Raw genomic sequence first — 53,926 nt, 5'->3', positions numbered from 1 at the left:
CGGCCCGGGCCACGACGGTCGACCCGAGCGGACCCGCAGGCCGACCAGCCACTGGAAATCGCCCCCGCAACCACAGGCCGCGGTGACCACGTATCCCGTCATTCGCGTCACCCACGGCGACCACCACGAATCGCGGCGCTGAGCTGATCTGCCCGGTGGTGGTTTCGAGGCTCGGGCCTGACGGCCCTCACACCTCAACCACCGCGCACCCGCCGAGTCCGGCCCGGGCCACGACGGTCGACCCGAGCGGACCCGCAGGCCGACCAGCCACTGGAAATCGCCCCCGCCACCACAGGCCGCGGTGACCACGTATCCCGTCCGCCGCGTCACCCACGGCGACCACGGCGACCACGGCGAGCCGCGGCGCTGAGCTGATCTGCCCGGTGGTGGTTTCGAGGCTCGGGCCTAGCGGCCCTCACAACTCAACCACCGATCCTGCACCTGCGCTGCGCCAGTTCGTCGCGTCAGACCCGGGTCGCGCGGCGCTGGCCGTCGTCGGAGTACTCGACGCCGCCCATGTCGACGGTGCGCTGGGCGTTGGCGAGGGCGGCGACGGTGACGGTGCCGAGGGCGCCGGCCCGGTCGAAGACGGCGGTGGTGCCCGACGCGATGCCGTCCTGCTCGACGCGGTCGGTGGCGAGGAGCCCGATCTCGACGCCGACCGGCGTGCGCGCCAGGGTCAGCGCGATGTCGGTGTTGATGTACTCCACGCCGTTGGTGCCCCAGTTGGTCACCATGCTCGCACCGTCAGCGGCGGAGGCAACGGCCTGGAACGGCGTGAGCGGCTCGTCCGTGACGACCGGGATCGCGCTGCTCCAAGAGGCCTTGCGGTCGCCGTTCTGGTGCTCGGTGAAGTTCTGCGACCACGGCGACGACGAGCGCATGAAGGGCACCCGTGGCTCGTCCGTCTCGGGCGCGACGTCGAGCGGGGGCGGTGAGGGCCGCTCGGAAGGCTGCCAGACGTCGCCGGGGGCGGTGGCCGACGGCTTCAGGAACGTCGCCGACGCCCGCGCCACCCGTACGTCGCCCTGGGTCAGCGTCACGTCGACCAGGCAGATCCGGGAGCCCTCGCGGACCACCGTCGTCTCGAACGTGCATGGCTGCATGCGCGCCGCCTTGAAGAGGTCCACCACCCACCGCGCCGGCCGCAGGTCGGTGCGGCCGGTCGCGGCCAGGCACTGCTCGGCGGCCCTGGCCAGCGCACCGCTCACCGCCACGCCGTGCAGCTGGTCGTCGCTCCACATGCTGCACGCGAGTGGCGTCGGGACGAGGTCGTCCCCGTCGTGGGTGAAGAAGGAGATCTCGTCGGTCACGGACCCATTGTCGGGGACTAGCCCTGCGGTGTGGTCGGCGCCTTCTCCGCGAGTGCCGCGAGCAGCGCCTTGGTCCCGCTGACGACCTGGTCCTCGTCGTACGGCGCGACCTGGGCGGCGTTCACGCTCTGCACCAGACCCTCGGTCTGGACGAAGCCGGTGACCAGCACGCCACCCTTCTCGGCCCGGACGGCCACCCGAGCCGCGTCCGCGCCCGCGACGTCGACCGAGCGCAGCTGGTCGCCGGAGGCCCCCATCGCGTCGAGCGCGGCATCGAGGCCGCCGTCGAACCACAGGTAGTTCACGTCGTACGCCGGTCCGCCCGTCTCCGCGGGCGTGAACGTGCAGCGCGGCGCGGTGACGGTGCCGTCCTGCTCCTTCACGCCCGAGCCGACGAGGCGGCCGACCGACGCTGCCGTGAGGTCGTCGCACGGGCTCCAGGCGACGTTCGCCGCCGCCGACTCCGCGGCGCTGGGCGCGTCGGAGCCGTCGGACGAGCAACCCGCGAGACCACCCAGCGCGAGCGCCAGGACGGTCAGGGCGACCGCCCTCACGCCGGCGTCCAGGTCGGCACCGGCGCGGCCGCGCCGGGGAGCCACAGCGTGAGGCGGGCGCCGCCGCCGGGGGCGTCGTCCGCGGTGACGGTGCCGGAGTGTCGTTCGGCGACCTGGCGGACGATGGAGAGGCCGAGGCCGGAGCCGGACATGCCGCGCGACTCCTGCGAGCGGTAGAAGCGGTCGAAGACGTGCGGCCGGTCGGCGGGCGCGATGCCGGGTCCCTGGTCGTCGACCGTGAGGGTGCCGTCGAGCAGGCGCACGGTGACCGTCCCGTCCTCCGGGCTCCACTTGGCGGCGTTGTCGAGCAGGTTGGTGACGGCGCGCTCGAGGCCTGCGCCCTCGCCGATGACGTACCAGGGCGCGAGCTCGACGTCGAAGGAGAGACCGGGCGCGCGGCGCCGGACCCGGGCGACCACGCGGTCGACGAGCTCGGGCAGGTCGACGGGCTCGACCACGTGCGTCAGCGGCTCGTCGCGCGCCAGCTCGACGAGGTCGCCGATCAGGGTGGTGAGCTCCTCGATCTGGGCGTGCACGTCCTCGAGCAGCTCGGCCCGCGCCTCCGGCGGCAGGCCCACCCCCGCGGCGTCGACCTGGCTGAGCAGGTCGAGGTTGGTGCGCAGCGAGGTGAGCGGCGTGCGCAGCTCGTGCCCGGCGTCGGCGACCAGCTGGCGCTGGCGGTCACGGGACGCCGCGAGCGCCAGCAGCATCTGGTTGAACGCCGTGGCCAGGCGGGCCAGCTCGTCGTCGCCCTCCACCGGCAGCGGGCGCAGGTCCTCGGTGCGGGCGATGTGCTCGGCGGCGTCGGTGAGGCGGCGTACGGGGCGCAGGCCGTTGCGGGCCACGCCCCAGCCGGCCAGGCCGGCGCCGATGACCCCGGCGAGGCCGAAGAGCAGCATCACGGTGCCGAGCTTCGCCAGCAGCCGCTCCTGGGCGTCGAGGGGCTGCATGATCACCATCGTCGACCCGTCGGCGCGGTGCACCGCCGCCAGTCGCCAGCGGGTGCCGTCGCCGCTCACGGTCCGGATCGAGCTGTGCCGCTGGTCCTTCGCGACGGCCTCCTCGGGAGCGCCGATCAACCGCCGCATCTCGTCGGTGTCCTTGGCGCGGAGCACCTTGTTGCCGACACCGTCGAGGCAGGCGACCCAGACGTCCGACGCGCCGAAGTACTCCGGCGGCACCTGGAGCTGGGTGTCGCACACGATCCCGGTCGAGGTGGTCTCCGCCCGGTGCATCAGCGAGTCGTCCAACGTGGACTGGAGCTGCATCCGCACCGTGACGTAGGCGCCGAGCGCCATCAGCGCGACCGTCGCGCCGGCGGCCAGCGTCGTGAGGATGGTGACCCGGGAGGCCAGCGACCTGCGGTAGTGCCATCGGCCGTCGGTGCCCGGAGGAGGCAGGACGGTCACGATTCCTTCAGCACGTAGCCCACGCCGCGCACCGTGTGGATCAGCCGGGACTCGCCCTCCGCCTCGGTCTTGCGACGCAGGTAGCCGACGTAGACCTCGAGCGAGTTGGCGGTCGTGGGGAAGTCGTAGCCCCAGACCTCCTCGAGGATGAACGAGCGCTCGAGCACCCGGCGCGGCCGGCGCAGGAACATCTCGAGCAGGGTGAACTCGGTGCGGGTCAGCTCGATCTGCCGGTTGCCGCGCTTCACCTCGCGGGTCGCGATGTCCATGGTGAGGTCGGAGAAGCCGATGGTCTCGTCGAGATCGTCCTCACGGGGTACGGCGCGGCGCAGCAGCGCGCGCAACCGGGCGAGCAGCTCCTGGAGGGCGAAAGGCTTCGTCAGGTAGTCGTCGGCGCCGGCGTCGAGACCCTCGACCCGGTCGCCGACCGCGTCGCGGGCGGTGAGCACCAGGATCGGCAGGTCGTTGCCCGCCTTGCGCAGCGCCCTGGTCGCCTCCAGACCGTCGAGACGCGGCATCATCACGTCCATCACGACCACGTCGGGGTCGGTCGCCGCGATGCCGGCGAGGGCCTCGGCGCCGTCGGACGCGAGCGACACGTCGTACCCGTTGAACTCGAGCGAGCGCCGCAGCGACTCGCGGACCGCCTTGTCGTCGTCGACGACGAGGACGCGGGGCTTCGGGACGGGCGTGCTGCTCACGGTGACACTCTGCCAGGCACGCCTGAGTCGGTACTGAGAAGCGACGACTCAGACATACGTCGCGGCGGCCTGGGCGGCGCGGGCGGCGTACCCGCCGCCGAAGTGGCAGGCGTGCACGAGCAGCGGGAAGATCTGGTGCAGCGCGGCGCGGTCCTGCCAGCCGTCGGCCAGCGGCGCGACCTCGTCGTAGGCGTCGAGGGCGCGGGGCAGGTGCGGCAGCCCGAACAGCGCGAGCATCGCCAGGTCGACCTCGCGGTGCCCGCCGTACGCCGCCGGGTCGATCAGCCAGACCCGGCCGTCGAGGCCCCACAGCACGTTGCCGTTCCAGAGGTCGCCGTGCAGGCGGGCCGGCGGCTCGTCGGGCACCAGGTCGGGCAGCCGGGCGACGACGGCCTCGATGGTGGCCGCGTCCCGGTCGTCGACGGCGCCGCGGTCGCGGGCCAGCTTGAGGTAGGGCAGCACCCGGCGTACGGCGTAGAACTCGGCCCAGGTCTCGGTCGGCCGGTTGGGCAGCGGCAGCTTGCCGATGTAGCCGTCGCGGTCGAGGCCGAACTGGTCGGCGCCGGCTGCGTGCGTCGCCGCGAGCTCGCGTCCGAACGCGGTGGCCGCGTCGACCGACTGCTTGCCCGGCTCGATCCAGCGGATGATCAGGCACTCGTGGTCGGCGCCGAGCACCTCCGGCACCTGCGCGCCACCGTCGGCCGCGGGCTCGCCGAGCCACCGCAGCCCCTCCGCCTCGTCGGTGAAGAAGTCCTCGGGCGCGTGCGGGAGCGTCTTCATCAGTGCCGTGGTGCCGTCGCTGAGCCGGAGCCGGGTCGAGGTGGCGATGTCACCGCCGGCCACGGGGGCAGTCGCGATCACCGACGTCCCGAGGAGCTCCTCGGCACGCCTGGCGACCAGCGGCTGGCGGGTCACGACAGCCAGGGCCGTTCGTGGAGCAGCGCGTCGACGATCGCGGACGCAGTCCGTTCGACCATCGTGAGCACCTCCTCGAAGCCGTCGTCCCCACCGTAGTACGGGTCGGGTACGTCGCTCCCGCCTTTGGCGGGAGAGGCGAGCGGGTCGAGGTCGCGGAACTTGCGCACCCGGTCGGTCCGGCCACCGACGTCGGCGAGGTTGGCGTCGTCCATGACGAGCACCAGGTCGACCGGTTCGCCCGCGTCGTACTGGCGCGCGCGGTGGCGGGTCGCGTCGTACCCGGCCGCGGTCAGCGTGGCCGCCGCGCGCCGGTCCATCGGGTCACCGACGTGCCAGTCGCCGGTGCCGGAGCTGGTCACCTCGACCAGGTCGCCGAGCCCGGCGTCGGCGATCCGCTCCTCGAGGACGACGTGCGCCGTCGGCGAGCGGCAGATGTTGCCCAGGCAGACGAGCTCGATCCGGTAGCGGTCCGAGGATCGTGCGCCGGGCAGCACCCGTCAGTAGTCCTGGACGACGGCCGCCTGCGGCTTGCCGAAGACCAGCTGCACGATCCAGGTCACGATGGTGATGACCAGGGCGCCGCCGATCGTCGTCCAGAAGCCGTCGACCGTGAAGTCCACGTCGAAGAGGCCGACCAGCCACTCCGCGAAGCTGAGCATCAGCGCGTTGGTGAGCAGCAGGAACAGGCCCAGCGTCACGATGATGAACGGGATCGACAGGAAGTTGATGATCGGTCGCACGAAGGAGTTGATGATGCCGACCACCAGCGCCACGAAGAGCAGCGGCCAGAGCTTGTCGGTCCACTCCTGCGAGGCCGTCTCGGCCGCGGTCCCGAAGTAGATGCCGTCGAACATCCAGGCGGCGACGGCGACGGCGATGGCGTTGGTGGCGAGCCACCCGATGAACCTGAGGATTCCCACGACCTCACCCTAGAGGTTGAGGGCGTCGATGATCGAGGTCTCCGCGTCGGCGAGATGCTTCTCGAGGAAGGACGACGCGCCCTCGACGTCGCCGCGCTCGAGCAGCATCACCAGGGCGGTGTGGCTGTCGGCCTGGTCGTGGGCGTTGCGGCGGATCCGGTCGACCTGCGCGAGCGCGAGCTTCAGCTCGACCATCAGGCTCTCGGCCATCGCCACCAGCCGCGGTGAGTCGGAGAGGCCCACGAGCGAGACGTGGAAGGCCAGGTGCCGCTCGTTGAGCTCCTGGTAGGACCCGCCGGAGCGCACCGCGCTGGTGTAGCGGACTAGCGAGCTGCGGACGGCGTCGCGCAGCTCCTCCGGCGCGCTCGACCAGCGGCGTACGCCGGCGCCCTCGAGCACCCAGCGGGCCCGGCAGATGTCGCGGACCGAGTCGGGGTCGGGGGTCGCGACCGACACGCCCCGGTTGGGCTCGCGGGTCGCCAGGCCCTCGGCGACGAGCACGCCGAGCGCCTCGCGGACCGTCGGCCGCGAGACCCCGAGCGAGGACGCCAGGGCGACCTCGCGCAACGCCGTCCCCGACTCCAGCTCGCCGTCGAACACGGCCCGGCGCAGCTCGTCGGCGACCCGGTCCACGGTCGAGGCGAGCTCGAGGTGGAGCGAGCTGAACGGGGTCTCCGGCCCGGCGTTGGACATGGGCTCATTGTGCTCTACACTCGCCATGTCAGATTGTCCGACAATCATGCAATCATCGGAGGAGGGATCCATGGAGCTGTCCTGGGGCCGCGACTACGTCATGGTCGAGCCGACGCACTTCCGCGTGGAGTACGTCATCAACCCGTTCATGGACCCCTCGGACCAGCCCGATCCCGAGCTCGCGATGGCCCAGTGGCGCACCCTGGTCGAGACCATCGAGCGCCTCGGCGGCACCGTCGCCGCGCTGCCGCAGCGCGAGGACGCCCCCGACATGGTCTACGCGATGAACCTCGGCCTCGGCCTGGTCGCCGAGGACGGCACCCCGCAGGTCGTGATGTCGCACATGCGCTACCCGCAGCGCCGGATGGAGACCGACTCCGCCCAGCCGTGGTTCGCCGAGCACGGCTTCACGACGTCGTACGTCGGTCGCGACGGCGTCGGCGCGCACCTGGAGGCCGGTGACGCGTTCGCGTTCGGCGACGCGCTCGTGGTCGGCTACGGCCCGCGCACCGAGGAGCTCGCGCTCAAGCACCTGGCGACCGACCTGGGCATCCGGGTCCGCGGCCTGCGGATCACCCACCCCGGGATGTACCACCTCGACCTGGCGTTCTGCCCGCTCGACGACCGCCGCGCACTTGTCTGCCCGTCGGCGCTGGACGAGGCCTCGGCCGCCGCGCTGCTCGCGCTGGTGCCCGAGCCGCTGGTGCTCACCGAGGAGGAGGCGCTGACCACCTTCTGCGCCAACTCGATCGTGATCGGCCGCACCGTCGTGATGCCGGCGTGCCCCGACCGGGTGCGGGCGCAGCTCGAGGAGTGGGGCTTCGAGGTCGTGATCGTGGACCTGTCGGAGTTCCACAAGGGCGGCGGCTCGATCCGCTGCCTCACCAACCCCGTCGACGTGCGGATCGGCCGGGACCTCCCCGCCGTCCCCGGCGGCGAGGTGCTGCTGCCCTAGCCTTCTGTCACCGAGCGACGCCGCGAGAAGTGGCGGGTCGCGGCGTACAGGACGAGGGCGAAGGCCCACGAGAGCAGGCTCAGCAGCAGCTGGGAGCGGGTGTCGTCCCCGAGCAGCATCTGCACGAGGATCGCGAGGATGCCGAGGATCGCGGCGACGGTGAGCACCGGGTAGGCCCACATCTTCACCACCAGCTGGTCGTCGGGCGTGCGCCGGCGCAGCACCAGCTCGCTGACCGCGATGAGCAGGTAGACGAAGAGGATCACCGCGCCCGACGAGTTGAGCAGGAACAGGAAGACGGTGTCCGGCGAGACGTAGGCGGCGATCACGCAGAGGAAGCCGACCACCGTCGACGTCAGGATCGCCGCGGCCGGGACGCCGCGGGAGCTCACCTTCGTCAGCGCCCGCGGTGCCTCGCCACGGTCCGCGAGCACGAACACCATCCGCGAGGCCGTGTAGAGCCCGGAGTTCAGGCACGACAGCACGGCGGTGAGCACGACCGCGTTCATGATGTCGTCGGCGTGCGGGATCCCCATCTGCGTGAACGCCGCGACGTACGGCGAGTCGCCGATCTCGTTGTCGTCCCACGGGACGATCAGCACGATCAGGATCATCGAGCCGACGAAGAAGGTCGCGACGCGGAGGATGACCGACTGGGTCGCCCGGGCGACCGCCTTCTCGGGGTCGTCGGACTCGGCGGCCGCGACGGTCGCGATCTCGGCCCCGACCATCGAGAAGACGACCACGACGATGCTCGAGAAGATCGCGCCGACGCCCATCGGGAAGAAGCCGCCGTGGCTGGTCATCAGGCTGACGTCGAAGTCCTTGTCGGGCCAGACGCCCACGACGTACAGGGTGCCGAGCACGAGGAAGGCGATGATCGCGAGCACCTTGATGCCGGCGAACCAGTACTCGAACTCGCCGTACGAGCGCACCGACGCGAGGTTGGTCGCGGTCATCAGCACCATGAGCGCCAACGACACCAGCCACAGCGGGAGGTCGACCCAGTAGCGGACGATCTCGGCGCCGGCGACCGCCTCGAACCCGACGACGATCACCCAGAAGTACCAGTAGAGCCAGGCGGTCGAGAAGCCCGCCCAGCCACCCAGGGCGGAGCGTGCGTACTCCGAGAACGACCCGGTGGTCGGGTTGGCCGTGGCCATCTCACCGAGCATCCGCATCACCAGGACGATGAGCAGGCCGGTGATGGCGTAGGACAGGAACGCCGACGGGCCCGTCTCCGAGATCACCGCGCCCGAGCCGACGAACAGGCCGGCGCCGATCACGCCGCCGATCGCGATCATCGTCAGGTGGCGCTGCTTGAGGCCCCGTTGCAGGGTGGGATTCTCGGTCTCGGTGGTCGCGCTCATCACCGAGCCGTGCCCGGATTCCCGCCGGGCCACACCTGAGCCGTCAGGCGGCGGTCAGGCGGTCGGCGTCCAGTTGCCGTGGAAGCCGGCCGGGACCCGGCCGGGCAGGTGTACGGCCGCGATGTCCTCGAGGGTCTCGGCGTCGAGGAGCACCAGGTCGCTGCGACCGGTGCCCGCGTCGAACACGTAGCCCATCAGGATGCCGTCGTCCTCGGCCGAGTCCGGCGCCGAGGGCACGAAGCAGAACTCGCTGACCTCGCGCCCGGCGCCGAGCCGCCGCTCGGTCGTGGTCCCGGAGACGACGTCGTGCTTGAGCACGGTGTCGCCGGTGCGGACGCCCGCCGCCACGACACCCGCGGCGTACCCGAAGCGGTGCCGGCGGCCGGTGAGCCGCTCGTCGTGGCGCGGGAACTCCTGGCTGTGCTCGTCGAAGCGGTGCTCGCGCACCGTGCCGGCGGCGGTGTCGATCGTGAAGCGGGTGAGGTGCGCCGGCCCCTCGTTGGGCCCGCTGAAGTCGGTCGCGAACATCCGGTCGTGGCGGACCACGTCGATGACGACGTCCGTCCCTTCCTCGTAGGCGTTGAGGGTGTGGAAGACGTAGCAGGGGTCGATCTCGAACCACCGGACGTCGGCGTCGGTCCCCTCGCGCGGCAGCAGCCCGATGCGCGCGGGGTAGTCGGCGTCCCACGAGTAGGGCAGCTGACGGGCGGCCGTGCCGTGGCGCAGGGCCTGGTCGATCAGCCGGTCCGTCGCCTGGAGCGGACGGGGCGGCTCGCCCGCGACCATGCCGAGGTCGAAGGTGACGGGGAGGTCGTAGACGACCAGGTAGTGCTCGGTCAGCGCGCAGTCGTGGATCATCGGGCTGCCGGTCACCTCGATCTCCGTCTGGTGCCGGACCCGGCCGTCGGTGCCGACGACCGAGTAGTCGACGAGGTTGCCGCGCGTCCAGCTGTACGAGACCGCGTGCAGCTCGCCGGTCTCCGGGTCCTGGTGCGGGTGTGCGGTGTAGCCGCCGGTGACCGTGCCGAGGTCGCACGGCCCCACGGTGTCGAGGTCGTGGGTCAGCTCGTACGGCGTGCCGCCGGCCTCGACGACGGCCAGCGTGCGGCCGGCGTGCTCGAAGACGTTGGTGTTGGGCGGGAAGTCGTCGCCTTGCGCGCGCACGTAGCGGTTGCGGTACCACTCCGCCCGTCCGTCCTGCAGGCGGACGCCGTGCACCATGCCCTCGCCGAGGAACCAGTGGTAGCCCTCGCCGGGGTCGGTCGGCGGGTTGGGGCCGATCCGCAGGTAGCGGCCGTCGAGGTGGTCGGGGAGCGTCCCCGTGACCTCGAGGTCGAACGCGGTCAGCTCCTCGTGCACCGGCGCGAACGTGTCCTGCAGGTAGCGGTTCACCTCCGCGACGGTACGCCGATCAGGGGCAGCCGGCAGGGATCTCGAACACCCGGTTGTCGGCGCCCTCGTCCGGCGCGCTGAGGATGACGACGGCCTTGTTGTAGGTGCGCAGGCCCTTGCCCTCGCCGGACGTGCAGACGACGGGCTTGCTCAGCCAGACCGTCGCCGTACGACGTGCCGGCGGCGCGCACGACGCGCAGTTGCTGATGTAGACACCGGTGGCCGAGGTCCGGGCCTTGCCCCAGTTCTTCCACTGGAGCTTCTTGAGCCACGGTCCGGCGTCCGCGGTCAGGTAGATCCGCTTCGGCGCGACGGTGCCGTGCGCGTACATGTTGAAGAGGACCGTCTTCGGCGGGGCCGACGTGGCCGGTGCCGAGGCGACGGTCAGGCCCGAGAAGGCGAGAGCGAGGGCGGTGAGGAGCACCGCGGCGAGCCGGCGTGAGGTCATGGCCGGAGCGTAGGGCCGACCCGGACTCCCGCGCCGCGCCTTGCACAAACCTAGTGGGTAGCCTCGGCGACGTGTTTCCGGTCGGTGGCGTGGGCGTGATGCTGCTGCTGATCGCGGTGGCCGGCCTGCTCTGCGGGCTGCTCGCGGTGGTCCTGCGCCCGCGACTGGGATGGCTGTCCGCGCTGGCGATCGCGGGGTTCGTCTGGTCGCTGGCCATCATCGGGTCGATCACCCTGATCCCGGCCAACGGCGCCCCCGGCATCGTGTCGGCCGAGGGCCGGCTGACCACCTGCTCGTGGGACATCGGCGGTCCGGCGCCCGACGGCTTCTGGATCTTCTCCGGCGGGCAGCGGCTGCTCAACACCCTGGTCTTCGTCCCGGCCGGTGTGCTCCTCGTGCTCGCCTGCGCCCGCTGGCGGGCCGGGTGGGTGCTGGTGCCGCTCGGGCTCGCCGGGCTCGCGGCGTACTCCGCCGGCATCGAGGCGACCCAGCTCGCGCTGGCCCGGATCGACCGGGCCTGCGACGTCACCGACGTGGTCGACAACGTCACGGGCGCCGTCCTCGGGGTCGCCGTCGGGATCGTGCTCGCCCTGGTGCTGCGGCCCTGGCGCCACCGACGACCGGCGTGAATAGGGTGGCGGGATGAGCACTCCCCAGCCGCGCGCGACCGTGGCGGAGATCCCGCCGTACGTCGCAGGCAAGCCGCCGACCGTCCGACCCGGGATGACGTCGTACAAGCTGTCCTCCAACGAGAACCCCTACCCGCCGCTGCCCGGCGTCGTCGAGGCCGTTCAGGCGGGGGTGGCCGCGATGAACCGATACCCCGACATGGGGAGCGCGGCCCTCTACACCGCCCTCGCCGAGACCTTCGACGTGCCGACCGACCACCTGTCGGTCGCGACCGGGTCGGTCGGCCTGATCTACCAGCTGGTGCAGGCCTTCTGCGACCCCGGCGACGAGGTCGTCTTCGCGTGGCGCTCCTTCGAGGCCTACCCGATCGCGATCACGGCGGCCGCCGCGACGTCGGTCAAGGTGCCGGTCCTCGCGGACGGTCGCCACGACCTCGACGCGATGGCGGCGGCGATCACCGACCGCGCCAAGGTGGTGCTCGTCTGCACGCCCAACAACCCCACCGGCCCGTCCGTCACCCAGGCCGAGCTCGACGGGTTCCTGGCGAAGGTGCCGTCGCACGTGCTGGTCGTCGTCGACGAGGCCTACCTGGAGTTCGTCCGGATGGACGACCCGGTGGACGGCATCGCGACCTACCGCCGCCACGACAACGTCGTACTCACCCGCACGTTCTCCAAGGCCTACGGGCTGGCCGGCTTCCGGGTCGGGTACGCCGTCGCGCCGGCGCCGATCGCGGCGGCGCTGCGCGCGGTCTCGCTGCCCTTCGGCGTCTCGACGATCGCGCAGGCCGCCGCGATCGCGTCGCTGGAGCGCCGCGCCGAGCTGCTCGAGCGGGTGGATGCGCTGGTCGCCGAGCGGGATCGCGTGGTGGCCGGGCTGCGCGAGGCCGGGTGGGACGTGCCGGAGCCGCAGGGCAACTTCGTGTGGTTCGAGCTGGGCGAGCGGACCGCCGACTTCGCCGCTGCCGCCGACGAGGCCGGCATCGTCGTCCGCCCGTTCGCGGGCGAGGGCGCGCGGGTGTCGATCGGGGAGCCGGAGGCCAACGACCGGCTGATCGCCGTCGCCGGTCGCTGGTCGCGCTTGTAACGCGGTGTCCACCGGGCTGGTGCGGGGCTGTGGACCCGTCCCAGATACGTGGACACCGCGTTACATGGGGTGGCCGCCCGCCCGGCCGGCCGGTATCGGCTCCGCCAGTGGCGGTCGCACGTCGATCTCGCGCCAGTGCGGGTCGAGGGCGGGCAGCATCGTGACGACGAGGTACGCCGCTCCGGTGGTGAGCAACGCGGCGTCGAGCCCGACCCCGGCGACCAGCAGGCCCCCGAGGATGCCGCCGAACGGCATCAGGGCGAAGCACAGCGCGGTGTTGAGCGACGTCACGCGGCCCATCAGCGGGGCCGGGATGCGTTCGTAGATGACCGCGCCCAGGATCGGGTTGAGGAAGCCGGAGGCGAAGCCGCCCGCGACGCAGACGGCCAGCACGACGCCGATCGGCACGTCGAGCGCGAAGACCGCGTAGCGCGGGGCGCCGCAGACCAGGAACGCGATCAGGTAGGTGCGGTAGCGGGGGAGCCGGTCGGCCCAGGCGGCGGCGCAGATCGAGCCGATCGCCGCGGCACCGCCGAAGGTCGCGAACACGAGGCCGACCGTCGCCGCGCTGCCTGTCGTCTCCTTGGCCCAGACCGGGACCAGCACCGCGGCGTACGCGAGGTCGAGCAGGTTGGTCAGGGCCACCATCACCGCGATGCCGAGCAGGATCCGGTCGCCGCGGAGGAAGGTCCAGCCCGCGCGGAGCCTGGCCGCGTACGACGCCGGATCGTCCGCGTCCTCGGTCTGCACCGGGCGCATCGACCGTGTCGCCCAGCCCAGCACGGCCGCGGAGAGCGCGAAGCTGAGGGCGTCCACGACCAGCGCGTCGGCCGGGCCGATCCACGCGACGAGTCCGCCGGCGAGCGCGGCGCCGAGCAGTCCGGCGGTCCGCTCGACGGTCGAGTGCAGCCCGGTCGCGCGCTCCATCGGCACGCCGGCCTCGGCGACCACCGCAGGCGTGAGCGCGGCCTTGGCGCCGTCGCCCGGGCCGCGCAGGGATCCGGCCAGCGCGACCAGGAGGAGGAACACGGGGAACGGCAGCCAGCCGGACTCGTGCAGCAACGGGATCGCGCCGACGGCGAGCACCGACAGGAGGTCGCAGGTGATCGCCACCCGGCGGGCGCCGACCCGGTCGATCACCGGGCCGCCGAGCACCTTGAGCACGACCAGCGGCAGCATCTCCGCGAGCGCCACGAGTCCGGTCCTCGTCGCGCTCCCGGTCGTGGTGAGGACGAACCACGGCAGCGCCACCATCGACACCCGGGTGCCAGTGAGGGAGATCGCCTCGGCCGTCAGCCAGCCGTAGAGCGGGCGGCGGCTCACCGGTCGTCCCCCTGCTGAGGCACCTTGCCCGGGTAGGGGAACGCGTTGAGCTGGAGCACGAACGGCGCCGCCTCGGCGTCGTCCTCCTCGTCGATCTCCTTCATGGCCTCGATGAGCTGCTCGATGACGGCGCGGGCCTTGCGCGGCGTCAGCTTCACGACCCAGTCGCTGTACGTCGTCGCGTCGCGCCACTCCTCGGGCAGCAGCGGCAGCTCCTCGACGGAGCGCTGGAGCCGTTCGGTGGTCACGACGACGACGGACTGGAGGTAGGCGTCCAGGGTGTCGCGCGCCTCGGGCTCCGCCGGGCCGGCGGTGTCCGTGGTCGTCGACTGGTGGGCGGCCTTCCACCAGCGGTCGCGGGCGTTGCCGCGCTCGGCGTCCTCGACCACGAACCCGTGCTGCGCGAGCTGGCGCAGGTGGTAGGACGTCGCGCCGGTGTTCAGCCCGAGGCGGGCGGCGAGGGTGGTGGCCGTCGCCGGGCCGTCGATGCGCAGCATGCCGAGCATCCGCACCCGCACCGGGTGGGTGAGCGCCTTCATCTGCTGGGGCGACGGGGTGATCGAGGTCAGGTCCACCCGGCCACCGTACGACTCCAAAGAATGCTTTGCAAATGGTTCTTTGCAATGCGTCGTGGTTTGCCGTCGCCCGGGAGGTCGCGGGTACGGTCGCCCGCGTGTTCTCGCCGTCCCTCGCCCTGGCCGCCTCGCTGCTGACCGCGGCGGTCGGCCCACCACCGTCCCCGGCCGAGGCGACGCTGGACCGGATGACGCTGCCCCAGCAGGTCGGCCAGCTGTTCATGGTCGGCACGCCCGCCACCGAGGTCGACGCCCGGACCCGCTCGCAGATCGGCCGCTTCCACGTCGGCAACGTGATGCTCACCCGTCGCAGCTACGACGGCGTCCGGGTGCCGAAGCGTGTCACCCGGACCATGCAGGCCGAGGTCTCGAAGGACTCCACGGCCGGCGTCCGGCTCTTCGTCGCCACCGATCAGGAGGGCGGCATCATCCGGGTCCTCCAGGGTCCGGGGTTCTCGGACATCCCGCCCGCGCTCGTGCAGGGTGGCTGGCGCCCGGCCCGGCTCCGTGCCGCCGCTGCGGGCTGGGCCGCCGAGCTGCGCCAGGTGGGCGTGAACCTCGACCTGGCGCCGGTCCTGGACACCGTCCCGAGCCGCCGGGCGGCGAAGCACAACCCGCCGGTCGGCGGCTACGACCGCGAGTTCGGCTACACGCCGCAGGCCGTCACCGACCACGGGCTGGCCTTCCTGCGGGGGATGCACGACGGGAAGGTCGCGACCGCGGTCAAGCACTTCCCCGGGCTCGGCCGGGTGCGCGCCAACACCGACACCAGCGCCGGCGTCGTCGACCGGGTCACCCGCCGACACGACCCCTACCTGGCGCCGTTCCGGGCCGCGGTCGAGGCCGGGACCCAGTTCGTGATGATGTCGACCGCCCGCTACGAGCGGCTGGATCCCGACCGTCCGGCCGCGTTCTCGCCGTACGTCGTGCGGACGATCCTCCGCGGCGACCTCGGCTTCGACGGGGTGGTGATCTCCGACGACCTCAGCGACGCGGTGCAGGTCGGTGACATCCCCCTGGGGCAGCGTGCGACGCGGTTCGTCGGCGCCGGCGGCGACGTCGTGCTCGCCGTCCACTCCAACACGCTGCCCGCGATGTACCGCGCGGTCCTCCAGCGGGCCCGCGTCGACAAGGGGTTCCGGGCGAAGGTCCGGGCCTCGGCCCTCCGGGTGCTCACCGCCAAGCAGGGCCGCGGTCTGCTCTGAGCGGTGGACGGGGTTACCTCCCTGCAACGCATCACGGGCAAGGTGGGGGCCATGTCGGTCAAGGTCGCACTCGAGCATCGGACCACCTACACGTTCGCGGAGCCCGTGAACGTCGCCCCGCACGTCGTCCGGCTGCGCCCGGCGCCGCACGCGCGCACCCCCATCGAGGCCTACTCCCTGACCGTCAGCCCGAAGAACCACTTCCTCAACTGGCAGCAGGACCCCTTCGGCAACTGGCTGGCCCGCCTGGTCTTCCCGGAGAAGGTGCGCGAGCTCGACATCACCGTCGGGCTGGTCGCCGACCTGATGGTGATCAACCCGCTCGACTTCTTCGTGGAGGAGTACGCCGAGCAGTTCCCGTTCGCCTACGAGCCCGCGCTGGCGGCCGACCTCGCGCCGTACCTGCGACCCGTCGACGACAGCGTCGCCGCCGACGCGTGGCGTCAGGCGTTGCCGCCGCTGCCCGAGGACGGCGTGCCGATCGTGCAGTTCCTGGCCGGCCTCAACGCGGCCGTGCACCGCGACGTCGCCTACTCGGTGCGGATGGAGACCGGGGTCCAGACGCCCGACGAGACCTTGCGCATCGGCATCGGGTCGTGCCGCGACAGCGCCTGGCTGCTGGTCAGCCTGCTGCGCCAGCACGGCCTGGCCGCGCGCTTCGTGTCCGGCTACCTCGTGCAGCTCGCCGCCGACCCCGACAGCATGGTCGGCCTCGACGGGCCGACCGGGACCGCGCAGGACTTCACCGACCTGCACGCCTGGGCGGAGGTGTTCGTCCCGGGCGCCGGCTGGATCGGCCTCGACCCGACCTCCGCGCTCTTCGCCGGTGAGGGCCACATCCCGCTCTCGGCGACGCCACACCCCAGCGCCGCGGCCCCGATCGAGGGTGCGACCGATCCGGTCGAGGTGACCTTCTCGTTCCACAACGAGGTGCGCCGCGTCCACGAGGACCCGCGGGTGACCAAGCCCTACACCGACGCGCAGTGGGCGCGCATCGACGCTCTCGGCGAGTCCGTCGACGAGCGCCTGGTGGCCGGTGACGTCCGGCTCACGATGGGTGGCGAGCCGACGTTCGTCTCGCGCGACGACGCGACCACGCCGCAGTGGAACACCGACGCCGACGGGCCCGAGAAGCGCGAGCTCGCGAACGACCTCGCGGACCGGCTCCGCCAGGTGTACGCCGTGGGCGGGGTCGTGCACCGCGGTCAGGGCAAGTGGTACCCGGGTGAGCCCCTGCCGCGCTGGAACATCGCGCTCCAGTGGCGCACCGACGGCGTACCGCTCTGGGAGGACCCGGAGCTCTTCGCGGATCCCTGGTCCGGGCAGCCGGACGGCGACGCCGAGGCCCACGCCGAGGCGCTCGCACGCCGGGTGACCGAGAGCCTCGGGCTGCCGCCCGAGCAGCTGCGCGCGGCGTACGACGACCCGCTGGCCGAGCTCGTCGCCGCGGTGCGGCGCCCCCTCGGCGAGCCGGTCGACGAGGACGTCGACGTCGCCGCGATGGATGCCGACGTCACCGACGTGCGGGGCTGGGTGCTCCCGCTGGCCACATCAGATGGCCGGACCGGCGAGGACGACTGGACGAGCCCGGCGTGGCACTTCCGGCGCGGCCGGCTGGTGCTCACCCCGGGCACCTCGCCGGTGGGGCTGCGGCTGCCGCTCGACGCGATCTCGTGGACCGACCCGGAGGCGCCGGACCAACCGTCGTACCTCGAGGCAGGACCGCCGCTGCGCCCGGTCGTGCGGCCGGTGCGGCTCAGCGACCCGGAGGGCGCGCCGACGACGGCCCTCACCTTCGAGGCCCGCGACGGGCACGTGCACGTCTTCCTGCCGCCGACCGAACGGCTCGAGGACTACACCGACCTGCTCCGGCTGGTCGAGGTCGCGACCCGGCGGATCGGCTGCCCGGTCGTGCTCGAGGGCTACGGCCCGCCACCGGACGCCCGCCTGACGCAGCTCGTCGTGACGCCCGACCCGGGCGTCATCGAGGTCAACGTCCAGCCCACCGCGAGCTGGGCGGAGCAGCGCGACCTCACGACGACGCTCTACGACGCCGCGCGGCACTGCGCGCTGACGACCGAGAAGTTCGACCTCGACGGGCTGCACACCGGCACCGGCGGCGGCAACCACATCACCCTCGGCGGCACCCAGCCGGTGGACTCCCCGCTGCTGCGGCGGCCCGACCTGCTCGTCAGCCTGATCACGTACTGGCAGCGGCACCCGTCCCTGTCGTACCTCTTCTCCGGCCGCTTCATCGGCCCGACCAGTCAGGCCCCGCGCTTCGACGAGGGCCGGCCCGAGGCGGTCTACGAGATGGAGATCGCCGCGGCCGAGATCGCCCGCCTCGTCGAGGAGCAGGACGAGCCGCGGCCGTGGCTCGTCGACCGCGCGCTGCGGCACCTGCTGACCGACCTGACCGGCAACACCCACCGCGCGGAGTTCTGCGTCGACAAGATGTACAGCCCCGACTCCTCGCGCGGCCGGCTCGGCCTGCTCGAGCTGCGCGGCTTCGAGATGCCGCCGCACCCGCAGATGGCGCTGGTCCAGGCGCTGCTGGTGCGCAGCCTGGTCGCGATGTTCTGGGAGCAGCCCCTCACCGCGCCGCTGGTGCGCTGGGGCACCCGTCTGCACGAGGACTTCCTGCTGCCCGAGGGTGCGACCAACGACATCGCCGAGGTCGCCGCCGACCTGCGCGCCTTCGGCATCCCGTTCGAGGAGGCCTGGCTCGACCCGTTCACGGAGTTCCGCTTCCCCCGCATCGGGCTGGCGACCCTCGGCGACGACATCACCCTGGAGCTCCGCTCCGCCATCGAGCCGTGGCACGTGCTGGGCGAGGAGGCGACGGCCGGCGGCACCGCGCGGTACGTCGACTCCTCGGTCGAGCGGCTCCAGGTGCTGGTCCGTGGGATCGACCCCTCCCGGCACCTCGTGACGTGTCAGGGTGTCCCGGTGCCCCTGACCGCGACCAGCGACGGCGCCCTCTACGCCGGCGTGCGCTACCGCGCCTGGCAGCCGTGGTCGGCGCTGCACCCGTCGATCCCGGTGCACGCACCGCTGCGCTTCGACGTGGTCGACGTCGACGCCGAGACCTCGCTCGGCGGTGCGACGTACCACGTCGTGCACCCGGGCGGCCGCAGCTACGACCACCCGCCGGTCAACGCCCAGGAGGCCGAGGCGCGCCGGCTCGGCCGGTTCGAGCCGCGCGGGCACACGCCCGGCCGGATCGACGTCGCGGCCGCGGTCGACGCGGGCAGCCGCGCGGCCACCGACGACTACCCGCGCATCCTCGACCTGAGGCGGGTCCCGCCCCGATGAGGTCGACGCCGTGACCGTGCTGCGCGACTACGCCGCGTCGGTGACCCAGCCGGCGCTCGGCGTCACCGCGCGCTACGACGAGGTGGTGGCGCCCGACGGGTCGCTGCGCCCGGCGTGGAAGGGCCTCGCCGAGGTCGCCGTCGGGATCACCGAGTCCGACCTGCGGCGCGTGCAGGGTGAGATCGGGCGCTTCCTCTCCGACGACGGCGTGACCTACTCGCGCCCCGGCCGCGGGCACGGTCGCTGGCGTCTCGACCCGGTGCCCCTGGTGATCGACGCCGCAGCCTGGGCGCCCGTCGAGGTCGGCCTCGCGCAGCGGGCCGAGCTGCTCAACGCGATCCTCGTCGACCTGTACGGCGAGCAGCGGCTGCTCTCCGAGGGCATCGTCCCGGCGGCGGTGGTCTTCGGTCACGGCGGCTACACGCGGGTCGTCGCCCGGCCCGAGGCGATCGACCCGCGGCCGCTCGTGCTCGCTGCGACCGACCTGGGCCGCGACGCCGACGGCGCGTGGCGGGTGATCGCCGACCGGGCCCAGGCGCCGTCGGGCATCGGCTACGCGATGGAGAACCGGCGCGTCATCTCCCGGGTGATGCCCGAGCTCTACCGCGAGGCCGGCCTGCACCGGATGGAGCCCTACTTCTGGGCACTGCGCTCCGCGCTGATCCAGTCGGCGCAGGGCGACCTGGCCGACCCGCGGGTCGTCGTGCTCTCGCCCGGCACGCACTCGGAGACGGCGTACGACCAGGCGTTCGTGGCCTCCGCCCTGGGCTTCCCGCTCGTCGAGGGCAGCGACCTCGTCGTGCGCGACGGCTGGGTCTACCTGCGGGCGCCCGGTCGGCTGGAGCGGGTCGACGTGATCCTGCGCCGCGTCGACGCGGCCTGGAGCGACCCGCTGGAGCTGCGCGGCGACTCCCAGCTCGGCGTCGCCGGTCTCGTCGAGGCGGTACGCCGCGGCCGGGTGCGGGTCGTCAACGGACTCGGCGCCGGCGTGCTGGAGAACCCCGGCCTGCTGCCGTTCCTCCCGGCCGCCTGCGAGGCGCTGCTGGGCGAGCCGCTGCGGCTCGGCTCGGTGCCGACGTGGTGGTGCGGCGACCCCGACGGCCTCGACCACGTGCTCGACCGGTTCGAGGACCTGGCGATCTCGGCGATCGACGGGCGTCCCGAGGACGTCGCGGACGTGCCGGTGGACGACCTCCGCGCGCGGGTGCTGGCGGCGCCGTACCGCTTCGTCGGGCAGGAGCGGCTGCCGCTGTCGCAGTCGCCGACCTGGTCGCGCGGCGGCACCCGGGCCGTGCCGGTCACGCTGCGCACCTTCACGCTCCGCTACGGGTCGGCCTACCGACCGCTCGTCGGCGGCATGGCGAGCGGCTGGCTCGACGCCAGCACGCCCACCAGCAAGGACGTCTGGGTCCTCAAGGCCAGCGCCGGCGACGCCGACCAGGGCCTGACCGGTGTGCTGCCGATGACGGCCAGCCGGTCGGTGCCGATGACGGTGCCGCGCGTGCTGGAGGACATGTTCTGGTTCGGGCGGTACGCCGAGCGGGTCGAGGACCTGCTGCGCCTGGTGCTCGCCGCGCACACCCTCGCCGAGGACTTCCGCACCCGGCCGCGCTCCACCGGCGGCGCGAGCCTGGCCGTGCTGATGGGGTCCGTGCACCGGATGGCGGGTGCGCCGCCGACCGGCCAGGAGGACCTGGACGCCGACTTCCGCTCCCTGCTGCTCGACGGCGGTCGTGCGGGCGGCGTCGCCTACGGCCTCGACGGGCTGCGCGACGCGCTGCGCGGCGTGCGCGACCAGCTCTCGCCCGACACCTGGCGCGCGTTCGGCGCCACCGACCGTGCGGTCGAGGCGCTCGAGGGCAGCCGGCACAGCCACCAGGTCGCCGAGAGCGCGGGCCGGATGCTCACCGGGATCCTGTCCCTCCAGGGCGTCACCGCGAGCATGATCCGCGACCCCGGGTGGCACGCGATCGGGCTGGGCCGCGCGCTCGAGCGCGCGCTCCAGGTCTGCCACCTGCTGGCCGCCACGACGACCGAGCGGCGGGGCATCGACGTCGACCGCGAGGTGCTCAACGCGGTGCTGGTCTCCACCGAGAGCGCGGTCACCCACCGGCGGCGCTACCGCGGCTACGTCCGCCCCGCCGGCGTGCTCGAGCTGCTGCTGATGGACGCCGAGAACCCGCGCTCCATCGCGTTCTCCCTCGCCGCCGCACGCGAGCACCTCGCCGCGCTGCCCGGGTCGACGGGCTCCTCGCGCCCGGAGCGGCTGCTCTCCGACCTGCTCGACGAGCTGGCCGCGGTCGACGTCGCCGGGCTGGTCACGATCGGCGGTGTCGAGCGCCCCAACCTGGTGCGCTTCCTCGACGCCTTCCAGGTGGCGCTGGAGCGAGTGGCCGACGCCGTCGCCGACGTGCACTTCGCCAGCGGACCGCCGCCTCGCCCGCTCGGCTCGCTCGGGCTCTCGCTCGTCTCGGAGGCGGGCTCATGAGATACGTGGTCGCCCACGACACGACGTACGGCTACGACGACGACGTCACCGACAGCCTCGGTGTCGCCCACCTGGTGCCGCGCTCGCTGCCCTCGCAGACGGTGGCCTCCGCGGACGTCGAGGTGACGCCCGCGCCGGTCGACCTGTCCCACGACACGGACTGCTACGGCAACACCGCGACCTACTTCCAGGTGACGCAGCCCCACCGGGAGCTGGTGGTCCGCGGTCGCTCGGAGGTCGAGGTCGCGGCGCCGACGTACGACGAGACCGCGCTGGCGACCCCCTGGGAGCGGGCCCGGCCCCTGCTCGAACCGTCGCTGCCCGGCGGCTGGCGGGCCACCGACTTCGCGCTCCCGTCGGCGGCCGTCGAGCACACCCTGGAGGCGCGGGAGTACGGCGCGCAGTCGCTGCTGCCCGGCCGCCCGATCGGGGAGGCCGTCACCGACCTGATGCACCGCATCCACGCCGACTTCGAGTACGACGCCACCGCGACGACCGTGACCTCGACGGTGGCCGAGACCTTCCGCGAGCGGGCCGGGGTCTGCCAGGACTTCGCGCACCTGACGATCGCCTGCCTGCGCACGCACGGCCTCGCCGCCCGCTACGTCAGCGGCTACCTCGCCACCGAGGCCCCGCCGGGCAAGGACCGGGTCGTCGGCGCCGACGCCTCGCACGCCTGGGTGGCCGTGTGGCTGCCACTCACCGACGAGTGGCTCGCCATCGACCCGACCAACGACCAGTGGGTCGGTGACCGCTACGTGACCGTCGCCTGGGGTCGCGACTACGGCGACGTCCCGCCGGTCAAGGGCGTCATCTTCACCGAGGCGACGACGTCGACCCTCGACGTCTCCGTGGACGTCGCTCCGGTCTAGAGCTTGGTCATCTTCCGGTACGGGCTCGCGACCCGGACGGTCTGGTCGCGGAAGTCGACCGTCACCGCATCGTTCTCGACGCTGACGACCCGGCCGACGCCGTACGAGTCGTGCGAGACCAGGTCGCCCGACTCGAAGATCTCGATCGGGAGCTCGACCTTGGGCTTGAAGGGGCTGCTGGCGAGGTGTCGGCCTCGGGGCCCGGATGAAGTGCTCACTGTCCCTCGAGTATGCGCCTCCGAAGTGACTGCCGGGTAACCGGGGCCCGGAGTGGCGTGAGGAGAGGCGCGACTGGGAACGTCACCCCCGTGAAGTCCTACCGCTGCCGCGTCTGCGACAACCCGCTCTACTTCGAGAACTCCGTCTGCGTCTCCTGCGGGACGGCGCTCGGGTTCTCGCGCGACGAGCGCTCGATCGTGCCGGTCGACGAGACGGGGAGGTACGTCGACGCGTCCGGGGCGATCTGGTGGGTCTGCGCCAACCTCAACCTCTCCGGCTGCACCTGGCTCGCGCCGGTGCACGGCGGCACCTGCTTCGCGTGCGACCTGACCCGCACCCGGCCCGCGGACGACGACCTCGAGGGGCTGGAGCAGTTCCGGCTCGCCGAGCAGGCCAAGCGGCACCTCGTCGTGGAGCTCGACACCCTCGGCTTCCCGGTGGTCGGCAAGGCGACCGACCCCGAGAACGGGCTGGCCTTCGACCTGCTCAGCACCACCGAGCGATCCAACGAGGACAACGTCGTGATCGGCCACGAGGACGGGCTGATCACCATCGACCTCGCCGAGAGCGACGCGGCGTACCGCGAGAAGGTCCGCGCGCAGCTCGCCGAGCCCTACCGCACGATGCTCGGGCACTTCCGCCACGAGGTCGGCCACTACTACGAGTGGCAGCTGGTGCGCGGCGAGGAGCGGATGAACCGCTGCCGCGAGCTCTTCGGCGACGAGTCGAAGGACTACCAGGCCGAGATCGACCGGCACTACTCCGAGGGCCCGCCGCTCGGGTGGGAGGACGAGTACATCTCGACGTACGCCACCATGCACCCGTTCGAGGACTTCGCCGAGACCTGGGCGCACTACCTGCACATCTGCGACACCATCGAGACCGCCGGCGAGTTCGGGCTCGCCACGGTCGGGCCGGTCGCGGCGTTCAGCAGCTTCCGCGACGTCGTCACCGGGGTGTGGGTGCCGCTGTCGGTCGCGCTCAACATGATCAACCGCAGCATGGGCAAGGACGACCTCTACCCGTTCGTGATCCCGCCGCCGGTCGTCGACAAGCTCGACTTCGTCGCCTCCCTGGCCCGTCGCGACGACGGCACCTCCGGCCAGCAGTCCGGTACCTGAGGCCGACGCCTGGGGGCGTCCGGCCGACCAGGCTGGAGGCCATGAGCAGCGACCTCACCCTCTCGCCCGTCCCGGCCGCCCCCCGCGCACCGTCGTACGTCGGTCCGGCGACGCCCGTCGTGCTCGCCGTCGCGGTCGCGACCGGGGTGGTGCTCGGCGTCGTGGACCTGTGGTGGTCGACCGAGCACCCGTCGGCCTGGTCGTCGGTCGCCAACTCGTGCGCCGGCTGGGCGGCCTGCGCCTTCGCCCTCGGCGCGGTCCTCCGGGTCGACACGTTGCGCGCGGCGGTCGCCGCGGTCGTCATGCTGGCCGTGGCGGTCGAGGCCTACTACGCCGCCGAGGTCGTGCTCTGGGGCAGCGACCGCTGGATCCTGACCTCGCCCGTCGCCACCGAGTGGCTGGTCCTGGCGGGCGTCTCGGGTGCGATCTACGGCTCGGCCGGGGCCTGGGCCGCCGGTCGCTCGTCGGTGCGGGCGATCGTCGGCCTGGCGGTCGGCGTCTCGCTGCTGCTCGGCGACGCACTGAACGTCGCGAGGCGCGGAGCGCTCGGCGAGGAGCCCCGGGTGCTGGTCGTGCTCGCCCTCCTGATGCTCGCCGCGTCGCTGCGCCGGCCCTGGGTCACGATCCCTGCGCTGGTCCTCAGCCTGCCGCTCAGCCTGGTCGTCGCCGCCGCGTTCGCCTCGACCGGCGTCGCCATGTGAGGCGCAGTCGTTGAGCGTTCACCTAGGCTGGTGGTCATGAGCGACTCGGGCGGCACCGCGGCGTACGTCTCCTCCGGCGAGTTCAAGCGCGACTCGACGTACATCCCGGACCGCATCACGCGCGACGGCCGGACGCCGGAGCACGGCCCGGTGGACGGCGAGCTGTGGCCGGTGGAGGCGGGCCGCTACCGACTCGTCGCCGCGAAGGCGTGCCCCTGGGCGACCCGCGCGATCATCGTGCGCCAGCTGCTCGGGCTGGAGGACGTCATCTCCCTGGGCACGCCCGGCCCGACCCACGACGAGCGCAGCTGGACCTTCGACCTCGACCCCGGCGGCGTCGACCCGGTGCTCGGCATCGAGCGGCTCCAGCAGGCCTACCTCGCCCGCTTCCCCGACTACTCGCGCGGCATCACGGTGCCCGCGATCGTGGACGTGCCGACCGGCCGCGTCGTCACCAACGACTTCCCGTGGATCACCCACGACTTCTTCTTCGAGTGGCGCGAGCACCACCGCGCCGACGCGCCCGACCTGTGGCCCGCTGACCTCCGCGACGAGATGGAGGAGGTCATGCAGCGCGTCTACACCGAGGTCAACAACGGCGTCTACCGCGCCGGCTTCGCCGGCTCGCAGGAGGCGTACGACGCGGCGTACGACCGGCTCTGGGTCGCGCTCGACTGGCTCGAGGAGCGGCTGTCCACCCGGCGCTACCTGATGGGGGACGCGATCACCGAGGCCGACGTACGCCTCTGGACGACGCTCGCGCGGTTCGACGCCGTCTACCACGGCCACTTCAAGTGCAACCGGCAGAAGCTCACCGAGATGCCGAACCTCTGGGGATACGCGCGCGAGCTCTACGCGATCCCCGCCTTCGGCGACAACACCGACTTCGACCAGATCAAGACGCACTACTACGTCGTGCACCGGGACCTGAACCCGACGCAGGTCGTGCCGCAGGGACCCGATCCCGCGGTGTGGCTCGAGCCCCACGGCCGCGGTTGACCCTCCCTAGGCTGGCCTGATGGGACACGACCACGGGCACGCCGCCGGCCGAGCGGAGGACCGCGCCCGCCTGCGCTGGGTGCTCGGCGTCACCGTCGTCGTGCTGGCCTTCGAGGTCGTCGGTGCCTTCGTCACGGGCTCGCTGGCCCTGCTCGCCGACGCCGGGCACATGGCCACCGACGCGGCCGCCGTGGTGCTCGCGCTCGGGGCGTCGTACGTCGCCTCCCGGCCGGGCGGCCCGCGCTCCACCTTCGGGCTGCACCGCGCCGAGATACTCGCCGCGATGGTCAACGCCCTGGTGCTGCTGGTGGTCTGCGGCTACCTCGCGTACGCCGGGATCACGCGCCTCGCCGACCCGACCGCGGTCGACGCCGGCCCGATGATCGCCTTCGCGGCGGTCGGCCTGGTCGCCAACGCGGTCTCGCTCGTGATCCTGAACCGGTCGGACACCGGCTCGCTCAACCTGCGCGGCGCGGCCAACGAGGTGCTCGCCGACCTGGTCGGCTCGATCCTCGCCGTGGTGGCCGGCGTCGTGATCCTGCTCTGGGGCTGGGAGCGCGCCGACTCGATCGCCTCGTTGCTGATCGCGGTGCTGATCCTGCCGCGCTCGCTGGTGCTGCTGCGGGAGTCGGCGTCGGTGCTGCTCGAGAACGTCCCGGCCGGCATGGACCTCGACGACGTGCGCCGCCACCTGATGGAGATGCCCGGCGTCGTCGACGTCCACGACCTGCACGCGTGGACGATCACCAGCGGCATGCCCAGCCTGTCGGCGCACGTGACCGTGACCCAGGAGGCCCTGGACGCGGACGGCGTCGGCGGCATCCTCGACCGGCTCGCGGCCTGCACGGCCGAGCACTTCGACGTACGCCACTCGACCTTCCAGGTCGAGCCCGTCACCCACCAGGACCACGAGGACCTGGGCGAGCTGCACTAGCGTCGCTGGGCCGCCAGCCGCACGTGGGTGCCGGCGGAGCCGTAGCCGTCGTACCCGCCGCGGCGCTCGAGCACCTCGACGTGGAAGCCGGGGGCGAGCGGGGCGGTGAAGGCGTGCAGGAGCTCGCCGTCGCCGGCGCGGTCGTAGAGCAGCCCGTGCTCGCGCAGGTCGGCGAGCAGGTCGGGCGGCAGGGCGAAGCGGGCGTCGAGGTCGACGTAGTAGTTGGCCGGCACCGGCATGAGGGGGACGCCGGCGGCGCGGAGCGCCCGCACCGTGGCCCGGACGTCGGGGCTCGCGAGGGCGACCTGGGTGATGCCGGAGCCGGCGGCGCGCTCCGACTCCTCGACGTTCACGACCATCCGCAGCGAGCCGAGGGCCGGGCGGAAGGCGCGGCTGCGCAGCCGGCCGTGCGGCTCCATGAACTCCTCGGCGGCGCCGGCGTCGAGCGCGAGCAGCGTGCGCAGGAACGACACCTCCTCGTTGAGCCGGAGGTCGGGGACGGCGACCACGACGTGGTCGATCCCGAGGAGGTCCCCGTGACCCGCGCCGTCGGTGGCCTCGAAGTCGCCCCGCCAGTCGTCGGCGCCGCCGGGTCGGTCGCTGACGAAGACGTGCAGCCCCGACGGTGACGTGATGCCGGGCAGCAACGCCTCGCCCGAGCCGCGGGTGCGGTCGACGGCGGGCCACAGCAGCGCCTTCGCGCGCTCGGCGACCCCGGACACGGGGGCGGCGACGACACCCAGCGCCGGATCGGTGGCCGCGCCGTCGTTGACGACGACGTGCGCCTCGCCGTTGCGCCACCACGTCACCGGCTTGCTGCGGTGCTGACCCGCAGGCGCGAAGCCGAGCGCCGTCAGCAGCGGAGGTACGGCGGGGGAGCCGGGCACCTCGAGGAAGGCCGGGTCGACGGCGTCCGGGGCGGGAGGCAGGGCGGTCGCGCCGAGCTGCTCCTCGAGGAAGACGAGCGACCGCATCGCGTCCCGCGCCGTCACCGCCGGGTCGGCCTCGCGGACGACGTCGCTGAAGACCTCGAGCGAGACCGGTCCGTGGTACCCGGTCGCGAGGGTCGCGGCCACCACGCCGACGACGTCGAGGGTGCCCTCACCCGGGAAGCAGCGGAAGTGCCGGCTCCACTCGAGCACGTCCATGTCGAGCAGCGGCGCGTCGGCGACCTGGAGGAAGCCGATCCGGTCGCCCGGCACCCCGGCCAGCGCCGACCCGTCGTCGCCGCGCGAGAGCAGGTGAAAGGTGTCGACCGCGAGGGTCACGGCCGGGTGGTCGGCCCGGCGTACGACGTCCCAGGCCTGGCCGACCCGGCTGACGTGACGGCCCCAGGCCAGCGCCTCGTAGGCGATGGTGACGCCCTGCTCGGCGGCCAGCTCGCCGAGCGCGTGCAGCTGGGCGGCGCTGAGGTCGGGGTCGTCGACCGTGTCGGCGCCGACGTTGGAGCAGCACAGGACGGTCGTCGCGCCCAGGTCGGCCATCACGGCGAGCTTGGCGCGGAACCGGTGCAGCACCGCGTCGAAGCGCTCGGGCGGGACACCCTCGACGTCGCGCACGGGCTGGAAGAGGTCGATCGAGAGGCCGAGGTCGGCGCAGCGGGCCGCGACCTCGCTCGGCGACAGCGGCGAGGCGACGAGGTCGTTGTCGAAGACCTCGACGCCGTCGAAACCCGCCGCCGCGATCGCGTCCAGCTTGTCGGCCAGGACGCCGCTGAGGGAGACGGTGGCGATCCCGCGCCTCACGCGACCAGCTCCGCGAAGTGTCGCGACATCCGCGCCGCGTCCGCGGCGCGCCCGGTGAAGAGCTCGAACGCACCCACGGCCTGGTGCACCGCCATCCCGCCGCCGGGCACGACCCGGCAGCCGAGGGCGCGGGCGGTGCGGACCAGCTCGGTGTCGAGCGGGAAGTAGACGACGTCCGAGACCCAGAGGTCGGGCCGCACCAGGGTCTCCGGCACCGAGGAGCCGGGGTGACCGTGCATGCCCACCGGGGTCGCGTTGACCACGCCTCGTGCGTCGTCGAGGGCGCGCGCCAGGTCCGTGACGGGGGTGACCCGGTCGTCGCCGTACCTCTTGGCGAGCCGGATCGCGCACGCCTCTGCCCGCTCCGGGTCGCTGTCGAGGACGGCGACGTGCTCGGCGCCCTGGTCGAGCAGCCCGTAGCCGACCGCGACCCCGGCGCCGCCGGCGCCGACGACCAGTGCCCGTTCGTGGACCGCGTCGGGGAGAGCAGTCCGGAACGCCGCGGCGTACCCGGACCAGTCGGTGTTGCGACCCAGGCGGCGGCCGTCCCGGAACACCACGGTGTTGACGGCGCCCAGGTCGGCGGCGTCGTCGGAGAGGTCGTCCATGAGCGGTAGCACCGCCTGCTTGAACGGGTGCGTCACGTTGAGACCGTCGAACCCGAGCCGCTCCGCCCAGTCGAGCAGGTCCGGCAGGTCGTCGGCGCCGAAGCCGCGCTGCTCGGCGTCGATGATCCGGTAGCTCAGCGCCAGCCCGTGCTCGTGGCCCTCGCGCTCCTGCATGGCCGGGGTGAGCGAGGCGGAGATGCCCTCGCCCACCAGGCCCAGGACGAACGAGGTGCTCATGCGTGCACGGGGACGGACGGCGTGTGCCGCGCGGCCGGTGCCGGGCGGACGCCGATCTCGCGGGTGGGGATCTTGTGGGTGCCGCTCGGGCCGGTCAGCACCGCGATCGCGGAGACCACGCAGGCGCCGGCGGCGAAGAGCGCGACCTTGTACCAGTTGTCGGCGTCCCCACCCATCAGCGCACCGGCGATGGTCGGGGTGAAGCCGGCGAGCGCGAAGCCGAACTGGGTGCCGATCGCCATGCCTGACAGGCGGACGCTGGTCGGGAAGTACTCGGCGTACGTCGCGGGCCACACCGCGTTCGGCATCGAGTAGACGACGCCGGCGAGCGCGACGCCGAGGACGAACATCAGCGCCACCTGACCGTGCGCGATCGCGCCGAGGAACGCGACGACCAGCACGGCGCTGCCGAGCAGCCCGGTCACGAAGACGGGCTTGCGGCCGATCCGGTCGGACAGCCGCGCCCAGAACGGGATGACGGCGATGGCGACGAGGTTCGCGACGATGGCGAGCCAGAGCATCGTGTCCTTGCTGATGCCGATGTCGTAGTCGTCGGACGTCGCGAAGTTGAGGGCGAAGACCGCGAACATCGTGTTGACGGTGGCGATGAAGGCCGCGAAGAACACCCGGACCACCGCGTGCCAGTGGTCCCGGAAGAGGCAGGCCAGCGGAGCGCGCGGGGTGGTGTCGGCCTCGCTCTCGGCCTGGAACTCCGGCGTCTCCTCGAGCCGGCGGCGGATCACCAGGCCGGCGACGACGACGACCGCGCTGATCCAGAACGGGATCCGCCAGCCCCACGACTGCAGCTGCGCGTCGGACAGCACCGCAGCGAGCGGCAGGAACACCGCCGGCGCCAGGATCTGACCGCCCTGGGTGCCGCTCAGCGTGAAGCTGGTGAAGAAGCCGCGTCGGTCGTCGGGGGAGTGCTCGAAGGACATCGAGTTGGCGCCGGCCTGCTCGCCGGCGGCCGAGAGGCCCTGGAGGATGCGCAGCGCCACCAGCAGGACAGGAGCGAGGATGCCGACCGCGCCGTACGTCGGCAGGCAGCCGACCAGGAACGTCGAGACGCCCATCAGCAGGATCGTGCCGATCATGACCTTCTTGCGGCCCAGCCGGTCGCCGATGTGCCCGAGGACGAACGAGCCGATCGGGCGGGCGACGTACGCGACGCCGAAGGTGGCGAACGCGGCGACGGTCGCGGCGGTGTGGTTGCCCTCCGGGAAGAAGATGTCGGGGAAGACCAGCGCCGCGGCGGTGCCGTAGATCGCGAAGTCGTAGTACTCGAGCGCACTGCCGAACCAGGCGGCGATCGCTGCCTTGCCCGGGGTGCGGGTCGGCTCGGTGGCCGTGGTCGGTGTCGTCATGTCGTCGAGGTTGGGGTGGTGCGCGTCACATGGCAAGCGTTTGCCATTTGTTGCCATGATGGGCGGGTGCCTCCTCGCAAGCGTGCCACGATCGTCGACGTCGCTGCGGCGGCCGGCGTCGCGACCTCGACCGTCTCGCGAGCGTTCACCAACCCGAACCGGGTCAACCACCGCACTCGGGAGCACGTGCTCGCGGTCGCCGTGGAGCTCGGCTACGCGCCCAACCCGGCGGCCCGGGCGCTGGAGTCGGGACGCACGAACACCCTGGCCCTGCTGGTCCCGGACATCACGAACCCCTACTTCTCGGGCGTCATCAAGGGTGCCGAGCGGGCGTCGGCCGCGGCCGGGCTGACGCTCGTGCTCGGCGACACCCAGGAGAACGCCGCGACCGAGGAGCAGCTGATCGCGCGGCTCGGGCCGGCCGTCGACGGGTTCGTGCTGAGCGCCTCGCGGCTGCCCGACGACGAGCTGCGCCGGGCCGCCGAGCTGAACCCGATCGCCCTGGTCAACCGGGCGACACCCGGGCTCGCGTGCGTGGTCGCCGACTTCGACACGGGGACCCGCCAGATCGTCGACCACCTCGAGTCGCTCGGCCACGAGTCGCTGGTCTTCCTGGGCGGTCCTCCCGAGTCGTGGTCGGGTGCGCGTCGGTGGGCCGGGCTGCGCGCGGCCGCCGAGGCGCGCGGGATGGGGGCGACCCGGTTCGGTCCCTACACGCCGACCCTGGCGGGTGGTCCGGCGGCCGCGGACGCGGTGGTGGGCGCCCGGGCCACGGCCGTCGTCGCCCACAACGACATGCTCGCGATCGGGGTGATGATCCGCCTCGCCGAGCGGGGGGTCGCCGTGCCGGACGACGTCAGCGTCATGGGCTTCGACAACATCGTCGGCTCCGACTTCTGCAGCCCGACGCTCACGACCCTGGCCGAGCGCACCGAGGATGCCGGAGCCCGCGCCGTGGAGGCGGTGGTGGCCCAGGTGGTCAAGCGGACCGAGGACCCGCCGACGCGGGTGCTGCCGACGCAGCTCGTCGTACGCCGGTCCACCGGCGCCGTGCGCGGCTGAGGAGCGAGCAGCGCGAGAAGGGAGTCGGCCAGCTCCCCCGCAACCGGCCGACTCCACCCAGCCGACATGTCACACGACGACGGGCCGGTCCGTCATGCGGGTTGCAGGTTCCTGCAACCGGGCGGCTCAGGACTCGCGGTCCCACATCTGGACGCGGACGCCGGCGGCGAACCGGGACTTCACGCCGAGAGCCGCCAGGATGGCGGCGACCTCGGAGCGGACGGTCCGGACGCTGACTCCGAGGGACGCCGCGACGGCGTCGTCGCCGAGGTCGGACGCCAGCAGGGCGACGATCTGACGCTGACGCCTGGTGAGCACGTCCAGGTGGGAGATCCCCGCGTCCTCGACCGGGATCGCGGAGGCGACGATCGCCTCCCAGTAGCGCCAGGCGGCCTCCAGGCAGGGGCCGGACCGGATGGCCATGACCGAGACGACGCCGTCGATGATCGGTCCGTCGAGCACCACGGAGCGCCGGTCGATGATCTTCATCTGCACGGGTGCCCGGCCGAAGAGGTAGTCGCCGACGGGTTCGTTCGCAAGCATCAGCCGGGCGTCCGTGTCGAGGCCGAAGTAGTCGAAGACGCTCACCATCCGGATCCCCGACTCGAGCCGGGCCCGGTTGATCGGCAGGCCGGCGCGGAGCTGGGTCAGCGACGCCGTCGGTCGCACGGAGAGGACCTCGCGCCACGTCATCGAGCCGGTGTGCAGCCACTCCTGCACGGCGGCGAGCCCGACGGCGACGACCTCGCCGTCGGACAGCTCGCCGCGGGCGGCGAGCGCCGCCGCCTCGCTACGGCGCAGCTGCAGGACCGCCGCCGCGTCGTTGACCGCCTGGATGGCCTCGACGCTCATCCGCGTCATCGGGCCGTGCCCGATCCCGGGCGGGAGGTCGCGCGGCGTCGACATCGATCAGCCCGCCTCCGCGGCGGCGTCGGCCTCGGCGGCGGCCTTGAGGTTCACGAGCGTCTGCTCGATGCCCCGGGTGTGTCGCTTCGGGTAGCCCATGGCGCCCAGGACCCACTTCGTGACGCCGTTGCAGTGGCTCAGGTCCCAGGTCTCGGTGACCAGCGTGGTCCCGTCGGCCTGCGCCGCGAGCTCGTAGCGCCAGCGGTGCGTGCCGATGTGGCGCCACGCGATCAGGCGGTCCTCCTCGAGCTCGACGACCTTGTTCTTGATCCGGTACGGCGCGCCCATCTTCATGTCCATGCCGAACTCCGAGCCGAGCTCGAGGCGCTCGGGCCCGGAGAGCGAGCCGCGCACGGTGCCCGACCCGTCGATGCGGGCGTGCTGGCGGGGGTCGGCGAGGATCGCGAAGACCGTGGCGGGGGAGGCGGCGATCGTGGTGCTGGCGGACACGTTCGAGGCAGGCATGCGTTCCAACCTAGGGAGCCGCGGCTGTGTCGTCGTCCTCGTCGTCCCAGATCGTGAGCCGAACACCGGCCGCGAAGCGCGACTTCACCCCGAGTGCGTCCAGGACCCCGGCGACGTCGCCCCGGACGGTCCGCACGCTCACGCCCAGGGCCGACGCGATGGCGTCGTCGCTCAGGTCCGCGGCGAGCAGCGCCATCACCTGACGCTGCCGCGCGGTCAGTCGGTCGACACTGCTGGAGCGGGGGGTGAAGGGGATGGTGTGGGCCATGGCCGTGCGCCAGTAGTGCCATGCGGCGTCGAGGCATCCCGGCGCGGTGACCTTCATCAGGCTGATGTCGCCATCGATCACGGGACCCTGGATCAGCAGGGTCCGGCGGTCGACGATCTTCATCTGGACCGGTGCCACCCCGAAGAGGTACGTGCCGACGGGCTCGTTGGCCAGCAGCACCTTCTCCTCGTAGCCCGTGCCCTCGTGGTCGAAGAGGCTGGTCATCCGCGTGCCCGACCTGAGGACGGAGCGGTTGAGCGGCAGGCTCTCCCGCAGCTGGGCGCTGCTGACGCTGGGAGTCGTGGAGACCAGCTCGCGGGTCTGACGGCTGAAGTCGGCGAGCCAGTCGAGGATGGCGCCCATGCCGGACGCCACGACCTCCGCCCCCACCTGCTCCCCGGCCGCCGCGCGGGCGGCGAGGTCGGCTCGGCGCACCTGCAGTGCGGCCGCGGCGTCCTCGACCTCCTGGGCCGCCGCCTTGGAGATCGCGCGACGACCCGGGGACCGACGGACTCCGGCACGTTGCGCGGCATCGCTCATCGCTGCTCCCGGGAATGTCGGATGAACAGAAGGAAGTGTCGGTCGCCGACCCGGTCGTCGCAAGCGGAGCGGCGATGGCGGGGGCCTGATTGGCGGTGCCCCCGGACGCGCGGGTACGTTTGCGGCTGCACGATTGTGTTCCGGGTCACAGGCGCACCACCCCCGCACCTGAGTCCCCGGCGTACCTGACCTCGGCAGGCGGAGACCCCGCCCGCGCCGAACACCCCGAAGGAGTGCACGTGACGCAGCAGGAAGCAGGAGACGGCTTCGGTCCGGACCTCGTCGAGGTCTTCGGTCCCTCCCAGCAGGACGGTGGCCCGGAGCTGGTCCAGCTCCTCACTCCGGAGGGCGAGCGCGTCCACCACCCGGAGTTCGACCTCGACTTCTCCGCCGAGCAGCTGCGCGGCTTCTACCGCGACATGGTGCTGACCCGGCGGATCGACGTCGAGGCCACGGCCCTCCAGCGCCACGGCGAGCTCGGCATCTGGGCCCAGCTGCTCGGCCAGGAGGCCGCCCAGATCGGCGCCGGCCGCGCACTGCGTCCGCAGGACTTCGTCTTCCCGACGTACCGCGAGCACGGCGTCGCGTGGTGCAAGGGCGTCGACCCGCTCGACCTGCTCGGCCTCTTCCGCGGCGTCGACCAGGGCTCGTGGGACCCCGCCGAGAACAACTTCGGGCTCTACACGATCGTGATCGGCGCGCAGACGCTGCACGCCACCGGCTACGCGATGGGCATGCAGCGCGACGGCGTGGTCGGCACCGGCGACCCGGACCGTGACGCGGCCGTGATCGCGCACTTCGGCGACGGGGCCTCCTCGCAGGGCGACGTCAACGAGGCCTTCATCTTCGCGGCGTCCTACAACGCACCTGTCGTCTTCTTCTGCCAGAACAACCAGTGGGCGATCTCCGAGCCGATCGAGCGCCAGACCCGAATCCCGCTCTACCAGCGGGCTCTCGGCTTCGGCTTCCCCGGCGTCCGCGTCGACGGCAACGACGTCCTCGCGACGAACGCCGTCACGCAGGCCGCGCTCCAGCGCGCCCGCGACGGCCAGGGCCCGACGTTCGTCGAGGCGTACACGTACCGGATGGGTGCGCACACGACGACCGACGACCCGACGCGCTACCGGCTCTCGGACGACCTCGAGCGCTGGAAGCTCAAGGACCCGATCGCCCGGGTCGAGGTCTACCTGCGCCGCAACGGCCTGGCCGACGACGAGTTCGTCGCGACCGTCCAGGCGGAGGCCGACGACCTCGGCGCCCGCCTGCGTGAGGGGTGCAAGGCGCTGCCGGACCCGTCACCACTCTCGATCTTCGACCACGTCTTCACCGAGCTCACCGAGGAGCTCGAGGACCAGCGCGCCGGCTTCGAGGCCTACCTCGAGTCCTTCGAGGGGGCACAGGCATGACCGAGAAGATCACGTTGGCCAAGGGCCTCAACATGGGCCTGCGCAAGGCCATGGAGGACGACCCCAAGGTCCTGCTCATGGGCGAGGACGTCGGCAAGCTCGGCGGCGTCTTCCGGATCACCGACGGGCTCCAGAAGGACTTCGGCGAGGACCGGGTCATCGACTCGCCGCTCGCCGAGTCCGGCATCGTCGGCACCGCCGTCGGCCTCGCTCTGCGTGGCTACCGGCCGGTCGTGGAGATCCAGTTCGACGGCTTCGTCTACCCGGCGTACGACCAGATCGTCTGCCAGGTCGCGAAGATGACCTTCCGCAGCCAGGGCAAGTCCAAGATGCCGATGGTCATCCGGATCCCGTTCGGCGGAGGCATCGGCGCGGTCGAGCACCACAGCGAGTCGCCGGAGGCGCAGTTCGCGCACACGCCCGGCCTCAAGGTGGTCGCCTGCTCCAACCCGGTCGACGGCTACTGGATGATCCAGCAGGCGATCGCGTGCGACGACCCGGTGATCTTCCTCGAGCCGAAGCGGCAGTACCACGCCAACAAGGCCGAGCTCGACGACTCCGTGACGCCCGAGCCGCTCTTCACCTCGAAGGTCGTGCGCCGCGGCGGTGACGTCACCGTGCTCGCCTACGGGCCGACGGTCAAGACGGCGCTGAAGGCCGCCGAGGCGGCCGCGGGCGAGGGCAAGTCGCTGGAGGTCATCGACCTGCGCACGCTCTCGCCGCTCGACCTGGGGCCGGTCTACGAGTCGGTGCGTCGCACCGGCCGGGCCGTGATCACCCACGAGGCGCACGTCAACCTCGGCATGGGTGCCGAGGTCGCCGCGCGGATCACCGAGCAGTGCTTCTACTCGCTCGAGGCTCCGGTGCTGCGGGTCGGCGCCTTCGACACGCCCTACCCGCCGTCGCGGATCGAGGAGGACTACCTCCCCGACCTGGACCGGGTGCTGGACGCCGTCGACCGCTCGCTCGAGTTCTGAGGAGGCCCTGTGCCTGAGTACAAGCTGCCCGACGTGGGCGAGGGCCTCACCGAGGCCGAGATCGTGGTGTGGAAGGTCAAGGTCGGCGACGTCATCGCGATCAACGACATCGTCGTCGACATCGAGACGGCGAAGTCGATCGTCGAGCTGCCCTCGCCGTACGCCGGCGAGGTCACCGCGCTGCTGGTCGCCGAGGGTGAGACCGTCGCCGTCGGCACGCCGATCATCGCGATCGGGGAGCCGGTGTCCGACGCCGCCACCCCCTCGCCGGAGATGGACCTGAGCAACCCGGCCGCCTCCGGCGGCGTCGAGGGCGAGTCGCTGGTGGGTCGCAACAAGGCGGACCGCGGTCCGGTGCGCCGGGCGCGGAAGGTGCCGACCGGCGCCGTGGCCGCGCACATGCAGACCCAGGCCGCGTTCGAGCCCGGCGCCGCCCCGATGGTCGAGGCCGTCGAGGCGCCGGCCCCGACGCCGGAGGTCGCGCCGGCGCCGGCCGCCGTACGCACGCTGGCGAAGCCGCCGGTGCGCAAGCTGGCCAAGGACCTCGGCGTCGACATCACCACGCTGACGCCGACCGGCCGCAACGGCACGGTCTGCCGCGAGGACGTCGAGGCCGCCGCGGGCTCGACGGTGGTTGAGGAGGTTGCGCAGCAACCGTCTCGAAACCCCGTCACCGCGGGCGCCCGCGAGACCCGCGAGCCGATCAAGGGCGTGCGCAAGATGATGGCGCAGGCGATGAGCCAGTCGGCCTTCACCAGCCCGCACGTCACCGAGTGGATCACCGTCGACGTGACGCGCACGATGGAGCTGGTCGAGCGGCTCAAGGCGCGCCGCGAGCTGCGCGACGTCCGCGTCAACCCCCTGCTCCTGCTGGCCCGCGCGACGCTGCTCTCGATCCGGCGTACGCCGGAGATCAACTCCTGGTGGGACGAGGCGGCCCAGGAGGTCGTCTACAAGAGCTACGTCAACCTCGGCATCGCCGCGGCCACCCCGCGCGGGCTGGTCGTGCCGAACGTGAAGGACGCCGAGCGACTCTCGCTGGTCGACCTGGCCGGCGCGCTCGGCGAGCTGGTCGACACGGCGCGTTCGGGCAAGACGCAGCCGACCGACATGAGCGGCGGCACGTTCACGATCACCAACGTGGGCGTCTTCGGCGTCGACGCCGGCACGCCGATCATCAACCCGGGTGAATCGGCGATCCTCTGCTTCGGCGCGGTCAACAAGCGCCCGTGGGTCGACGAGGCCACCGGCGAGATCGTGGTGCGCGACGTGACGACCCTGGCGCTCTCCTTCGACCACCGCCACATCGACGGGGAGAAGGGCTCGCGGTTCCTCGCCGACGTGGCCGGGATCCTCCAGGACCCCGGGACCGCTCTGCTCTACTAGCGCGCGTGGAACGCGAGATCATCGGCGCTGTCGACCTCTGCCTGCCGAACGGCCGGCTGAACCCGGACGCCGTCGGCTGGTCACGGCAGCCGGTGGTGCGCGCGAACCTGCGCGGGTGGGGGCGGGCGAAGCGCTGGGAGTACTGGGGCGTCGTCACGCCGCGGTGGTGCGTCGGCCTCGTCGTCTCGTCGTTGGACTACGCCGGGGTCTGCTCGCTGTGGGTGCTCGACCGCGAGACCGGTGACACCTGGGAGGCCGAGGCGGTGCCGCCGCTCGGGCGGGGCGTCACCCTCCCCGCGTCGTACAGCGGCACCGCGTCGGTCGTCGCGAAGCACCTCTCGATCGAGGTCTCGGACGATCGGCTGCGGGCCAGCGCACCCGGGGTCGAGGTGGACCTGGCGGTCGGTGCGGGCGGGGAGTGCCTGGGGGTCGCGGTGCCGTGGAGCAGCAGGCGCTTCCAGTACACCGTCAAGGACGTCTCCCGACCCGTCTCCGGGACGCTGGTGCTGGACGGCACGTCGTACGACGTGGGCTCGGGCTGGGCGGTGCTCGACCACGGGCGCGGCAAGTGGCCCTACGCGATCACCTGGAACTGGGCGGCGGGCTCGGGCGAGGGTCGCGGGATCACGCTCGGCGGGAAGTGGACCGACGGCACCGGGATCACCGAGAACGGGCTCTTCGTCGACGGCCGCCTGCACAAGATCGGCGACGAGCTGACCTGGGACTACGACCCCGACGACTGGCAGCGGCCCTGGCGGATCCACGGGGCGCGGGTGGAGGCGGTGTTCACGCCGTGGCACGAGAAGGTCTCGCGCACCGATCTCGTGGTGCTCGCCGGGGAGACGCACCAGTGCTTCGGCGACTGGAGCGGGTGGGCGCTCGCCGACGACGGCGAGCGGGTACCGCTGGACGGCCTCGTCGGCTGGGCCGAGGAGGCCCGCAACCGCTGGTGAGCGGTCGCCGTCAGTGGCCAGAGGCGTCGAGCGCCTCGGCGGTGAGGCGCTGGCCGAGCTCGATCATCTCGTTGGCGCGGTGAAAGTCGAGCGAGCGCGCGGCCGAGACCGGGACCGTCACCAGGACGTCGGGCGGCAGGCCGGCCATCCGGTAGCGGGAGACCAGGCCCTGCATGGCATCCATCGACAGCCCGACGACGTCGGAGATGCGGAGGTCGTCGAGGGGGTCGGGCGGCTCCTTCTCGCGGCCGACCGTACGACGTACGCGCTCGACCAGCTCCTCGCGCCAGGTGGGCTCCGCCGGCTCGCGGGCGGGGGTGCTCTGCTCGCGGGCGTCCCGCTCGCCCTGGAGGGAGATGGCGACGGTGAGGTCGGCGGCCGAGGCCGCTGTCGGCTCGATGGGGATCGGGTTCATCAGGCCGCCGTCGGCGAGGAGGCGGCCGTTCATGACGACCGGGGTGATGACGCCGGGGATCGCGATCGAGGCGCGGATCGCCGAGACCAGCGGCCCGCGCTGGAACCAGACCTCGCGACGCGCGCGCAGGTCGGTGGCGACCGCGGTGAACGGGATCGGGAGCTCCTCGATGAGACGCTCCCCGGCGATCCGCTCGACCTCCGCGAAGATCCGGCCGGCGCCGATGGCACCGCCCGCGGACCACTTCGGGTCGAGCAGCCGGACCACGCCGCTCGAGGTCAGGGTGCGGGCCCAGGCGGTGTACTCGTCCAGCACACCCGCGGCGTACAGGCCGCCCACCAGCGCGCCCATCGACGAGCCGGCGACGGCGACGACCTCGTGCCCGCGCGACTCGATCTCGGCGATCGCGCCGATGTGGGCGTAGCCACGGGCGCCGCCGGAGCCGAGGACGAGGGCGACGCGCACGCCTCGAGCCTACGGCTCGATGCCGGTGACCTCCCAGCCCTGTGGGGCGATCGGGTGCAGCATCGCGTCGGTGCCGCCGTCGACGAACAGGCAGACGCCGACGATGCCGGTGGTCGTCAGCAGGAAGGCGATCGCCGCAGCGACCTCGTCGGGGAGGTTGGTCCGCCCGATCGCGTTCGGGTAGGCGTCGATGGCCGAGCCGAGCAGCGGGTCGGCGCGCATCTCCTCGACCATCGGGGTCTCGGTCGCGCCGGGGGCGACCGAGTTGAGCCGGATGCCGGCGCCCGCCCACTCGGGCTTCACGCCCTCGCGGCGTGCCCACCAGGCCAGCGCCGCCTTGCTGGAGGGGTAGACCATCACCGCGTCGACCTTGGCGGCCTCCGACCGGGCGAGCTCCTCGTCGTCGCGCAGGCACGCCTGGGCGACGGGCGCGTTCCAGCCCGGCATGCCGGTGATCGAGTTGGAGGCGAGCAGCACCACCCCGGCGCCGTCGTCCTCGGCACCCTTCGTCAGCTCGGCGTGCAGGCCAGTCACGAGCGCGACGGCGCCGAAGAAGTTGATCGAGACCAGCTGCGCCGAGTCCGTGCCGGTGCGGCCAGCGATCCCCGCCGCCGGCACCAGCCCGTGGACCGCGTCGGTGAGCGCGCGCACGCCGGCGACCGCCTGCGCCCGTCCCGCGGCCGTCGCAAGGTCGGCCGGCACGTCCACGTCGGTGCCGGGCCGGTCGATGCCGATCACCCGGTCGCCCCGGCCCCGCAGGAGTGCTGCCGTCGCCGCCCCGATCCCCGAGGCGGCCCCACTCACGACGTACGTCTTCATGGGTCGGACTGTAACGCGTTCTAGTTCTAGTGGCTCGAGCTCGTCGGGCGGCGGACCTGACTAGACCGCCCGGCCCCTTTTCTCCAAGAACCCTCCGCATCGGAGCGACGCCATCAGAATCCGGAGACGTTTTCGCTCGTCTCTCGGAGGTCTCGGTGCGTCGTCTCATTTCTCTGCGTGGCAGGTTCCTCGCCCCGGCCGGGATGGCGGTGGTGGTGGCGGTGTCGGGACTGACCGGCATCTCGGTCGCGCTTGCGCCTGGCGCGGCCGCCGACGACCTGCCGGTCGTCTATGACAGCTTCGGGGGCACCGGCAGCGCGGATGGGTCCATGACCGAGTCCGGCGGCAAGACCTGGCAGGCCCTCAACGGCGCCTGGACCAGGACCGGGGACGGCACGGTCACCACCGGTACGGGAGTTGCCGCGAACCCGATGCTGGTCACGGACGTTGGCTCCGGCAACATCGACGCCCGCGTCTCGACCATTGGCTCGTCCGGTGAGTCGGCCTACTTCCGGGTCCAGGACGCGAGCAACTGGCTGCGGGCCCGCATCCGCCACCACCAGGTGCCGCGCTCCGTGTACCCGACGGAGTACCAGCACACCACCTTCACCGACCGCCAGTTCACCCGGACCTGGCGCGAGTACGAGTCCAACCACTACACGATCGAGAAGCAGTGGCAGGACCAGACCTGGGAGAGGCAGTACAAGAAGACCACGTCGGAGTGGTCGAACTGGGCGAAGTACGACCAGTCGGCCTGCCAGGCCGCTGCGGGTGACGTGGCGCTGCCCGACAACACCTCGACGACGCAGTACCGGTTGGCCAACGCGACCGCGACAGGCTGCACCGGCGGCAAGAAGAAGTGGGACAAGCAGCGTCGCACGTTGGAGACCACGGTCAGCACGCTCTGGCTCGGCGCCTTCACCACGTCCATCCCGGCCGGGTTCGTCGGCACTGGCGCGGAGCGCTACGTGAACGTCGGCGCGCCCTATTGGGGTGTGGGCAACCCCTTGAGCGGCTCGACCTGGGGTCACGAGATCGGGAGTCGTTGGGTGTATGCCGGCCTGAGCTGGTCTCAGAGCGCCGCGACAACTGCACCCGACACCCTGACCGGTAACACCCGGTTCGTGACCTCCACCGACTGGTGGACCCTCCTGGCCAAGGCCTGGACCGGCTACAACCGTCCGTGCGATCACTTCACGGCCAACCCTGGTTCCACCATCTCGTGCTCGGAGACCGGTCTGACTCGACCGGGCGACGTGACGGACCCGTACTGGGACCTGACTCCGTGTTCCGGGTGCGCGACGAGGCAGTCGGCAACCCCCACCACCGTCTACGACGACGCCTACCGCATCTACCTGGACAAGTCCGTCTCCGGAGCCGTCACCAATCTCGGGAGCTGGCCGGTCGGCACCGTGCCAGGTTTCCGCGTGACGGCCCAGGGGCCGATGATCAAGGTGTTCTCGGGCAGCGGCGCCGGTACCCAGGTGGGCGCGATCTCGGACAGCTCGTTCGCCGATGCCACCCGTCACGGCTGCGGCCTGGGCGGCGCCGACACGCTGTCGCCCGGCAACGCCCTGACCGACTGCTCATTGCAGACGATGACAGCGCCCGCCCCGGTGAAGATGATGGTTGTCGGGGACTCGATCAGCCAAGGCCTCGAGGGCGACTTCACCTGGCGCTACCGGCTCAAGCAGCACCTCGACGACGACGGTGTCGTCACCGACTTCGTCGGCCCGCGGAAGGGGACCTACGTCACCGGGACCGACGCGGCGACCCCGGCAGGTCACGCCGGCGGCTACCGACCCGCGATCGACGGCAGCTTCACCGACACCGAGCACCTGGCCCAGTGGGGCTGGCAGCTGGGTCAGGCCAAGTGGGACATCGCGAGCCGCGTGTCGACCTACACCCCGGACTACCTGCTGGTGGAGCTCGGCTTCAACGACATCGCCTGGAGTGGAGCCGACGCCGCGGGACTCGTGTCCGGACTCAGGGAGTTCGTGACGAACGCGCGGGCCGCCAAGCCCGACATCAAGATCCTGGTCGGCAACGTGGTGCACCGCACCGCGCTCGACGTGCAGCCCGACCTGCCGCAGCGGATCACGGCCTACAACAACGCGCTGCCGGCGGCGGTCAGCTCGATGACGACGGCCGCCTCCCCCGTGGCACTGGTCAACCTCGACTCCGGCTACAACCCGGCGGCCGACACGTACGACGGGCTGCACCCCAACGTGCGCGGCGAGGTAGTGATCGCCAAGGCCTTCGCCGATGTGCTCTCGGGCGATGCCTTCGGCGTCGGCACCGGGTACGGCGCGGTCCCCACCTCCCTGCCGGCCGACTTCGTGCCGGCCAAGCCGGCCGCTCCGACCGTCACGCCGTCGGGCCTCGGGCTCAAGGTCACCTGGCCGCACGTCTTCGGCGCCGGCGGCTACCAGCTCTACCAGCGCAACGTCTCCACTGGCGCCGCGTGGACGCCGTACATCTATCCGATCGGGGCGGAGTCGTGGTCGGAGCCGCAGCTCCCAGCAGGGCAGGAGTTCCAGTTCAAGCTGAAGGCCCTTCGCGGCAACGCCGCCGGCGAGGAGAGTGGGATCGGAGCGCACTCCGTGGCACCACTGGGAGCGGTGTCCAACCTGCAGGCCATCACGGAGCCGGACCGCCAGTTCACGGTGAAGCTCAGCTGGGACCCGGTCGAGGGCGCGGAAGAGTACCGCGTCTACTCGGCCCCCAGTTGCGGTTCGACCCCGCCCGCGGAGTCGGACTACACGCTCGTGCAGTACGGGCTGACTGCGACGACGTGGCGCCAGGAGATGGTGCTCGACGAGTGCCTCACCTACGCGGTCGTCGCCGCGCGCTGGGGTGGGGAGGGACCGAAGCGGACCGTCCAGGCGCACCCGAGGGGCCCAGCGCCTGATGCCACCACGCTGACCGTCACGCCGGGCGACGGCAGCGGGTTGCTGAGCTGGGTGAGCAGGCCGTGGGCGACCGGCTACGCCGTGTCCGTGCGCAACGCGACCGACGACGGAGCGTGGGACGAGCTGCCGATCCCGTTGGTAGGGACGAGCTGGACCCTGGGTGGTCTGCTCAACGGAGGTGACTACCAGGTCAGGCTCCAGTCCATGAACGGCTCCAAGCGCGGCGGTGTGTCGAACGTGGTGACCTTCTCGCCCCAGGGGGCGACAGCGAGAGCCGCCACCTTGACGGCCAACCCGGGCCTCGGGAAGCTCAACCTCACCTGGACCTCGGGCACCAACGCCAACCGGTACGAGATCTGGTTGCAGAACGTGGCGATCGAAGGATCGTTCAAGAAGCTGCCGATCCCGATCACCGGCCTGAAGTGGACGCTCGATGACCTCGTGGCCGGCGCGACCTACAAGGTCAAGCTGCGATCGCTGAACGGGTACCAGGCCGGGGAGTGGTCCAACGTCGAGACCGTCGTCGTGGGCGGTGTCGGGCCCGACCCGATCCGGCTGTCTATCGACTATCCGCAGACCCAGATCGGTCGGATCACCTGGCAGGCCGACCCGAAGGTGACGAGCTACCAGATCTCGGTCGCGAACGGTGACCCCATCACGGTCGGAGCCGACGTGCGGACCTTCACCTGCGACGCGTTCCGGAGCAGCACGCCAGCCCTGGTCCGGGTCTGGGCCTACAACGGCACCCTGAGGTCGCAGGACGCCACGATCAGCTGCGGCACCTACGAGTACCACTTCCTCGACAGGTGGATGGCAGGGGAGATCAACGACAACGCCGAGTCAAACATCGTGACCGCGCTGCAGGCATCGAACTCTTCGCTGTGCCAACCGGTCACCACCTGCAAGGCGAACGCCTATGCGCTCTGGGCGGCCAAGGTAGGTCCACACATGGAGTGGGACCACAAGGACTACATCAGCGCCCACTTCGGCGGCACCTGGCAGCCGATCCCCAGCAAGGAACCAGGCTTGGCCAACAGTCGGCTCTTCTATGACGTGTGGTCCAACATCCACTACGGGCAGATCGGCCGGTGTGCCGGCTTCTCAGAGTGGGAGCTGGTCGAAGGGCAGGCTCACGTCGGAACCTGGGACGCGGGTGACGCACTGTCGATCCAGCTCGGCTTCCAGCTGTACAACCAGTACGGGTGCCACGTGACCCCGGCGCAGCTCAACAACGAGATCAGCTATGCCATGCCGCGCTATCGGGAGCTCGGCAAGATCGACACGTCGGCCTGAGCAGCTCAGGTGTAGCGCTGCGCCCGCTCTGCTGGAGACCCCGGCCCGGTCTCCAGCAGGGCGGCGAGCTCGTGCTCGAGGACGGCGCCGACGCGCTGGCAGAACGCCTCGGGCTCGTCGGCGGCGTCGGGGAGCTCGGCGACGATGCGGTCGACGATGCCGCGCTCGCGGAGGTCGAGGGCGCGGACCTTCTGGGAGCGGGCCATCTCCGGGGCGTGGTCGAGGTCGCGGTGCACGATCGCACTGGCACCCTCGGGCGGGAGCGGGGAGAGCCACGCGTGCTGGGCGGCGATCACCCGGTCGGCCGGCAGGAAGGCCAGCGCGCCGCCGCCGTTGCCCTCGCCGAGCATGAGGCAGAGGGTGGGCGCGGTGACGGTGACCAGCTCGTTGAGGCAGCGGGCGATCTCGCCGGCCATGCCGCCGTTCTCGGCCTCGGCCGACAGGGCGGCGCCGCGGGTGTCGATGACGGTGACCAGCGGCAGGCCGAGGTCGGCCGCCAGCCGCATGCCGCGCTGGGCCTCGCGCAGCGCCTCGGGGCCCATCGGGTGCTCGGCGGTCTGGCCGCGACGGTCCTGGCCGAGGAAGACGCACGGCGCCTGGCCGAAGCTGACCAGCGCCAGCAGCAGACCGGGGTCGCGTTCGCCCTGACCCGTGCCGTTGAGCGGGATCACGTCGCTGGCGGCGTACTTGAGCAGCCGTCGTACGCCGGGCCGGTCGGGCCGCCGGGAGCGCAGCACGGCGTCCCAGGTCTCGACGTCGGGGAGCGGCGTCAGCGGGACCGGGTCGGGCACCGGGCTGATGCCGTGCCGCGGCGCGAGCAGGATCGTGAGCGCGCGGTCCAGGATGCCGGCGACCTCCTCCGGCGGCAGCACCGCGTCGAGGATGCCGTGGGCGTAGAGGTTCTCCGCGGTCTGCACGCCCTCGGGGAAGGGCTTGCCGTAGAGCGCCTCGTAGACGCGCGGCCCGAGGAAGCCGATCAGAGCCCCGCTCTCGCCGACGGTCATGTGGCCGAGCGACCCCCACGACGCCATCACGCCACCGGTCGTCGGGTGCCGGAGGTAGACCAGGTAGGGCAGGCCGGCAGCCTTGTGGGCCGCGACGGCGGCGGTGATCCGCACCATCTGCACGAACGCGGGCGTGCCCTCGTGCATCCGGGTGCCGCCGCTGATCGGGGCGGCGAGCAGGGGCAGGCCCTCCCGGGTGGCGCGCTCGATCGCGGCCACCAGACGGTCGGCGGAGGCGCGCCCGATCGAGCCGGCCAGGAAGCGGAACTCGCCCATCACGACCGCCACCCGGCGCCCGTGCATCAGGCCCTCACCGGTGAGGACCGACTCGTCGACGCCGCTCTTCTCGCGGGCCGCGGCCAGCTCGGCGGCGTACTCGTCCGAGATGTCGCCGTACGCCGGCGCGACGTCCCACGACGTCCACGAGCCGTCGTCGAGGACGAGGTCGATGAGCTCGGCGGCGGAGAGGCGGGAGGGCGTCGGGGCGTCCATCAGCGCAGGCTACGGGAATACCGCGCCGCCCGGCGGGGCTCGTCCATCATGGCCGAGCCGACGATCCTCCCGCTGCTGCGCGAGCGCCGCAGCGTGCGTGGGTACGACGAGACGCACGAGCTCGCGACCGATGACCTCGCGAGCATGCTGGAGGCCGCGCGCTGGGCGCCGTCGGCCGGCAACTCGCAGCCGTGGGCCTTCCTGGTCGGTCGGCGCGGGGACGTGGCGCACCACGCCTTCGTGGAGCTGCTCGCGCCGAGCGTGCGGCGCTGGGCGCCGGCCGCGTCCGCCCTCGTCTTCGCCGTGCACCAGACCGCGTCCGGCCCGGAGGAGGACGCCCCGCTCTACTCCGACTACGCCGCCTACGACCTGGGGCAGGCGGTCGCGCAGCTGTGCGTGCAGGCCGGCGCGCTGGGGCTGTCGTGCCACCAGTTCGCGGCCTTCGACCACGACGGGTTGGCGGAGCTGGCCGCGGTCCCACCGCACTGGTCGGTGACGACCGGGATCGCCGTCGGGCTCGGTGTCGTCAGCGAGGTGGCACCGCGGACGCGGCGGCCGCTCGCGGAGATCGCGTACGGCGCGCGCTTCGGCCGACCGTGGTTTCGAGACGGTTGCTAGCGCAACCTCCTCAACCACCGGTGGCGTCGCGCCAGGCCGCCAGCACCTCGGCCTCGCGCTCGCGGCCGATGCCGGTGACGGTCGCGTCGGGCGTCTCGCGCAGCCAGGCCAGGGTGTCGCGGGCGGTGTCGGCGACCGGGCGGGTCACCAGTCCGGCGTCGTACGACGGGGTCGCGTCGTGGGCGGTCATCCCGTCGTACTCGGGGCGGGGGAGCCACAGCGGGAGCGAGTCCGGGCCGGCCCACGGCTCGATGCCCTGCTCGGTGAGGAACTCCTGCGCCACCCAGGTCAGCTCGACGTCGGCGTCGCAGCCGGCGGCCACGGCGCTGAGCACCTCGCCCATCGTGGTCGCGTGCCCGACGCCGTCGTAGTCGCCGGTCAGCCGGGCCTCGGTCGCACCGACGACCCAGGTGGCCAGGTCGCGCACGTCGATGACCTGGGTGCTGTCCTCGGGACGGCCCGGGGCCAGCACCGTGCCGCCGTCGGCCATCCGCGCCGGCCAGTAGGTGAACCGCCCGCTCGGGTCGCCGGGCCCGACGATCAGGCCGGGCCGGATCACGGTCGCCGTCGCCGCGCCGTCACGGACGAGCGACTCGCAGGCGACCTTCATCGGGCCGTAGGCCTCCATGTCGACGGCCAGGTCCACGTCCTCGTGGATCGGGTCCCGCATCGGCAGCGTGCCGGGCCGCCCGCCGGGGGTCGACTCGTCGGAGTAGACGTTCACCGTCGACACGAAGACCCAGTGGGCACTGGGGAAGACCGCCACCGCCGACCGCACGCGCGACGGGTGCCGGGCGACGTCGACGACCGCGTCGTACGCCGTCGCGGCGAGCTGCTCGGGCACCGGGTCGTCCCGGTCCCACACGACCGACCGCGCGCCCTCGGGCACCGACCCGGACGTGCCCCGGTTGGCGCAGGTGACGTCGTGGCCGCGTCGTACGGCGTCGGCCGCGACCGCGCGGGAGAGGAAGACGGAACCGCCGAGCACGAGGAGCTTCACGCCGTCCACCGTCGCCGGTCCGGAGCCCGGTCGCAAGCGGTTCCGCCGACAGCAGAGGGACTGCTCAGCTGCGCGCCGGAGTCGTCTCCCCGAGCAGCCAGTCGTCGAAGAACCCGGAGAGGTCCTCGCCGGTCTGCTCGGACCACCACGAGGTGATGTCGTCGTAGTCGGCGTTCCCGTAGGCGTGCCCGGCCGGCCACGCGCGGACCAGCCGCCAGAACTCGTCGTCGCCGAGGCGCTTGCGCAGCTCGTCCCACATCAGGGCCGGCCCGTAGTAGATGTTGCTGGCGCCGAAGGCCTTCGGGTCGTAGTCGGCCGGCGGGCCGTACTCCTTGCGCAGCTCCGGCTCGGACACCGCCCAGTCGTCCATCACGGCCTCGATCGAGATGCCCTGGTCCTGCGCCATCCAGGCACCCTGGAGGAACATCGCCATGCCCTCGTTCATCCAGACGTCACGCCAGTCGACCGGCGTGACCTGGTCGCCGTACCACTGGTGCGCCATCTCGTGGACGAGCACCTCCGGCGACGTGGCGTAGTCGGTGTCGCCCAGCGTGATCATCGTCTGGGTCTCCATGCCGCTCTCGGAGTCGACGATCAGGAAGCCGAGGCTGTCGAAGGGGAAGGGGCCGAGCCGGTCCTCGAGCCAGGCCAGCCCGGCCGGCGCCCGGCGCAGCTCGTCGATCAGCGCGGGGTGGTCCCGGGGCGTCCAGTAGCTCATCGGCACCCCGGACGCCGACTCGTCCTCCGTGCGCGTGAAGCGCCCGATCGCGACCGTGACGAGGTACGACGACGCCGGGTCCTTCAGCCGCCAGTGCGTCAGCTCCCGGCCGCCGATCGTGCGGCGGGCGACGAGCTCGCCGTTCGCGACACCGACCATCGGCCTCGGAGCCCGCACCGTGATGTCGTAGAGCGCCTTGTCGGACGGCTGGTCGTTGACGGCGTACCAGGTGTAGGCGCCGTAGGGCTCCTGCATGGTCCAGACGTCGCCGTCGGGCATCGTCGTCCAGCCGGTGGTGTCGAAGTCGTTGCGCTGGGTGGGTGCGGGCACCGGCTGCGGGGTGCCCCGGTAGTCGATGACGAGCAGGTAGCGCTGGTCGGCGCGGACGTCGGTGGAGACCACCAGGTCCTTGCCGTCGTGCGAGAACTCCGCCTCCTTGCCGTCGACCGTCACGCTGTCGACGGTCAGGTCCGCTGCGAGGTCGAGCTGGAGGTGGTCGGCGTCCGCGGTGGACCGCAGCCGGACCTTCTCGCTGCCGGTCAGGACCCGGGTGTCCGGCGCCCACGTGAGCGAGAGGTCGTAGTGCAGCGCGTCGACGCCGGGGTCGCCGACGTCGGGGTAGACGCCGTCCTCGACCGGCGTGCTCACCCCCGCGGCTGGGCTCGCCGTCGCGGACGGGCTCGGAGCCGGGCTCGGTGAGCCGTCGGGCTGGTCGCTTTCGGAGGTGCACGCGCCGAGCAGCAGGGCGCTCGCCAGGGCGGCGGCGAGCGCGGCCCTCACTCCGAGCCCCGGAGCAGGGGTCGCGCGAGCTTGCGGCCGTGGTGGATCTGCGCCTTGATGGTGCCGAGCGGGGCGCCGACCTGGCGGGCGATCTCCTCGTAGGACAGCCCGTAGACGTCGCGCAGCAGCAGCGGCTCGACGAACTGCGGGTGGTCCTTCTCGATCGTCTCCATCGCCTCGAGCAGGTCGAGGCGGGTGCCGGCGATGACGCTGGTGGTGCGCGGGTCGGGACGGTCGACCCCGGCGTACTCCATCGGGTCGCGCGGGGTCGCCTGGTTCTTCATCCGGCGGTACGTCGAGCGCGCGCTGTTGAGCGCGACCACGTGCATCCAGGTGGTGAAGCGGCCCTGGCCGTTCCAGCTCCCGACCTTGTTGGCGATGTTGATCAACGCCTCCTGGCACGCGTCCTCGGCGTCCGGGAGGTGGGGGAGCACGCCACGGCAGACGTTGAGCGCGCGCGGCCGGATCGTCGCGAGCAGCGACTCCAGCGCCTCGCGGTCACCGCCCTGCGCGCGGCGCGCGAGCTCGTCGATCTCGTCCGGACCGGCACCCTCGATCGTCATGCAACACCCCTTCCCCGAGTCCCCGAACCATAGTCGGGGACCCGGGGAAGGTGACCTAACGGTTACTTCACCTCGGAGCGGAGCACCAGCCGCAGGCCCACGGCGAGCGGCACGACCAGCCAGACGAACGTCGTCACCGCGAGCTGCGCCCAGTAGGTGCCGGTCATCACCCCGTTGAAGAGGTTGCCCTGGGCGTAGTTGAAGTCGACCCATGGCTGCAGGTCCTTGAACCACTGCTGGTTCTCGGCGAGCAGGAAGGTCAGCGGCGGGAGGGCGAAGCCGTAGACGAAGTAGCCCACGATGGCGCCCGCGGAGTTGCGGATCACGACGCCGAGCATGAAGCCGACCAGCATGCCGAGCACGTTGCCGATGACGATGTAGGTCAGCTCGGCGAGGCTCACGTTCCAGACGGTGTCGGTGCCGGTGATCGCGGTGCCGACGACGTTGCCGACCGCGCCGATCGCGGCGGCCATCAGCATCGACACGACGCCGATGCCGACGGTCACGGCGAGCTTGGCGGTGATCACCCGGCCGCGGTGCGGCACCAGCGTGAACGTCGTCAGACCGGTCCGCTGGCTCCACTCGCTGGTGACGAGGAGGGCCGCGATGATCGGGAGGACCACCGCCATCGGGAAGCCGATGGCGGCCGCGAACGACTCGTAGTCGAGCTCGCTCTCAGGCGCGAACACGATGGTCGCGACGGTCGCGATCACGGCCAGGATGCCGATGCTGGCCATCAGCCAGAAGCCGGACCGGGTGTCGAACGACTTGCGCAGCTCGACGGCGACGAGGCGGGACATCGGGATCCGGGCGGGTGCGGGACGCGCCGTACGCACGACCTCGTGCTCGACGACGCCCTCGACGGTCGTGGCGCTCATGCTGCTACTCCTTCACGCTGGGTGTCTGCGGTGAGCTCGAGGAACATCTCCTCGAGGCCGGCGCCCTCGGCGGCGCGCAGCTCGGTCAGGGGGACGCCGGCGGACAGGGCGACCCGGCCGACCACGTCGGGGTCGGCCTCGACGCGCAGGGCGTCGGTCATCGGGGCGAAGGCGACGCCGGCGCCGGTGAGCGCGTCCGAGAGGGTGGCGACGTCGGGGGTGCGGACCAGGGTGCCCGCGGAGGCGAGCAGCTCGGCCTTGGTGCCCTGGGCGACGATCCGGCCGTTGCCGATCACGACCAGGTCGTCGGCGATGACCTCGATCTCGTGCAGCAGGTGGCTCGAGAGGAGCACCGTGCCGCCGCGGTCGGCGTACCCGCGGAGCAGGTCGCGCATCCAGCGGATGCCCGCCGGGTCCAGGCCGTTGGCGGGCTCGTCGAGGATGAGGACCTCGGGCTCGCCGAGCAGCGCGGCCGCGATGCCGAGCCGCTGGCGCATGCCGAGCGAGTAGTTGCGGACCCGACGGCCCGACTCGGTCGGCGTGAGGCTGACCAGGTCGAGGATCTCGTCGACCCGCGAGGCCGGCAGCCCCATCGTGCGCTGGGCGACGGTGAGGATCTCGCGGCCGGTGCGTCCGGCGTGCTGGGCGGAGGCGTCGAGGAGGACGCCGACCTCCAGGCCGGGGTTGGGCAGGTCGGCGAAGCGCCGACCGCTGACGGTGGCGGAACCGGACGAGGCGGGGGTGAGCCCGACCATGATCCGCATGGTGGTGGTCTTCCCGGCGCCGTTGGGCCCGAGGAAGCCGGTGACGCGGCCGGGCCGCGCCGTGAAGCTGACATCGTCGACGGCCTTGAAGCCGCCGTACGTCTTGGAGAGGGACTCGACCTTGATCATGGGAAGAGCCTCGCGGCCGGTGGGGGTCGCCCACATCGGGGAGACGCGGCACCCCGTCCCTGAGGCGACCCCGAGTCGTCTCGGGGTCGGACCCCTGATTCGGGTGACCTCCCCGGTGATGGCTTCGATGAATAATGCCGTCGTGCCCATGCCCGCCCGTCTCGGTCGCTACGCCGTGCGCCGACGCATCGGCGCGGGCGCGTTCGCGACCGTCTGGCTGGCGTACGACGAGCAGCTGGACTCGCCCGTCGCCGTGAAGGTGCTCGCCGAGAACTGGAGCGAGGACCTGGCCGTGCGGCAGCGGTTCCTCGAGGAGGGCCGCTTCCTGCGCAAGGTGGAGTCGCCGCACGTCGTGACGGTCTACGACGCCGGCGAGCTCGACGACGGTCGTCCCTACCTCGTCATGTCGTACGCCGACCAGGGCACGCTGGCCGACCGGCTGGAGATCGACGGGCTGAGCGCCGCCCAGACGCTGGAGGTGGTCCGCGAGATCGGGGCGGGGCTCCAGACCCTGCACGAGCGCGGCGTGCTGCATCGCGACCTCAAGCCCGCCAACGTGCTCTTCCGGGCTCGCGACGGGAAGGTGGCCGCCATGGTCGCCGACCTGGGGCTCGGGAAGTCGATGGAGGTGTCCTCGCGCCTGACGGTGATCGCCGGGACGCCGTCGTTCGTCGCTCCCGAGCAGGCGCAGGGCGAGCCGCTCGACCCGCGGGCCGACCAGTACTCCCTCGCCGCGCTGACCTACCTGATGCTGGCCGGGCGGGCGGCCTTCTCGCACGCGTCGCTCTCGGCCGCTGCCGCGCCCGGGGCGCCGCCACCGCTCTCGACAGCCGAGCGGCCCTACCCGCCCGAGCTCGAGGAGGTCGTGACCCGCGGGCTCTCCGCCGACCGCGAGGACCGGTGGCCGGACGTCGCGACGTACGTCGGGGCGCTGGAGGCGGCGCTCGCGCCGGTCGCGGGCGAGGTCGCCGAGCCCTGGCTGCCGCTCGACCCGCACCTCACCCAGCTCGGGGCACCGCCGTCGATCAAGGTCGACGACAGCCCCCTCGCCGAGCCGACCCCGCCCCGGCGCAGCCGGTGGCGGTGGGCGGTGGGCGTCGCGGGTGCCGCGGTCGTCCTGGTGGCCTCCGGTCTCGGCGGCTACGTCGTCGCCCAGCGGGCCGATCCGGACGTGACGATCACCGACGACCAGTCCTCGCTCAGCGTGACGGTCCCGACCGCCTGGCACCGGGCCGCCGCGACGAACGGTTGGCGGCCCTCCGGGGCCGATGGCGACTACGCCGCGATCTCGACCGGCACCTCGGCGTCCTGGGCCGACCCGGGCTCCACCGGCCAGGGCGTCTTCGTCGGCCTGCTGCCCGGCGACGAGCTGCCCAGCCAGCTGCCGCAGCACCCCGAGTGCTCAGGGGTCGGTCAGCGCGTCCCCGACAACGGCACGTTCGGGCCGTCGGCGACGGTCGTCTACACGGGCTGCCCCGGCGACGGCGTCACGGTCGAGCGGGTCGTCCAGGTCACCGACGACCAGCTGCTCTGGGTGCAGGTGCGCAGCCACGACCGGGGCACGGCCAACGGCGTGCTCGACGACGTCGCCGTGCACGGCATGTGAGTCAGAAGGTCGCCGACGCCGCGGCCCGCTCCAGCAGGTCGGCCATGCCCTCGCGGTCCCGGTCGCGGCCGACGACGGCGATGGTCGCGTAGGCCTGCGTGGAGCCCGGCTGGGCCAGGAAGCGCTCCATGGTGACCCGCAGGTGCCCGCCGCTCAGGTAGGTCGCGGTGAACCCGTCGTCCAACCGCTCCTCGACCACCAGGTGCTCGAGGTCGCCGTTGGACTCGGCGTCCTCGAGCTTGCTGATCCGGAACTCCCGCGCGGCGTTCAACGACGCACGGTCGCCAGCGATGAGGCCGACCCGCAGCAGGTACGTCGGCTGGGGGACGTCGCGGTCGGCGAAGTTCCACGAGTCCGCGCCCTGCAACGTCTCCCGGGCCCAGCCGACCGGCGCCGACGCCGTCATCCGCAGGTCGCCGGTCTTGAACTTGGCGGTGTGCAGCGGCAGGTCGGTCGCCAACGGGGCGATGCCCGGGTCCGGCACCACGACGTACTCGTTGACGGGGTACGACGGTGAGACCGCCGGCACCGGCCCGGCCGAGATGCCGGCGGGTCCGTCCTCCGCCGACTGACCGAGGGCGTAGCCCGCCGCACCGCCGACCAGGGCGAGCGCGAGCGCCAGCCCGATCCAGCGCACCCTCATGTCGCCACCGTATCCGGCGTGTCGTACGTCGGACACGCGGGCTGCGCTGTGCCTAGAGTGGCGCCAGTTCACCACTCGGAGGGGCACCGGATGAACGACACGTGGTTCCAGCGTCACCAGCCGCGGTTGGACGCCGCCGTGGCCGCGAGCGCGTCCCGCACCTACTTCTCCGCGTTCGGCGAGTCGGTGACGCCGTGGGACCACCCGGCGGAGGTGAGCCGGGCCGGCACGGCCGCCTTCCGGGCGTGGCTGGACGCGGACTTCCCGATCGAGACGCCCGGCTCCGAGGGGACCGTGTCGACCGAGCGCTCGCCGTACGGCTTCGACCTCGGGGTGCGCTACCCGCGCGTCGTCGACGTCGACGCCCTGCTGGCCCCCGTCCCCGGCGCGCGGGCCTGGCGCGAAGCGGGTCCGGACGGCCGGGTCGGCGTCTGCCTGGAGATCCTCGACCGCCTGCACGCGCGCGGCTTCGAGCTCGCGGGCGCGATCCGGCACACGAGCGGCCAGCCGCTCGCGATCGCGTTCTCCTACAGCGTCTCCAGCGCCCTGGACCGGAGTCTCGAGGCGCTCGCGTGGTCCTGGCGGGAGATGACGCGGGTCGCGCCCACGGCGGTGTGGGAGAGCCCCCGCGGCGCGCGGCTCGAGAAGACCTACACGGTCATCCCGCGCGGCACCAGCCTGGTCATCGGCAGTGCGGCGTTCACGACGTGGAACGGGTGGCCGGCGATCTTCGCGTCGCTGGTCGCCGGCAACCGGGTCGTCGTGCAGC

49 protein-coding genes (1 of these 49 running past the window's edge) are annotated in these 53,926 nt (G+C 72.4%); 20 read left to right on the top strand and 29 right to left on the bottom strand.

The features are described from left to right. Window positions 1-464: 464 nt before the first annotated feature. The 8 genes from ACFPYL_RS06455 to ACFPYL_RS06420 are packed head-to-tail and all read right to left on the bottom strand — an operon-like array spanning window position 465 to window position 6,508. On the bottom strand, window positions 465-1,313 hold the full coding sequence (locus ACFPYL_RS06455) for a thioesterase family protein (protein WP_379151899.1): 849 nt from the start codon (window positions 1,311-1,313) through the stop codon (window positions 465-467). A gap of 17 nt (window positions 1,314-1,330) precedes the next feature. After that, window positions 1,331-1,912 (bottom strand): hypothetical protein, encoded by a 582-nt coding sequence (locus tag ACFPYL_RS06450; RefSeq protein ID WP_379151896.1) that lies wholly within the window; start codon window positions 1,910-1,912, stop codon window positions 1,331-1,333. Beyond that, the gene (locus tag ACFPYL_RS06445) at window positions 1,864-3,276 is read right to left on the bottom strand and encodes a HAMP domain-containing sensor histidine kinase (RefSeq protein WP_379151893.1); all 1,413 of its coding nucleotides are present in this window, start codon (window positions 3,274-3,276) and stop codon (window positions 1,864-1,866) included. The genes ACFPYL_RS06450 and ACFPYL_RS06445 overlap by 49 nt, the downstream gene beginning before the upstream one ends. After that, window positions 3,273-3,977 carry a response regulator transcription factor gene (locus tag ACFPYL_RS06440; protein ID WP_379151890.1) on the bottom strand — a complete coding sequence of 235 codons (705 nt, stop codon included), beginning with the start codon at window positions 3,975-3,977 and terminating at the stop codon, window positions 3,273-3,275. Before ACFPYL_RS06440 ends, ACFPYL_RS06445 begins: the two co-directional genes overlap by 4 nt. A gap of 48 nt (window positions 3,978-4,025) precedes the next feature. Next, the gene (locus ACFPYL_RS06435; RefSeq protein ID WP_379151888.1) at window positions 4,026-4,892 is read right to left on the bottom strand and encodes a fructosamine kinase family protein; all 867 of its coding nucleotides are present in this window, start codon (window positions 4,890-4,892) and stop codon (window positions 4,026-4,028) included. Next, entirely contained in the window at window positions 4,889-5,389 is a 501-nt protein-coding gene (locus ACFPYL_RS06430; RefSeq protein WP_379151885.1) for a low molecular weight protein-tyrosine-phosphatase, read from the bottom strand. Before ACFPYL_RS06430 ends, ACFPYL_RS06435 begins: the two co-directional genes overlap by 4 nt. A gap of 3 nt (window positions 5,390-5,392) precedes the next feature. Continuing rightward, on the bottom strand, window positions 5,393-5,815 hold the full coding sequence (locus ACFPYL_RS06425; RefSeq protein ID WP_379151882.1) for a phage holin family protein: 423 nt from the start codon (window positions 5,813-5,815) through the stop codon (window positions 5,393-5,395). Between the two features lie 9 nt (window positions 5,816-5,824). Continuing rightward, complete coding sequence (locus ACFPYL_RS06420) at window positions 5,825-6,508, bottom strand: GntR family transcriptional regulator (RefSeq protein ID WP_379151879.1); 684 nt, start codon at window positions 6,506-6,508, stop codon at window positions 5,825-5,827. Between the two features lie 70 nt (window positions 6,509-6,578). Here ACFPYL_RS06420 and ACFPYL_RS06415 point away from each other — a divergent pair, with 70 nt between their 5' ends. Then, the gene (locus ACFPYL_RS06415) at window positions 6,579-7,463 is read left to right on the top strand and encodes a dimethylarginine dimethylaminohydrolase family protein (RefSeq protein WP_379151877.1); all 885 of its coding nucleotides are present in this window, start codon (window positions 6,579-6,581) and stop codon (window positions 7,461-7,463) included. Here the strand turns inward: ACFPYL_RS06415 and ACFPYL_RS06410 are convergent. Genes ACFPYL_RS06410 through ACFPYL_RS06400 form a run of 3 tightly spaced genes read right to left on the bottom strand, consistent with a single transcriptional unit; the run spans window position 7,460 to window position 10,673 of the window. After that, window positions 7,460-8,833, bottom strand: a complete 1,374-nt coding sequence (locus ACFPYL_RS06410) for an amino acid permease (protein ID WP_379151874.1) — start codon at window positions 8,831-8,833, stop codon at window positions 7,460-7,462. The genes ACFPYL_RS06415 and ACFPYL_RS06410 overlap by 4 nt on opposite strands. 54 nt (window positions 8,834-8,887) lie before the next feature. Further along, window positions 8,888-10,225, bottom strand: coding sequence for a carotenoid oxygenase family protein (locus ACFPYL_RS06405; protein WP_379151871.1), 1,338 nt, complete (start codon window positions 10,223-10,225; stop codon window positions 8,888-8,890). Between the two features lie 19 nt (window positions 10,226-10,244). Then, window positions 10,245-10,673: a hypothetical protein gene (locus ACFPYL_RS06400; protein WP_379151868.1), complete on the bottom strand. Its 429-nt coding sequence runs from the start codon at window positions 10,671-10,673 to the stop codon at window positions 10,245-10,247. A 71-nt stretch (window positions 10,674-10,744) separates the two neighbouring features. Between ACFPYL_RS06400 and ACFPYL_RS06395 the strand changes: the two genes are divergently transcribed. Both ACFPYL_RS06395 and hisC read left to right on the top strand, forming a co-directional pair. Then, window positions 10,745-11,302, top strand: a complete 558-nt coding sequence (locus ACFPYL_RS06395) for a VanZ family protein (RefSeq protein WP_379151865.1) — start codon at window positions 10,745-10,747, stop codon at window positions 11,300-11,302. A 13-nt stretch (window positions 11,303-11,315) separates the two neighbouring features. Then, window positions 11,316-12,389, top strand: a complete 1,074-nt coding sequence (gene hisC / locus ACFPYL_RS06390; protein WP_379151861.1) for a histidinol-phosphate transaminase — start codon at window positions 11,316-11,318, stop codon at window positions 12,387-12,389. A gap of 60 nt (window positions 12,390-12,449) precedes the next feature. On the opposite strand, the gene ACFPYL_RS06385 is transcribed toward hisC, so the two are convergent. Then, a complete protein-coding gene (locus ACFPYL_RS06385) occupies window positions 12,450-13,712 on the bottom strand; it encodes an MFS transporter (protein WP_379151858.1) in 1,263 nt (420 codons plus the stop codon). Further along, the gene (locus tag ACFPYL_RS06380) at window positions 13,709-14,287 is read right to left on the bottom strand and encodes a helix-turn-helix domain-containing protein (RefSeq protein ID WP_379151856.1); all 579 of its coding nucleotides are present in this window, start codon (window positions 14,285-14,287) and stop codon (window positions 13,709-13,711) included. The genes ACFPYL_RS06385 and ACFPYL_RS06380 overlap by 4 nt, the downstream gene beginning before the upstream one ends. Window positions 14,288-14,385: 98 nt before the next feature. Between ACFPYL_RS06380 and ACFPYL_RS06375 the strand changes: the two genes are divergently transcribed. From ACFPYL_RS06375 to ACFPYL_RS06360, 4 genes are read left to right on the top strand one after another with little or no spacing between them, the layout of a single operon-like run. Next, window positions 14,386-15,492 carry a glycoside hydrolase family 3 N-terminal domain-containing protein gene (locus tag ACFPYL_RS06375; protein WP_379151853.1) on the top strand — a complete coding sequence of 369 codons (1,107 nt, stop codon included), beginning with the start codon at window positions 14,386-14,388 and terminating at the stop codon, window positions 15,490-15,492. Window positions 15,493-15,543: 51 nt separating this feature from the next. Continuing rightward, window positions 15,544-18,807, top strand: coding sequence for a transglutaminase family protein (locus tag ACFPYL_RS06370; RefSeq protein WP_379151850.1), 3,264 nt, complete (start codon window positions 15,544-15,546; stop codon window positions 18,805-18,807). 10 nt (window positions 18,808-18,817) lie between these two features. Then, a complete protein-coding gene (locus ACFPYL_RS06365) occupies window positions 18,818-21,295 on the top strand; it encodes a circularly permuted type 2 ATP-grasp protein (RefSeq protein ID WP_379151848.1) in 2,478 nt (825 codons plus the stop codon). Further along, a complete protein-coding gene (locus ACFPYL_RS06360; protein WP_379151845.1) occupies window positions 21,292-22,167 on the top strand; it encodes a transglutaminase family protein in 876 nt (291 codons plus the stop codon). The genes ACFPYL_RS06365 and ACFPYL_RS06360 overlap by 4 nt, the downstream gene beginning before the upstream one ends. Here the strand turns inward: ACFPYL_RS06360 and ACFPYL_RS06355 are convergent. Continuing rightward, window positions 22,164-22,385: a hypothetical protein gene (locus ACFPYL_RS06355; protein WP_379151842.1), complete on the bottom strand. Its 222-nt coding sequence runs from the start codon at window positions 22,383-22,385 to the stop codon at window positions 22,164-22,166. The genes ACFPYL_RS06360 and ACFPYL_RS06355 overlap by 4 nt on opposite strands. 90 nt (window positions 22,386-22,475) lie before the next feature. On the opposite strand from ACFPYL_RS06355, the gene ACFPYL_RS06350 reads away from it, so the two are divergent. From ACFPYL_RS06350 to ACFPYL_RS06335, 4 genes are read left to right on the top strand one after another with little or no spacing between them, the layout of a single operon-like run. Beyond that, window positions 22,476-23,507 (top strand): zinc-binding metallopeptidase family protein, encoded by a 1,032-nt coding sequence (locus ACFPYL_RS06350; protein WP_379151839.1) that lies wholly within the window; start codon window positions 22,476-22,478, stop codon window positions 23,505-23,507. Between the two features lie 41 nt (window positions 23,508-23,548). Beyond that, window positions 23,549-24,208, top strand: coding sequence for a DUF6518 family protein (locus ACFPYL_RS06345; protein ID WP_379151836.1), 660 nt, complete (start codon window positions 23,549-23,551; stop codon window positions 24,206-24,208). A gap of 36 nt (window positions 24,209-24,244) precedes the next feature. Further along, window positions 24,245-25,207 carry a glutathione S-transferase family protein gene (locus ACFPYL_RS06340; RefSeq protein ID WP_379151833.1) on the top strand — a complete coding sequence of 321 codons (963 nt, stop codon included), beginning with the start codon at window positions 24,245-24,247 and terminating at the stop codon, window positions 25,205-25,207. Window positions 25,208-25,226: 19 nt separating this feature from the next. Next, window positions 25,227-26,141: a cation diffusion facilitator family transporter gene (locus tag ACFPYL_RS06335; RefSeq protein WP_379151830.1), complete on the top strand. Its 915-nt coding sequence runs from the start codon at window positions 25,227-25,229 to the stop codon at window positions 26,139-26,141. Here ACFPYL_RS06335 and ACFPYL_RS06330 read toward each other — a convergent pair. Genes ACFPYL_RS06330 through ACFPYL_RS06320 form a run of 3 tightly spaced genes read right to left on the bottom strand, consistent with a single transcriptional unit; the run spans window position 26,138 to window position 30,095 of the window. Next, window positions 26,138-27,886, bottom strand: a complete 1,749-nt coding sequence (locus ACFPYL_RS06330) for a sugar phosphate isomerase/epimerase and 4-hydroxyphenylpyruvate domain-containing protein (protein WP_379151827.1) — start codon at window positions 27,884-27,886, stop codon at window positions 26,138-26,140. The two genes, ACFPYL_RS06335 and ACFPYL_RS06330, sit on opposite strands and share 4 nt — an antisense overlap. Continuing rightward, window positions 27,883-28,731 carry a shikimate dehydrogenase gene (locus ACFPYL_RS06325; RefSeq protein ID WP_379151824.1) on the bottom strand — a complete coding sequence of 283 codons (849 nt, stop codon included), beginning with the start codon at window positions 28,729-28,731 and terminating at the stop codon, window positions 27,883-27,885. Before ACFPYL_RS06325 ends, ACFPYL_RS06330 begins: the two co-directional genes overlap by 4 nt. Beyond that, complete coding sequence (locus ACFPYL_RS06320) at window positions 28,728-30,095, bottom strand: MFS transporter (protein WP_379151821.1); 1,368 nt, start codon at window positions 30,093-30,095, stop codon at window positions 28,728-28,730. The genes ACFPYL_RS06325 and ACFPYL_RS06320 overlap by 4 nt, the downstream gene beginning before the upstream one ends. Before the next feature lie 66 nt (window positions 30,096-30,161). On the opposite strand from ACFPYL_RS06320, the gene ACFPYL_RS06315 reads away from it, so the two are divergent. Next, window positions 30,162-31,157 (top strand): LacI family DNA-binding transcriptional regulator, encoded by a 996-nt coding sequence (locus ACFPYL_RS06315; RefSeq protein ID WP_379151818.1) that lies wholly within the window; start codon window positions 30,162-30,164, stop codon window positions 31,155-31,157. A gap of 126 nt (window positions 31,158-31,283) precedes the next feature. On the opposite strand, the gene ACFPYL_RS06310 is transcribed toward ACFPYL_RS06315, so the two are convergent. Genes ACFPYL_RS06310 through ACFPYL_RS06300 form a run of 3 tightly spaced genes read right to left on the bottom strand, consistent with a single transcriptional unit; the run spans window position 31,284 to window position 33,336 of the window. Then, entirely contained in the window at window positions 31,284-32,063 is a 780-nt protein-coding gene (locus ACFPYL_RS06310; protein WP_379151815.1) for a helix-turn-helix transcriptional regulator, read from the bottom strand. Between the two features lie 3 nt (window positions 32,064-32,066). Then, a complete protein-coding gene (locus tag ACFPYL_RS06305; protein ID WP_379151812.1) occupies window positions 32,067-32,528 on the bottom strand; it encodes an SRPBCC family protein in 462 nt (153 codons plus the stop codon). 10 nt (window positions 32,529-32,538) lie between these two features. Continuing rightward, the gene (locus ACFPYL_RS06300) at window positions 32,539-33,336 is read right to left on the bottom strand and encodes a LuxR C-terminal-related transcriptional regulator (protein WP_379151810.1); all 798 of its coding nucleotides are present in this window, start codon (window positions 33,334-33,336) and stop codon (window positions 32,539-32,541) included. A 239-nt stretch (window positions 33,337-33,575) separates the two neighbouring features. Between ACFPYL_RS06300 and pdhA the strand changes: the two genes are divergently transcribed. Genes pdhA through ACFPYL_RS06280 form a run of 4 tightly spaced genes read left to right on the top strand, consistent with a single transcriptional unit; the run spans window position 33,576 to window position 38,058 of the window. Further along, window positions 33,576-34,742 (top strand): pyruvate dehydrogenase (acetyl-transferring) E1 component subunit alpha, encoded by a 1,167-nt coding sequence (pdhA, locus tag ACFPYL_RS06295; RefSeq protein ID WP_379151807.1) that lies wholly within the window; start codon window positions 33,576-33,578, stop codon window positions 34,740-34,742. After that, window positions 34,739-35,719 carry an alpha-ketoacid dehydrogenase subunit beta gene (locus ACFPYL_RS06290; protein WP_379151804.1) on the top strand — a complete coding sequence of 327 codons (981 nt, stop codon included), beginning with the start codon at window positions 34,739-34,741 and terminating at the stop codon, window positions 35,717-35,719. The genes pdhA and ACFPYL_RS06290 overlap by 4 nt, the downstream gene beginning before the upstream one ends. Before the next feature lie 9 nt (window positions 35,720-35,728). Further along, window positions 35,729-37,105, top strand: a complete 1,377-nt coding sequence (locus ACFPYL_RS06285) for a dihydrolipoamide acetyltransferase family protein (RefSeq protein WP_379151801.1) — start codon at window positions 35,729-35,731, stop codon at window positions 37,103-37,105. Between the two features lie 5 nt (window positions 37,106-37,110). After that, complete coding sequence (locus ACFPYL_RS06280; RefSeq protein WP_379151798.1) at window positions 37,111-38,058, top strand: DUF2804 domain-containing protein; 948 nt, start codon at window positions 37,111-37,113, stop codon at window positions 38,056-38,058. Window positions 38,059-38,068: 10 nt separating this feature from the next. Here the strand turns inward: ACFPYL_RS06280 and ACFPYL_RS06275 are convergent, their stop codons facing one another. Together ACFPYL_RS06275 and ACFPYL_RS06270 are read right to left on the bottom strand one after the other, a co-directional pair. After that, the gene (locus ACFPYL_RS06275; protein ID WP_379151795.1) at window positions 38,069-38,938 is read right to left on the bottom strand and encodes a patatin-like phospholipase family protein; all 870 of its coding nucleotides are present in this window, start codon (window positions 38,936-38,938) and stop codon (window positions 38,069-38,071) included. Between the two features lie 9 nt (window positions 38,939-38,947). Continuing rightward, a complete protein-coding gene (locus ACFPYL_RS06270) occupies window positions 38,948-39,757 on the bottom strand; it encodes an SDR family oxidoreductase (protein ID WP_379151792.1) in 810 nt (269 codons plus the stop codon). A 155-nt stretch (window positions 39,758-39,912) separates the two neighbouring features. Here ACFPYL_RS06270 and ACFPYL_RS06265 point away from each other — a divergent pair, with 155 nt between their 5' ends. Next, window positions 39,913-43,962: a GDSL-type esterase/lipase family protein gene (locus ACFPYL_RS06265; RefSeq protein WP_379151790.1), complete on the top strand. Its 4,050-nt coding sequence runs from the start codon at window positions 39,913-39,915 to the stop codon at window positions 43,960-43,962. A 5-nt stretch (window positions 43,963-43,967) separates the two neighbouring features. On the opposite strand, the gene ACFPYL_RS06260 is transcribed toward ACFPYL_RS06265, so the two are convergent. Then, the gene (locus ACFPYL_RS06260) at window positions 43,968-45,458 is read right to left on the bottom strand and encodes a carboxyl transferase domain-containing protein (protein WP_379151787.1); all 1,491 of its coding nucleotides are present in this window, start codon (window positions 45,456-45,458) and stop codon (window positions 43,968-43,970) included. Between the two features lie 48 nt (window positions 45,459-45,506). Between ACFPYL_RS06260 and ACFPYL_RS06255 the strand changes: the two genes are divergently transcribed. Beyond that, complete coding sequence (locus ACFPYL_RS06255) at window positions 45,507-46,076, top strand: nitroreductase family protein (protein WP_379151785.1); 570 nt, start codon at window positions 45,507-45,509, stop codon at window positions 46,074-46,076. A gap of 10 nt (window positions 46,077-46,086) precedes the next feature. On the opposite strand, the gene ACFPYL_RS06250 is transcribed toward ACFPYL_RS06255, so the two are convergent. From ACFPYL_RS06250 to ACFPYL_RS06230, 5 genes are all read right to left on the bottom strand, one after another. Continuing rightward, the gene (locus ACFPYL_RS06250) at window positions 46,087-47,076 is read right to left on the bottom strand and encodes an NAD-dependent epimerase/dehydratase family protein (RefSeq protein ID WP_379151782.1); all 990 of its coding nucleotides are present in this window, start codon (window positions 47,074-47,076) and stop codon (window positions 46,087-46,089) included. A 64-nt stretch (window positions 47,077-47,140) separates the two neighbouring features. After that, complete coding sequence (locus ACFPYL_RS06245; protein ID WP_379151779.1) at window positions 47,141-48,574, bottom strand: M1 family metallopeptidase; 1,434 nt, start codon at window positions 48,572-48,574, stop codon at window positions 47,141-47,143. Continuing rightward, window positions 48,571-49,137 (bottom strand): RNA polymerase sigma factor, encoded by a 567-nt coding sequence (locus ACFPYL_RS06240; RefSeq protein ID WP_379151776.1) that lies wholly within the window; start codon window positions 49,135-49,137, stop codon window positions 48,571-48,573. Before ACFPYL_RS06240 ends, ACFPYL_RS06245 begins: the two co-directional genes overlap by 4 nt. A 62-nt stretch (window positions 49,138-49,199) precedes the next feature. Then, window positions 49,200-50,015, bottom strand: coding sequence for an ABC transporter permease (locus tag ACFPYL_RS06235; RefSeq protein WP_379151773.1), 816 nt, complete (start codon window positions 50,013-50,015; stop codon window positions 49,200-49,202). After that, a complete protein-coding gene (locus tag ACFPYL_RS06230; RefSeq protein ID WP_379151770.1) occupies window positions 50,012-50,908 on the bottom strand; it encodes an ABC transporter ATP-binding protein in 897 nt (298 codons plus the stop codon). Before ACFPYL_RS06230 ends, ACFPYL_RS06235 begins: the two co-directional genes overlap by 4 nt. A 148-nt stretch (window positions 50,909-51,056) precedes the next feature. On the opposite strand from ACFPYL_RS06230, the gene ACFPYL_RS06225 reads away from it, so the two are divergent. Next, window positions 51,057-52,514, top strand: a complete 1,458-nt coding sequence (locus ACFPYL_RS06225; RefSeq protein WP_379151907.1) for a serine/threonine-protein kinase — start codon at window positions 51,057-51,059, stop codon at window positions 52,512-52,514. A 1-nt stretch (window position 52,515) separates the two neighbouring features. Here ACFPYL_RS06225 and ACFPYL_RS06220 read toward each other — a convergent pair whose 3' ends face one another. Continuing rightward, window positions 52,516-53,157: a hypothetical protein gene (locus ACFPYL_RS06220; protein ID WP_379151768.1), complete on the bottom strand. Its 642-nt coding sequence runs from the start codon at window positions 53,155-53,157 to the stop codon at window positions 52,516-52,518. A gap of 90 nt (window positions 53,158-53,247) precedes the next feature. Here ACFPYL_RS06220 and paaN point away from each other — a divergent pair, with 90 nt between their 5' ends. Beyond that, window positions 53,248-53,926, top strand: the beginning of a protein-coding gene (gene paaN, locus ACFPYL_RS06215) for a phenylacetic acid degradation protein PaaN (protein ID WP_379151765.1). It continues 974 nt past the right edge of the window; the window shows 679 of its 1,653 coding nt (coding positions 1-679); its start codon is at window positions 53,248-53,250; its stop codon lies beyond the right edge, outside the window.

It is taken from the genome of Nocardioides hankookensis (genome assembly GCF_042658885.1).
GTDB lineage: Bacteria > Actinomycetota > Actinomycetes > Propionibacteriales > Nocardioidaceae > Nocardioides > Nocardioides hankookensis.
Note: the sequence above shows the minus strand (reverse complement) of the source record. Positions and strands in the feature narration are given on the sequence as shown.

Coding starts and splice junctions, on each gene's coding strand:
- ACFPYL_RS06420 (WP_379151879.1), bottom strand. CDS start 6,508: ATGTCCAACGCCGGGCCGGAGACCCCGTTCAGCTCGCTCCACCTCGAG.
- ACFPYL_RS06415 (WP_379151877.1), top strand. CDS start 6,579: ATGGAGCTGTCCTGGGGCCGCGACTACGTCATGGTCGAGCCGACGCAC.
- ACFPYL_RS06410 (WP_379151874.1), bottom strand. CDS start 8,833: ATGAGCGCGACCACCGAGACCGAGAATCCCACCCTGCAACGGGGCCTC.
- ACFPYL_RS06400 (WP_379151868.1), bottom strand. CDS start 10,673: ATGACCTCACGCCGGCTCGCCGCGGTGCTCCTCACCGCCCTCGCTCTC.
- hisC (WP_379151861.1), top strand. CDS start 11,316: ATGAGCACTCCCCAGCCGCGCGCGACCGTGGCGGAGATCCCGCCGTAC.
- ACFPYL_RS06370 (WP_379151850.1), top strand. CDS start 15,544: ATGTCGGTCAAGGTCGCACTCGAGCATCGGACCACCTACACGTTCGCG.
- ACFPYL_RS06360 (WP_379151845.1), top strand. CDS start 21,292: ATGAGATACGTGGTCGCCCACGACACGACGTACGGCTACGACGACGAC.
- ACFPYL_RS06345 (WP_379151836.1), top strand. CDS start 23,549: ATGAGCAGCGACCTCACCCTCTCGCCCGTCCCGGCCGCCCCCCGCGCA.
- ACFPYL_RS06340 (WP_379151833.1), top strand. CDS start 24,245: ATGAGCGACTCGGGCGGCACCGCGGCGTACGTCTCCTCCGGCGAGTTC.
- ACFPYL_RS06335 (WP_379151830.1), top strand. CDS start 25,227: ATGGGACACGACCACGGGCACGCCGCCGGCCGAGCGGAGGACCGCGCC.
- ACFPYL_RS06325 (WP_379151824.1), bottom strand. CDS start 28,731: ATGAGCACCTCGTTCGTCCTGGGCCTGGTGGGCGAGGGCATCTCCGCC.
- ACFPYL_RS06320 (WP_379151821.1), bottom strand. CDS start 30,095: ATGACGACACCGACCACGGCCACCGAGCCGACCCGCACCCCGGGCAAG.
- ACFPYL_RS06310 (WP_379151815.1), bottom strand. CDS start 32,063: ATGTCGACGCCGCGCGACCTCCCGCCCGGGATCGGGCACGGCCCGATG.
- ACFPYL_RS06305 (WP_379151812.1), bottom strand. CDS start 32,528: ATGCCTGCCTCGAACGTGTCCGCCAGCACCACGATCGCCGCCTCCCCC.
- ACFPYL_RS06300 (WP_379151810.1), bottom strand. CDS start 33,336: ATGAGCGATGCCGCGCAACGTGCCGGAGTCCGTCGGTCCCCGGGTCGT.
- ACFPYL_RS06290 (WP_379151804.1), top strand. CDS start 34,739: ATGACCGAGAAGATCACGTTGGCCAAGGGCCTCAACATGGGCCTGCGC.
- ACFPYL_RS06270 (WP_379151792.1), bottom strand. CDS start 39,757: ATGAAGACGTACGTCGTGAGTGGGGCCGCCTCGGGGATCGGGGCGGCG.
- ACFPYL_RS06260 (WP_379151787.1), bottom strand. CDS start 45,458: ATGGACGCCCCGACGCCCTCCCGCCTCTCCGCCGCCGAGCTCATCGAC.
- ACFPYL_RS06255 (WP_379151785.1), top strand. CDS start 45,507: ATGGCCGAGCCGACGATCCTCCCGCTGCTGCGCGAGCGCCGCAGCGTG.
- ACFPYL_RS06240 (WP_379151776.1), bottom strand. CDS start 49,137: ATGACGATCGAGGGTGCCGGTCCGGACGAGATCGACGAGCTCGCGCGC.
- ACFPYL_RS06235 (WP_379151773.1), bottom strand. CDS start 50,015: ATGAGCGCCACGACCGTCGAGGGCGTCGTCGAGCACGAGGTCGTGCGT.
- ACFPYL_RS06230 (WP_379151770.1), bottom strand. CDS start 50,908: ATGATCAAGGTCGAGTCCCTCTCCAAGACGTACGGCGGCTTCAAGGCC.
- ACFPYL_RS06225 (WP_379151907.1), top strand. CDS start 51,057: ATGCCCGCCCGTCTCGGTCGCTACGCCGTGCGCCGACGCATCGGCGCG.
- ACFPYL_RS06220 (WP_379151768.1), bottom strand. CDS start 53,157: ATGAGGGTGCGCTGGATCGGGCTGGCGCTCGCGCTCGCCCTGGTCGGC.